Source organism: Aequorivita aquimaris, assembly GCF_001573155.1.
GTDB classification, from domain to species: domain Bacteria; phylum Bacteroidota; class Bacteroidia; order Flavobacteriales; family Flavobacteriaceae; genus Aequorivita; species Aequorivita aquimaris.
This window is the reverse complement of record NZ_JRWG01000003.1, coordinates 1-57,671: the sequence shown is the minus strand read 5'-3', so window position 1 is coordinate 57,671 and position 57,671 is coordinate 1. Positions and strand designations below refer to the sequence as shown.

Annotated in this window: 56 protein-coding genes and 1 other RNA gene (1 of these 57 running past the window's edge); 33 read left to right on the top strand and 24 right to left on the bottom strand. The window is 38.9% G+C overall.

Going from position 1 to position 57,671, the window contains the following annotated elements:
- The 3 genes in view from LS48_RS05540 to LS48_RS05530 are tightly spaced (at most 16 nt apart) and all read left to right on the top strand, a layout consistent with a single transcriptional unit that may run on beyond the window.
- Positions 1 to 142, top strand: partial view of a DHH family phosphoesterase gene (locus tag LS48_RS05540; RefSeq protein WP_062620829.1) — the end only. Its footprint begins 884 nt before the window's first position; only the last 142 of its 1,026 coding nucleotides appear in the window; the start codon falls outside the window, past its left edge; it ends in the stop codon at positions 140 to 142.
- Complete coding sequence (gene gldI / locus LS48_RS05535) at positions 132 to 680, top strand: gliding motility-associated peptidyl-prolyl isomerase GldI (protein ID WP_062620827.1); 549 nt, start codon at positions 132 to 134, stop codon at positions 678 to 680. The genes LS48_RS05540 and gldI overlap by 11 nt, the downstream gene beginning before the upstream one ends.
- 16 nt (positions 681 to 696) lie before the next feature.
- Positions 697 to 1,803, top strand: a complete 1,107-nt coding sequence (locus LS48_RS05530; RefSeq protein ID WP_062620826.1) for a peptidylprolyl isomerase — start codon at positions 697 to 699, stop codon at positions 1,801 to 1,803.
- Between the two features lie 75 nt (positions 1,804 to 1,878).
- Here LS48_RS05530 and LS48_RS05525 read toward each other — a convergent pair whose 3' ends face one another.
- Entirely contained in the window at positions 1,879 to 3,330 is a 1,452-nt protein-coding gene (locus tag LS48_RS05525; protein WP_062620823.1) for an aminoacyl-histidine dipeptidase, read from the bottom strand.
- A 208-nt stretch (positions 3,331 to 3,538) separates the two neighbouring features.
- Between LS48_RS05525 and LS48_RS05515 the strand changes: the two genes are divergently transcribed.
- A complete protein-coding gene (locus LS48_RS05515; protein WP_062620818.1) occupies positions 3,539 to 4,606 on the top strand; it encodes a DUF3810 domain-containing protein in 1,068 nt (355 codons plus the stop codon).
- A 17-nt stretch (positions 4,607 to 4,623) separates the two neighbouring features.
- Here LS48_RS05515 and LS48_RS05510 read toward each other — a convergent pair whose 3' ends face one another.
- Positions 4,624 to 5,469: a DUF6503 family protein gene (locus LS48_RS05510; protein WP_062620816.1), complete on the bottom strand. Its 846-nt coding sequence runs from the start codon at positions 5,467 to 5,469 to the stop codon at positions 4,624 to 4,626.
- A 153-nt stretch (positions 5,470 to 5,622) separates the two neighbouring features.
- Here LS48_RS05510 and LS48_RS05505 point away from each other — a divergent pair, with 153 nt between their 5' ends.
- From LS48_RS05505 to pheT, 7 genes are all read left to right on the top strand, one after another.
- Positions 5,623 to 6,297: a carboxypeptidase-like regulatory domain-containing protein gene (locus LS48_RS05505; RefSeq protein WP_062620814.1), complete on the top strand. Its 675-nt coding sequence runs from the start codon at positions 5,623 to 5,625 to the stop codon at positions 6,295 to 6,297.
- On the top strand, positions 6,281 to 6,931 hold the full coding sequence (locus tag LS48_RS05500; RefSeq protein ID WP_062620812.1) for a hypothetical protein: 651 nt from the start codon (positions 6,281 to 6,283) through the stop codon (positions 6,929 to 6,931). The genes LS48_RS05505 and LS48_RS05500 overlap by 17 nt, the downstream gene beginning before the upstream one ends.
- An 87-nt stretch (positions 6,932 to 7,018) precedes the next feature.
- Complete coding sequence (locus tag LS48_RS05495) at positions 7,019 to 7,822, top strand: TrmH family RNA methyltransferase (protein WP_062620810.1); 804 nt, start codon at positions 7,019 to 7,021, stop codon at positions 7,820 to 7,822.
- 47 nt (positions 7,823 to 7,869) lie between these two features.
- Complete coding sequence (locus LS48_RS05490; RefSeq protein ID WP_062620807.1) at positions 7,870 to 9,102, top strand: M48 family metallopeptidase; 1,233 nt, start codon at positions 7,870 to 7,872, stop codon at positions 9,100 to 9,102.
- Between the two features lie 60 nt (positions 9,103 to 9,162).
- Positions 9,163 to 11,598, top strand: coding sequence for a T9SS type A sorting domain-containing protein (locus LS48_RS05485; protein ID WP_062620805.1), 2,436 nt, complete (start codon positions 9,163 to 9,165; stop codon positions 11,596 to 11,598).
- A gap of 35 nt (positions 11,599 to 11,633) precedes the next feature.
- Positions 11,634 to 12,806, top strand: coding sequence for an MFS transporter (locus tag LS48_RS05480; protein WP_062620803.1), 1,173 nt, complete (start codon positions 11,634 to 11,636; stop codon positions 12,804 to 12,806).
- A 205-nt stretch (positions 12,807 to 13,011) separates the two neighbouring features.
- A complete protein-coding gene (gene pheT / locus LS48_RS05475; protein ID WP_062620800.1) occupies positions 13,012 to 15,438 on the top strand; it encodes a phenylalanine--tRNA ligase subunit beta in 2,427 nt (808 codons plus the stop codon).
- Positions 15,439 to 15,501: 63 nt separating this feature from the next.
- Here pheT and LS48_RS05470 read toward each other — a convergent pair whose 3' ends face one another.
- Both LS48_RS05470 and LS48_RS05465 read right to left on the bottom strand, forming a co-directional pair.
- Positions 15,502 to 16,080 carry a fasciclin domain-containing protein gene (locus LS48_RS05470; protein ID WP_062620798.1) on the bottom strand — a complete coding sequence of 193 codons (579 nt, stop codon included), beginning with the start codon at positions 16,078 to 16,080 and terminating at the stop codon, positions 15,502 to 15,504.
- A gap of 102 nt (positions 16,081 to 16,182) precedes the next feature.
- Positions 16,183 to 16,659: a fasciclin domain-containing protein gene (locus tag LS48_RS05465; protein ID WP_157881716.1), complete on the bottom strand. Its 477-nt coding sequence runs from the start codon at positions 16,657 to 16,659 to the stop codon at positions 16,183 to 16,185.
- A 339-nt stretch (positions 16,660 to 16,998) separates the two neighbouring features.
- On the opposite strand from LS48_RS05465, the gene LS48_RS05460 reads away from it, so the two are divergent.
- Genes LS48_RS05460 through LS48_RS05450 form a run of 3 tightly spaced genes read left to right on the top strand, consistent with a single transcriptional unit; the run spans position 16,999 to position 18,463 of the window.
- On the top strand, positions 16,999 to 17,715 hold the full coding sequence (locus tag LS48_RS05460) for a hypothetical protein (protein ID WP_062620792.1): 717 nt from the start codon (positions 16,999 to 17,001) through the stop codon (positions 17,713 to 17,715).
- 56 nt (positions 17,716 to 17,771) lie between these two features.
- The gene (locus tag LS48_RS05455) at positions 17,772 to 18,014 is read left to right on the top strand and encodes a DUF2007 domain-containing protein (protein ID WP_062620789.1); all 243 of its coding nucleotides are present in this window, start codon (positions 17,772 to 17,774) and stop codon (positions 18,012 to 18,014) included.
- A gap of 26 nt (positions 18,015 to 18,040) precedes the next feature.
- Positions 18,041 to 18,463: an RDD family protein gene (locus LS48_RS05450; protein ID WP_062620786.1), complete on the top strand. Its 423-nt coding sequence runs from the start codon at positions 18,041 to 18,043 to the stop codon at positions 18,461 to 18,463.
- 66 nt (positions 18,464 to 18,529) lie between these two features.
- Here the strand turns inward: LS48_RS05450 and LS48_RS05445 are convergent, their stop codons facing one another.
- Positions 18,530 to 20,155 (bottom strand): ABC-F family ATP-binding cassette domain-containing protein, encoded by a 1,626-nt coding sequence (locus LS48_RS05445; RefSeq protein WP_062620784.1) that lies wholly within the window; start codon positions 20,153 to 20,155, stop codon positions 18,530 to 18,532.
- Between the two features lie 182 nt (positions 20,156 to 20,337).
- Here LS48_RS05445 and LS48_RS05440 point away from each other — a divergent pair, with 182 nt between their 5' ends.
- Entirely contained in the window at positions 20,338 to 21,687 is a 1,350-nt protein-coding gene (locus LS48_RS05440) for a TlpA family protein disulfide reductase (protein WP_062620782.1), read from the top strand.
- Positions 21,688 to 21,746: 59 nt separating this feature from the next.
- Here the strand turns inward: LS48_RS05440 and fsa are convergent, their stop codons facing one another.
- The 3 genes from fsa to ffs form a co-directional block, all read right to left on the bottom strand.
- The gene (gene fsa / locus LS48_RS05435) at positions 21,747 to 22,400 is read right to left on the bottom strand and encodes a fructose-6-phosphate aldolase (protein ID WP_062620779.1); all 654 of its coding nucleotides are present in this window, start codon (positions 22,398 to 22,400) and stop codon (positions 21,747 to 21,749) included.
- 253 nt (positions 22,401 to 22,653) lie between these two features.
- The gene (locus tag LS48_RS05430) at positions 22,654 to 23,460 is read right to left on the bottom strand and encodes an SDR family oxidoreductase (protein ID WP_062620776.1); all 807 of its coding nucleotides are present in this window, start codon (positions 23,458 to 23,460) and stop codon (positions 22,654 to 22,656) included.
- A gap of 95 nt (positions 23,461 to 23,555) precedes the next feature.
- Positions 23,556 to 23,654, bottom strand: an RNA gene (gene ffs, locus LS48_RS05425) — signal recognition particle sRNA small type.
- A gap of 87 nt (positions 23,655 to 23,741) precedes the next feature.
- Here ffs and LS48_RS05420 point away from each other — a divergent pair.
- From LS48_RS05420 to LS48_RS05410, 3 genes are all read left to right on the top strand, one after another.
- Positions 23,742 to 24,788 carry a glutaminyl-peptide cyclotransferase gene (locus tag LS48_RS05420; RefSeq protein WP_062620773.1) on the top strand — a complete coding sequence of 349 codons (1,047 nt, stop codon included), beginning with the start codon at positions 23,742 to 23,744 and terminating at the stop codon, positions 24,786 to 24,788.
- Positions 24,789 to 24,888: 100 nt separating this feature from the next.
- Positions 24,889 to 25,974 carry a carboxypeptidase-like regulatory domain-containing protein gene (locus LS48_RS05415; protein ID WP_062620771.1) on the top strand — a complete coding sequence of 362 codons (1,086 nt, stop codon included), beginning with the start codon at positions 24,889 to 24,891 and terminating at the stop codon, positions 25,972 to 25,974.
- Positions 25,975 to 26,097: 123 nt separating this feature from the next.
- Positions 26,098 to 27,627: a hypothetical protein gene (locus LS48_RS05410; RefSeq protein ID WP_062620769.1), complete on the top strand. Its 1,530-nt coding sequence runs from the start codon at positions 26,098 to 26,100 to the stop codon at positions 27,625 to 27,627.
- A 54-nt stretch (positions 27,628 to 27,681) separates the two neighbouring features.
- Here the strand turns inward: LS48_RS05410 and LS48_RS05405 are convergent, their stop codons facing one another.
- Genes LS48_RS05405 through glyA form a run of 4 tightly spaced genes read right to left on the bottom strand, consistent with a single transcriptional unit; the run spans position 27,682 to position 30,451 of the window.
- Positions 27,682 to 28,170, bottom strand: a complete 489-nt coding sequence (locus LS48_RS05405; protein ID WP_157881715.1) for a lipocalin-like domain-containing protein — start codon at positions 28,168 to 28,170, stop codon at positions 27,682 to 27,684.
- A 25-nt stretch (positions 28,171 to 28,195) separates the two neighbouring features.
- A complete protein-coding gene (locus LS48_RS05400) occupies positions 28,196 to 28,675 on the bottom strand; it encodes a nucleoside deaminase (RefSeq protein WP_062621493.1) in 480 nt (159 codons plus the stop codon).
- Between the two features lie 4 nt (positions 28,676 to 28,679).
- Positions 28,680 to 29,174 (bottom strand): GNAT family N-acetyltransferase, encoded by a 495-nt coding sequence (locus tag LS48_RS05395; protein ID WP_062620763.1) that lies wholly within the window; start codon positions 29,172 to 29,174, stop codon positions 28,680 to 28,682.
- 2 nt (positions 29,175 to 29,176) lie between these two features.
- A complete protein-coding gene (glyA, locus tag LS48_RS05390; protein WP_062620761.1) occupies positions 29,177 to 30,451 on the bottom strand; it encodes a serine hydroxymethyltransferase in 1,275 nt (424 codons plus the stop codon).
- Positions 30,452 to 30,730: 279 nt separating this feature from the next.
- Between glyA and fahA the strand changes: the two genes are divergently transcribed.
- Together fahA and LS48_RS05380 are read left to right on the top strand one after the other, a co-directional pair.
- The gene (fahA, locus tag LS48_RS05385; RefSeq protein WP_062620759.1) at positions 30,731 to 32,011 is read left to right on the top strand and encodes a fumarylacetoacetase; all 1,281 of its coding nucleotides are present in this window, start codon (positions 30,731 to 30,733) and stop codon (positions 32,009 to 32,011) included.
- Positions 32,012 to 32,062: 51 nt separating this feature from the next.
- Positions 32,063 to 33,244, top strand: a complete 1,182-nt coding sequence (locus tag LS48_RS05380) for a hypothetical protein (protein WP_062620756.1) — start codon at positions 32,063 to 32,065, stop codon at positions 33,242 to 33,244.
- Between the two features lie 3 nt (positions 33,245 to 33,247).
- Here LS48_RS05380 and ytxJ read toward each other — a convergent pair whose 3' ends face one another.
- Positions 33,248 to 33,640 (bottom strand): bacillithiol system redox-active protein YtxJ, encoded by a 393-nt coding sequence (gene ytxJ, locus LS48_RS05375; protein WP_062620754.1) that lies wholly within the window; start codon positions 33,638 to 33,640, stop codon positions 33,248 to 33,250.
- Positions 33,641 to 33,833: 193 nt separating this feature from the next.
- Here ytxJ and clpB point away from each other — a divergent pair, with 193 nt between their 5' ends.
- The gene (gene clpB, locus LS48_RS05370; RefSeq protein WP_062620752.1) at positions 33,834 to 36,440 is read left to right on the top strand and encodes an ATP-dependent chaperone ClpB; all 2,607 of its coding nucleotides are present in this window, start codon (positions 33,834 to 33,836) and stop codon (positions 36,438 to 36,440) included.
- Positions 36,441 to 36,613: 173 nt separating this feature from the next.
- Here clpB and LS48_RS05365 read toward each other — a convergent pair whose 3' ends face one another.
- The 4 genes from LS48_RS05365 to LS48_RS05350 form a co-directional block, all read right to left on the bottom strand.
- Positions 36,614 to 37,123 (bottom strand): DUF6843 domain-containing protein, encoded by a 510-nt coding sequence (locus LS48_RS05365; protein WP_062620749.1) that lies wholly within the window; start codon positions 37,121 to 37,123, stop codon positions 36,614 to 36,616.
- A 57-nt stretch (positions 37,124 to 37,180) separates the two neighbouring features.
- Entirely contained in the window at positions 37,181 to 37,531 is a 351-nt protein-coding gene (locus tag LS48_RS05360; protein ID WP_062620748.1) for a hypothetical protein, read from the bottom strand.
- Positions 37,532 to 37,779: 248 nt separating this feature from the next.
- Positions 37,780 to 38,271 carry a hypothetical protein gene (locus LS48_RS05355; protein WP_062620745.1) on the bottom strand — a complete coding sequence of 164 codons (492 nt, stop codon included), beginning with the start codon at positions 38,269 to 38,271 and terminating at the stop codon, positions 37,780 to 37,782.
- A gap of 209 nt (positions 38,272 to 38,480) precedes the next feature.
- Positions 38,481 to 38,666, bottom strand: coding sequence for a CsbD family protein (locus LS48_RS05350; protein WP_062620743.1), 186 nt, complete (start codon positions 38,664 to 38,666; stop codon positions 38,481 to 38,483).
- A gap of 156 nt (positions 38,667 to 38,822) precedes the next feature.
- Between LS48_RS05350 and LS48_RS05345 the strand changes: the two genes are divergently transcribed.
- The 5 genes from LS48_RS05345 (at position 38,823) to LS48_RS05325 (ending at position 43,860) form a co-directional block, all read left to right on the top strand.
- A complete protein-coding gene (locus tag LS48_RS05345; RefSeq protein ID WP_076692426.1) occupies positions 38,823 to 39,362 on the top strand; it encodes a SixA phosphatase family protein in 540 nt (179 codons plus the stop codon).
- 102 nt (positions 39,363 to 39,464) lie between these two features.
- The gene (gene smpB / locus LS48_RS05340; protein ID WP_045079696.1) at positions 39,465 to 39,929 is read left to right on the top strand and encodes an SsrA-binding protein SmpB; all 465 of its coding nucleotides are present in this window, start codon (positions 39,465 to 39,467) and stop codon (positions 39,927 to 39,929) included.
- 77 nt (positions 39,930 to 40,006) lie between these two features.
- Positions 40,007 to 42,487 carry a DUF5686 and carboxypeptidase regulatory-like domain-containing protein gene (locus LS48_RS05335; protein ID WP_062620741.1) on the top strand — a complete coding sequence of 827 codons (2,481 nt, stop codon included), beginning with the start codon at positions 40,007 to 40,009 and terminating at the stop codon, positions 42,485 to 42,487.
- Positions 42,488 to 42,498: 11 nt separating this feature from the next.
- A complete protein-coding gene (locus LS48_RS05330) occupies positions 42,499 to 43,272 on the top strand; it encodes a dienelactone hydrolase family protein (RefSeq protein WP_078056375.1) in 774 nt (257 codons plus the stop codon).
- A gap of 72 nt (positions 43,273 to 43,344) precedes the next feature.
- Complete coding sequence (locus LS48_RS05325; protein ID WP_062620738.1) at positions 43,345 to 43,860, top strand: GNAT family N-acetyltransferase; 516 nt, start codon at positions 43,345 to 43,347, stop codon at positions 43,858 to 43,860.
- Here LS48_RS05325 and LS48_RS05320 read toward each other — a convergent pair.
- Positions 43,857 to 44,498: a protein-L-isoaspartate(D-aspartate) O-methyltransferase gene (locus LS48_RS05320; protein ID WP_062620736.1), complete on the bottom strand. Its 642-nt coding sequence runs from the start codon at positions 44,496 to 44,498 to the stop codon at positions 43,857 to 43,859. The two genes, LS48_RS05325 and LS48_RS05320, sit on opposite strands and share 4 nt — an antisense overlap.
- Positions 44,499 to 44,870: 372 nt before the next feature.
- Here LS48_RS05320 and LS48_RS05315 point away from each other — a divergent pair, with 372 nt between their 5' ends.
- From LS48_RS05315 to miaA, 7 genes are all read left to right on the top strand, one after another.
- Positions 44,871 to 45,839: a Gfo/Idh/MocA family protein gene (locus LS48_RS05315; RefSeq protein WP_062620733.1), complete on the top strand. Its 969-nt coding sequence runs from the start codon at positions 44,871 to 44,873 to the stop codon at positions 45,837 to 45,839.
- A gap of 140 nt (positions 45,840 to 45,979) precedes the next feature.
- Positions 45,980 to 46,870: a 3-hydroxybutyryl-CoA dehydrogenase gene (locus tag LS48_RS05310; protein ID WP_062620732.1), complete on the top strand. Its 891-nt coding sequence runs from the start codon at positions 45,980 to 45,982 to the stop codon at positions 46,868 to 46,870.
- Between the two features lie 129 nt (positions 46,871 to 46,999).
- Positions 47,000 to 48,238: a DUF1015 domain-containing protein gene (locus tag LS48_RS05305; protein WP_062620731.1), complete on the top strand. Its 1,239-nt coding sequence runs from the start codon at positions 47,000 to 47,002 to the stop codon at positions 48,236 to 48,238.
- A 50-nt stretch (positions 48,239 to 48,288) separates the two neighbouring features.
- Positions 48,289 to 48,948, top strand: a complete 660-nt coding sequence (locus LS48_RS05300; protein WP_062620730.1) for a YggS family pyridoxal phosphate-dependent enzyme — start codon at positions 48,289 to 48,291, stop codon at positions 48,946 to 48,948.
- 52 nt (positions 48,949 to 49,000) lie between these two features.
- Complete coding sequence (locus LS48_RS05295; protein ID WP_317038836.1) at positions 49,001 to 50,377, top strand: exonuclease domain-containing protein; 1,377 nt, start codon at positions 49,001 to 49,003, stop codon at positions 50,375 to 50,377.
- A gap of 56 nt (positions 50,378 to 50,433) precedes the next feature.
- Positions 50,434 to 51,282, top strand: a complete 849-nt coding sequence (locus LS48_RS05290; RefSeq protein ID WP_062620728.1) for an ion transporter — start codon at positions 50,434 to 50,436, stop codon at positions 51,280 to 51,282.
- Positions 51,282 to 52,199: a tRNA (adenosine(37)-N6)-dimethylallyltransferase MiaA gene (miaA, locus tag LS48_RS05285; protein ID WP_062620726.1), complete on the top strand. Its 918-nt coding sequence runs from the start codon at positions 51,282 to 51,284 to the stop codon at positions 52,197 to 52,199. Before LS48_RS05290 ends, miaA begins: the two co-directional genes overlap by 1 nt.
- A 36-nt stretch (positions 52,200 to 52,235) precedes the next feature.
- On the opposite strand, the gene LS48_RS05280 is transcribed toward miaA, so the two are convergent.
- The 6 genes from LS48_RS05280 to LS48_RS05255 form a co-directional block, all read right to left on the bottom strand.
- Positions 52,236 to 52,952 carry a response regulator transcription factor gene (locus LS48_RS05280; RefSeq protein WP_062620724.1) on the bottom strand — a complete coding sequence of 239 codons (717 nt, stop codon included), beginning with the start codon at positions 52,950 to 52,952 and terminating at the stop codon, positions 52,236 to 52,238.
- Between the two features lie 4 nt (positions 52,953 to 52,956).
- Complete coding sequence (locus LS48_RS05275) at positions 52,957 to 54,516, bottom strand: sensor histidine kinase (protein ID WP_062620722.1); 1,560 nt, start codon at positions 54,514 to 54,516, stop codon at positions 52,957 to 52,959.
- Positions 54,517 to 54,589: 73 nt separating this feature from the next.
- A complete protein-coding gene (gene coaE, locus LS48_RS05270) occupies positions 54,590 to 55,177 on the bottom strand; it encodes a dephospho-CoA kinase (protein WP_062620719.1) in 588 nt (195 codons plus the stop codon).
- A gap of 31 nt (positions 55,178 to 55,208) precedes the next feature.
- Positions 55,209 to 56,159, bottom strand: coding sequence for a CdaR family protein (locus LS48_RS05265; RefSeq protein ID WP_157881714.1), 951 nt, complete (start codon positions 56,157 to 56,159; stop codon positions 55,209 to 55,211).
- Positions 56,160 to 56,185: 26 nt separating this feature from the next.
- On the bottom strand, positions 56,186 to 57,187 hold the full coding sequence (locus tag LS48_RS05260) for a glycosyltransferase family 2 protein (protein ID WP_062620715.1): 1,002 nt from the start codon (positions 57,185 to 57,187) through the stop codon (positions 56,186 to 56,188).
- A 70-nt stretch (positions 57,188 to 57,257) separates the two neighbouring features.
- The coding region (locus LS48_RS05255) for a T9SS type A sorting domain-containing protein (protein ID WP_131807696.1) at positions 57,258 to 57,671 on the bottom strand (414 nt) is incomplete at its 5' end.

Here is a 57,671-nt window from a genome sequence, read left to right as displayed (position 1 = left end):
TGATTTTGCCCGCAACCATTACAACGGCGGTGGTCATATTAATGCTGCGGGCGGAAAAAGTTCACAGGACCTTAACAAAACAATATCTGAATTTATTAGTATCTTGCCCCGTTATAAAAATAAACTTACAGATGCTTTATAAGCTGTTTTATAGTATACTCTTTTTTGCATTTCTTATTGGCTGTAAAAGTCCTGAGGCCAGACGACCAGAGCAAAGCCACTCGGGTACTTTCATTAAAGAATCTGCTGAGCGCAATAAAAAAATCTACGACGAGGAGAAAAGTTTTATTGAAAAACTAATGGCCAAAGACTCCACCAATAACTATATTTCTTCCGAGAATGGTTTTTGGTACTACTACAATAGACGCGATACCACAAGTACCGAAATGCCAGATATGGGTGATATTGTAAAATTCACTTATGATATTAAAGACCTTAACGGCAACCTTATTCTTTCAGAAAAAGAAAACGGCCTGCAACAATACAAAGTTGACCAAAGCAACCAAGATTTAATTTCTGGGGTTCGTGAAGGCATAAAACTCATGAAGGAAGGCGAGACGGTAACCTTTCTTTTTCCTTCCTATAAGGCTTTCGGCTATTATGGAATCGAAGAAAAACTCGGCACCAATATTCCAGTGCAGAGCACAATTACCCTACATTCAATTGAACAATCAAACTAAAATTAATTTTTAAAAGATGAAAAAACTAACATTTTTATTTTTATTTCTAACCCTTGCATTTGCTTCCTGTCAGGAAAAATATCCAGAGCTAAAAGATGGAGTTTATGCTGAATTTATTACAAACAAAGGAACTTTTGTCGCCAAACTTAAAAATGAAACAGCACCCCTTACCGTTTCTAACTTTGTGGCTTTGGCAGAAGGTACCAATGGAATGGTCGACTCACTTTACAAAGGAAAGCGTTTTTACGACGGTCTTACCTTTCACCGAGTTATTAAGGATTTTATGATACAGGGTGGCGACCCCAAAGGCGACGGTACGGGCAATCCTGGTTATGCATTTCCAGATGAGCCTACTGATTCTATTCAGTTTTCCAAAAAAGGCCTTTTGGCAATGGCAAACTCAGGACCAGACACTAACGGAAGCCAGTTTTTCGTTACTTTAAAAGAAACACCTTGGCTTAATGGACGTCACACAATTTTTGGTGAAATAGTAATCGGTCAGGAAGTAGTTGATTCCATTGGAAACATGGAAACAGAAAAGCCCGGTGATAAACCAAAGGAGCCGGTAATTATAGAAACAGTGAACATTCTCAATAAGGGCAATGTAAAAGTTCCTTATTTCACTGAAGAAATGGCAAAGCTTGAAAAAGAGAAAAAAGAAAAAGAAGAGCGCATCAATAAAGTAGCTGAAAAACAAGCTGAAGAACTTAATGCTATAAGAGCTAAAGCAGACTCGCTTCCTTCAGGGCTTAAAATTTATTTCAACGAAAAAGGTGAAGGGCCACAGCCAAAGGAAGGAGATAAAATATTGATGAACTATGCAGGATATCTTGCCGACGGACATATGTTTGACTCAAACATTCTTGAGAACGCCGAAAAATTTGAAATGGTTGACGAAATGCGCAAAGCTGCACAACAGTACGTACCAGTGCCCACGGATTATAGCACAGAGGCGAAGTTGATTCCAGGCTTCCGCGAAGGTCTTTTGAATATGAAAGTTGGTGACAAAGTGACCATTTTTATCCCTGCCCATTTGGCTTACGGAAAAAGAGGAATTCCAGGCGTAATTCCTCCCGACTCTGAATTAATTTTCGAGCTTCAAATTGTTGAAATAATGGAATAAGAGCCGTCAGGTTTTAAACAAAAAAAAGGAACCGAAATTCGGTTCCTTTTTTTTATTCAATAAAATGCGTTTATACTATTTCTTCGGAATATTTTTCAAGATTTCAAGTACAAACTCCCAGTACTTTTGAGCTGAAGAAATACTCGCGCGCTCATCGGGAGAGTGTGCCCCTTTAATTGTTGGCCCAAATGAAATCATATCCATCTCCGGATAATTCTGGCCTAATATTCCGCACTCCAATCCAGCGTGGCAGGCGGCTACATTCGCCTTTTCACCATTCATTTTTTGATATAGGCTGTCCAAGACCTTTAAAATCGGGCTGTCCATATTGGGTGCCCACCCGGGGTAATCGCCAGCAAGTTTTACTTTATACCCAGCAAGTTCAAAAGTTGAAGTCAGAGCGTTTGCCAAAACATCTTTTGAAGATTCCACAGAGCTGCGTGTTAAACATTCTATTTTAATGTTTCCATCAGCAACCATAACTTTTGCTATATTGTTTGAGGTTTCCACCAAATCCTCAATATCCGGACTCATTCGGTACACGCCATTATGTGCGGCGTTCATGGCATTGAAGAAGTTTCGCTGCGCTTCATCGGTCATTACCTTTGCAAAATTTTCCTCGTTCAATTCGGCTATGATGGAAAGATTGGGCTCCAACGATTTGTATTCTGAATTTATTTCGGAACGAATTTCATCAAAAGCCAAAAGAAATTTTTCTTCCGATGAAACCACTACTGTAGCCACGCTCTCCCGCGGAATGGCATTTCGCAGACTTCCTCCTTCAAGTTTTGCCAATTGCATAAATTCTTTTGTGGCAAATAGCAAACGGTTCATCAGTTTGTTGGCGTTGCCCAACCCTTTGATGATGTCCATCCCGCTGTGGCCGCCTTGTAATCCCTTAACCTTAATGTGATACGTGGCTCCGTTTTTGGGAGCTTCGGTCTGGCTGTAAGTGCCCGTGGCGGTTACATCCACCCCACCGGCACAGCCTACGCCTATTTCGTCATCTTCTTCGGTATCGAGATTTAGGAGAATATCGCCTTTCAGCAACCCACCTTTTAAACCTTTTGCTCCGGTCATCCCGGTTTCTTCATCAATAGTAAAAAGAGCCTCAATTGCCGGATGTTCAATTTCGTTGCTTTCCAAAATCGCCATTATCGTTGCAACGCCCAAACCGTTGTCTGCTCCAAGGGTTGTGCCTTTTGCGCGAACCCAATCACCATCCACATACATCTCGATTCCCTGAGTGTCAAAATTGAAATCGGTATCGTTGTTTTTTTGGTGAACCATATCCAAGTGGCTTTGCAGGACCACGGTTTTGCGGTCTTCCATTCCCTTGGTCGCCGGTTTGCGGATTATCACGTTGCCCACTTCATCTTCAAGAGTTTCCAAACCGAGGCTTTTTCCGAAATCTTTCATAAACGCAATAACACGTTCCTCTTTTTTTGAAGGGCGAGGTACGGCGTTCAAATCGGCAAATTTGTTCCAAAGGGCTTTGGGGTTTAAGTTTCTTATCTCTTCATTCATTGTTTATATTTTTTGTTATGAAAAAAAAATCCGCCACGAATGCACGAATAATTATGTTTCTTAGTGAAGAATTATTTAAAAGAATTTTAAAATATAATTACCATAAAAACATTAGTGAATTAGTGGCTACCGTTTCTACCACAAAATTACCTTTTTTCATTCGCTATAAAAATTATGTGGTAAAAGATTTCCTTCGTATGTTTGGATTATGGTAAAACGGACTTCAGCTTTCCTCACCATTTTCCTGTTTGTGCAGATAATAGCACTTCAGGTTTTAAAGTTTTTCCCAGAATTTGTTGAGAAATATTACAGTCTCGGGATATATCCATGGATTTCAAAAATTTCGCGTTACATTTTTGGATGGATTCCTTTTTCAGTGGGCGATTTGTTTTATCTGCTAATTGCCATTGTAGCCATTCGGTGGCTTTATAGAAATGTGAAACGTCTTAAAAACGACCAAGTAGGTTTCGCTGTAGAAATACTGGGAGCAGTTTCAGTGGTTTATTTTATGTTCCACGTGCTATGGGGATTTAACTACTATAGACTTCCACTGCACAAATCCCTGCAGCTTGAAAGCGATTATACCACAGAACAATTATTGGAAACCACCAATCGTTTTATAGAAAAAAGCAACGCCATGCATCGCGAACTAGGTTTTGCTGATAGCGTGAAAGTTGAATTACCCTTCACCCAAAAGGAAATGTTCAAGAAAACCTTGAACGGTTATAAAAATTTAGAAGAAGAGTTTCCGCAGTTGGCTTTTTCGCCACGAAGTATCAAAAAAAGTGGTTGGAGTTTGGGGCTTACCTATATGGGCTATAGTGGTTACCTAAATCCATTTTCGGGTGAAGCGCAGGTTAACAACCTGATGAAAACCTATAAATTTCCGGTAGTGGCCTGTCACGAAGAAGCCCACCAAATAGGCTATGCTGCAGAAAATGAAGCCAATTTTATAGCCACGCTTTCCACTCTGCATAATGATGACCCATATATGCAATATGCGGGCTATATTTTTACACTTCGGTATTTGATAAATGAAGTGGCACGACGCGATGAAGCTAAGTATGAAGAGCTTTTAACGCAAATAAATCCAGGTATCTTGAAAAGTTATAAAGAAATGCGTGATTTTTGGGAAAGCTATCAAAATCCGTTTGAAACATTCTCAAAGCTTTTTTGGGACAACTTCCTAAAAGCAAACAACCAAAGCCGCGGCATTATGAGCTACGACTATATGGTTGCGCTTGTGGTAAATTATTATGAAGGTAAAAAACTTTAGCTCCCAACTTTAACTGGTTATTGAACATATTCCGCCTCTGCAGGTTTTGCAAAAACTTCAGTGTCAAGCATGGTTTCAGTTGCAGTAACTTTATCAAATTTTATATCCATCTTTTCCCCTTTGGGTTTCCCGTTTTCCACGTTCCACCACGTAAGCTTTTCAGGTAATAGCAAACCATTTACATCTTGCCATTTGTCGTATTTTATATAATGCCAATCATCGCTTTTCTTTTGGTCTTTAAAGGTTACAGTATACGCCAACCAAACCATTTTATTGGTATCTGGCTCAAAATATAGGATGTACTCATCCTCAGGCGAATCGCCCACGCCCTTGTCATAGGAAACTTTTAAACCGTTATACAATTTGCCATCAAGTTCGGTGGGGGCTACAGCTTCATAATTTATTCCCGGGTCTGAAATAATAAAAGGCATTGCATAGAAATAGAACATTAAATTGTGGTAAAATACCGGATTGCCTTCATAACCCAAATCGTGTTTTAACAACCAAACGCCCTTTCCGTCTTTCCCAATAGACCAATCTTTAGTTTCTATTTTGGTTTTACGGTCTGGTAATGAAACGGTATGTGTTTCCAAACCGTTTTTTCCCTTCATTTCAAAACACAGGTTATTCATCTTTTTCCAATGATCCAACCCACCGTGGGCGGTAAATACAGTTTGCAATGTTGCAGGATATGTTTTTTCGATGTTTGTTTGTGCGTTCTTTGGATCACCATCTGGGGCTTCAACTCCCGTTGAATCAAATTCGGTGCCCTCAACCCGTGGATCTTCTTCGGTAGTTTTTTTATCGTCCCTACAGGCAGAAAGAGACATTATAAGTGCAGCAAAAAAAATCAGCTTTTTCATATTGATTGGTTTTTAGTTGTTTAAAAATAAAAAAGCTTCCCGTGTTGGGGAAAGCTTTTTAGAAAGGTTTATGATTTTTATGAATTTAGCATTTCATACTTGACCACATTATCTTTTTTCAGTAATCTTGCTTTATTAATACCTTAAAAAAAAATGAAATCCTATTTATACAAAATAATTCTCTTTACTGTCATACTATCATTTTCAAGCTGTGAAAAACTTGAAATTACCAATAACGAAAGACTCTTGGTTAAAGGAAAAATAGTTGATCAAAACGGAAATGCATTATCCAATATTTCCATAAAAACCGAAGCCGTAAACCGCATTCTTGCTAAAACCAGCACAGATGCAAATGGAAACTTTGAGCTTACATCGCTTAACGCAAGTATTGATCCACTGTATGTTTTGGTAAATATTGAGTCCAATTTCTATTTCGAAAACGAAAACCCCGATTATGCAAGTAAAGTATATTCTTCTGAAGACGCCAACAAGCAGTTGTTGTTAGATTTGGGAACCGTAACTCTTAGTGGTTTAGGCTCTTTTTCACTATTATTAAAAAACCTTCCAGGTGATAATAATACTGTGGAGTACACACTTTCATACACTTCAAAAGTTTGTCATCTTCCCTTAGAATTTAACAACGACATTTGTGAATTTGACCAGTCCACTCAAGACTTTTTGGAAGTTAATTCACAAAACCGAACAATAGGTGGTGAAAGTATTTTAGGCTCCGTTGCTATTTTTGAGTACAAAGTAAATGGCGGAAGCACACAAACTATCGAAATTCCAGTAACAAATCCCCCTACTACGTATGTTTTTGAATATTAGAATACTTTTCATTTCCCTGCTTTTTACGGCAGCTACTTTTGCACAACAAACGGAAACGGAAATAGAAAATGAAACAGCCCAAAAACAAACTAATCTTGGAACCAAAGTAGGTAGCATTACTGTAGGCGCCTATCTGCCCATTGCTTTTGGAGAAAACTTTGTAAACGATGGAATGGATTTAAAAATGGGCGCACAAGCACAACTTAAACTAAATGTTTTGGGAGATTTTTATGTTGGCCCAGCCATGAGTTTCTTTTTTGCTGATGTTACCAATCGAAACCTTGTAGGCAATTACGATGAAATGTCCAATTTAGTATTGGGAGGTGTAATTGGCTATGAAAAACAATTGGAACGGTTTGACCTCTCCATTGGTTTAGGGGTTGGCTATTCGGGCTATTTCAACAAAGGCTTGGGCGATAGTTTTGAAGACAATGCCACCGCGCTATGGCTAAGACCGGAGGTAAGCTATAAATTGGCAAACTATGTTTCAATTTATGTAGCCTCAGAATTGCGCCATGATTTTATGAATATTGAAGTTCCATCAGAGCTAGAAGACACTTTTGGAGGTGTAAACTATTTTAATATTGGTTTTGGTCTTCGCATCAATTTGGGTACTGGATATAAATTTCAGTAGCGTATCTTTGGAAAAAGTTTTAAGTAGCAGTTAGCAGTAAAAATAAATTGCGACTACTACCTTCGCGAGACATTTTTCAAACATAATATGTACAAAAACATCACAAGTTTTCAAAATCCGTTGATAAAACAGATTGTTTTATTGCAAGAGAAGTCGCGCGAACGCCGCAAAACACAACTTTTTGTAATTGAAGGACTGCGCGAAATTTCATTGGCAATAAAAGGCGGCTATCTTTTGAAAACGGTGCTTTTTTGTTCCGAAATAGTTTCCGAAGAAGAAATTTATATTCTGAAAGAAACTGGCGATAACGAAACTGAGTTTATTGAGATTTCTTCTGAAGTATATGAAAAGCTAGCCTACAGAAGTTCCACCGAGGGCGTTTTGGCTATAGCATATTCCAAAACCTTAGAACTTGCCGATCTTCAACTTGCAACCAAAAACCCTTTAATTTTAGTAGCCGAAGCCCCCGAAAAACCCGGAAATATTGGTGCTCTCCTTCGAACGGCAGATGCGGCAAAAGTTGATGCCGTAATCATCGCCAACCCGAAAACCGATATGTTCAACCCCAACATCATCCGCAACAGCGTGGGTTGTTTGTTTACAAACAGGATTGCCACTGGAAGCACTTCAGAAATCATATCGTTTTTAAAGGAATCCAAAATTAACATTTATTGTGCTGCTTTGCAGGCGTCTGTAAATTACGACACTCTAGATTTTAAAAAACCAACCGCAATAGTTGTAGGCACTGAAGCCACAGGTCTTTCCGAGGAATGGTTACAAAACAGCACCCAAAACATCATTATCCCGATGCAGGGCGAAATAGACAGCATGAACGTTTCCGTAGCCGCGGGAATCCTTATATTTGAGGCAAAGCGCCAGCGTGGATTTTAGTATTCAGTCGCAGTCGCAGTTTGCAGTAGTAATTTGAAACCTGAAACTTGAAACCAGAAACTCTTTTTTACATAATAATAGCAATCCTAGTTATCAGCTTTGTTATTGACCAAATATTAGATTTCCTCAATGCAAAACACTTCAACGACCCACTTCCCGCAGAACTGCAGGATGTTTTTGATGAGGAAGAATACAAGAAATCGCAACGCTACAAAAAGGAACGTTACAAATTTGGAATACTTACTTCAGCAATTTCGCTCATCGCTACCCTCCTATTCTTCTTTTTTGATGGCTTTGCCTTTGTAGATAGTTTTGCGCGTTCCGTATCAAGCAATGAAATTATAATCGCCTTAGTTTTCTTCGGAACCATAATGATTGCAAGCGACATCCTGAGCACGCCCTTCAGCTATTACAGCACTTTTGTAATTGAAGAGAAGTACGATTTTAATAAAACTACACGTAAAACTTTTTTTCTTGACAAACTGAAAGGATGGGCTATGGGCGCCGTTATTGGAGGAATTCTTTTAAGCGCAATTATATGGTTTTACCAAAGCACGGGTAAAAACTTTTGGCTCTACGCTTGGGGAATAATCACTGTTTTCACCATATTAATGAACCTGTTTTACGCGAGATTGATTGTTCCGCTTTTCAACAAACAAACCCCGTTGGAAGAAGGTTCGCTTCGTTCCCAAATAGAAACCTATGCATTAAAAGTAGGGTTCACCCTAGATAAAATCTTCGTGATAGACGGCAGCAAGCGCAGTACAAAGGCAAACGCGTATTTCTCTGGTTTTGGCAGTGAAAAGCGCGTCACGTTGTATGATACCCTTATAAAAGATTTAAACGAAGAAGAAATAGTGGCCGTCCTTGCCCACGAGGTAGGCCATTACAAACGGAACCATATTATCATCAACCTTTTCGCAGCTGTCGTTACCACAGGTTTTACGCTTTGGCTGTTATCGCTTTTTATTGGAAATCCGCTGCTTTCCGAAGCATTAAATGTTTCGCAACCTTCCTTCCACATAGGCTTGGTAGCGTTCGGGGTGCTTTATAGCCCAATTTCGGGCATTACAGGCTTATTGATGAATTATTTAAGCCGAAGGTTTGAATACCAAGCAGATAATTACGCAAAGAATACTTTCGCAGCACTACCGCTGATTTCAGGTTTAAAAAAGCTTTCTAAAAACAGCCTGAGCAACCTCACTCCGCACCCGCTATATGTGTTTGCGCATTATTCACACCCTACACTTTTACAGCGCTTTCGGAATTTGAAGAAATGATTTTTATCATTTGAATATATTGTAGGAAAAAGCTACTTTGCGCACTGTTAAAAAATTCAAATGAAAACAAAATTACTATTCCTTTCAACACTATTCTTATCTTTTTCAATTAACGCCCAAATAGATTTTGAAGCGCATATTACTGTGGACGATACAGGCGGAACAAACAATCCGACATCAGTCTGTGCCGCCGACCTTGATGGTGATGGCGATATGGATATGATATCTTCTTCCATAAACGACTCTAAATTAGCTTGGTATAAAAATACAAATGGAAGTTTCGGAGCACAACAAATAATTACAGAAAACGCAATTAGAACCAACCAAGTAATTGCTATAGATATTGATAATGATGGTGATATAGATTTAGTTAATGCTACCTATTATGGTATCTTTTGGTATGAAAACGTAGACGGTCAAGGAAATTTTGGAACTCCGCAAACTGTTAGCGCTCCAGATACACAAGCCAGAGAAATTCAAGCAGCAGATATGGACGGCGACGGCGATTTGGATATAACTGCAAATTCTAGCTCAACCAATTCAATTGCATGGTTTGAAAATATGGATGGGCAAGGTACTTTTTCTGTTGAGCACATTATCGCAAACAATTCAGCTAGCTATAATAATATTTATGTGGAAGATCTTGATAGCGATGGCGATATGGATATTTTGGTCTCAGACTATACAAATGATAATGTTTCTTGGTTCAAGAATATCAATGGTCAAGGAGATTTTGGCTCAATACAAGTTATCTCAACAAATGTGCAACGTCCAAGAGGGGTTTCGGCGGCAGATATTGATGGCGATGGAGATAAAGACGTTCTTGCCACTTCCCTATTATTCGACCAAAAATTAGTTTGGTATGAAAATTTAAACGGACAGGGCAATTTTGGTCCACAGCGTTTTGTAAGTGCTGATGTACAAGGTCAATTTTTGGTCACTTCTGCAGATGTTGATAATGATGGCTATTTAGACGTAATATCAGGATCCGATGCCCAAGGAATAATTTATTGGTACAAAAATCTGGATGGCCTTGGTAATTTCGGACCAAAACAACAAATAACAAACCAAACAGAATATCTTAGGGAAATCAACTTGGCAGATTTGGATAGCGATGGCGATTTAGATTTAATTTCCGCCTCTGCTACAGATGACAAAATAGCATATTACATAAATACTGATGGACAAGGAAATTTTGGTACTCAAAATGTTGTGGTGGAAATTAACGGTACCAACAGACCATATACAGTTATGTCTATTGATATGGATGGTGATGGCGATAAGGATGTAATTTGTGCATCCAATGGTGATGACAAAATATCTTGGCTAGAAAATATGGATGGTATAGGAAACTTTTCTTCACCAAAAACCATTTCTTTACAATTGAATTATCCAATCTCTATTGACGCTGCAGACATTGATGGTGATGGAGACATGGATGTAGTTTCTCAATCATATTATAATAACACAGTAGCGTGGTTTGAAAATATGGATGGGCAGGGCACCTCTTTCACAGCTCATATTTTTAGTCCGCTTATTTCATCTCCTTACGTAACCTATCCTATGGATGTAGATAATGATGGTGATATTGATATTGTTTCAGGTGGTGATTTTGGGCTCTTATGGTATGAAAACGTTGATAGCCAAGGAAATTTTAGCCCAACCCAAGTTATTAATACCACAGGCATGTGTATAGAATCTGTTAGAGCTGCAGATATTGACAGTGATGGACTTTTAGATTTAGTTGCAGCAGACTGGTGTAATGATGTCCTATTTTGGCATAAAAATAACGGGGGAGGTAACTTTGGAGCACAACAAACAATTTCAACAGAAATAAGTGGTTCATTATCCGTGGATATAAAAGATATGGATAATGACGGCGATCAGGACGTCCTTGCTTCCTCATTCGGCGACCATTCCGTAATTTGGTTTGAAAATTTAGATAACCAAGGTACTTTTGGCCCATTGAGAGTTATAAATAATAATACAGAGGGCGCCTATGAAGTCTATGCTAAAGATTTAGATGCAGATGGAGATATGGATGTACTTACAGCTTCTTTTTCTAGCAATACGGTCTTTTGGCATGAAAATCTTGGTAGTGGGAATTTTGGTTCAGAACAAATAGTCTCCTCCCACGTTGACAATACAACTTGTGTATTTGCAGATGATTTTAACGGCGACGGAAAAATGGACGTACTAGCATCGTCATATTCCTTAGACGAAATAATCTGGTTCGAAAACCGCGGCCCGCTCGGCATCGAAGAAAACACAAAAAACCATTTAAGCATCTATCCAAACCCAACAAACGGTTTTTTAAACATTAAATCCGCTACACCGCTTTCCGAAATAACCGTTTATAACAATCTTGGCCAATTGCTCTTTGTTTCAGAAAAGAACAATCAGGTAGATATTTCAGCTTTAAGCCAAGGAATTTATTTCGTGAAAATTAAAGATGAAGTCGGACAAACAGAAACTAAAAAAGTGGTAAAAAAATAAATTGAAGTATCTTTCAAGGTATTTTATCCAAGCCCTTGAAACCAATCACCCACACTGTCTGGATCCTCTCGCTAGTCAGCCTGTTTACAGACATGGCCAGCGAAATGCTTTACCCAATAATGCCTATCTATTTAAAAAGTATCGGCTTTTCAATTTTATTGATTGGTGTTTTGGAAGGTTTGGTAGAAGCCGTGGCGGGACTCAGCAAAGGCTATTTTGGGCAATTAAGCGACAGCAAAGCGAAACGAGCCCCTTTCGTGCAACTCGGTTATTCTTTAAGCGCCATTTCAAAACCGATGATGGCTTTCTTCGTCTATCCGCTGTGGATATTTTTTGTTAGAACTACAGACCGATTGGGAAAGGGAATCCGTACCGGCGCCCGAGACGCCATGCTTTCAGCGGAGACAACAAAGGCAAACAAAGGGAAGGTTTTCGGCTTTCACCGCTCTATGGATACTTTCGGAGCCGTACTCGGTCCTGCCCTTGCCTTGGGCTATTTATACTTTTATCCCGAAGATTACATAAACCTTTTTTACATCGCCTTTATTCCGGGTGTGCTGGCTGTAATTGCTTCCTTTCTTTTGAAAGATAAAAAAGTAGAAATTTCTTCTGAAAAGAAAAAAATAAGTTTCTTCTCCTTCATCAACTATTGGAAACAAAGCCCTGCGGAATACCGAAAAGTAGTGATTGGCTTACTTTTTTTCGCCCTTTTCAACAGCAGTGATGTTTTTTTGTTATTAAAAGCGAAAGAAGCAGGACTGGACGACACCTGGGTGATCGGAATTTATATTTTTTACAATTTAATTTATGCTCTCACCGCATACCCCTTGGGAAGTTTTGCAGATAAAATTGGTTTGAAAAAAATGTTCATTTTTGGATTAATCATATTCAGCTTAGTTTACTTCGGAATGGGTTTAACTACAAATTTATACGCAATAATCGCTCTCTTCTTCGGCTACGGAATTTATGCCGCAGCAACCGAAGGTATTTCCAAGGCGTGGATCACGAACATTTCCAAAGACGAAAACACTGCCACCGCCGTGGGCACTTACACCGCCTTTCAAAGCATCATCGCGATGGCAGCAAGCGTAATGGCTGGACTACTATGGTTTTATTTTGGGGCGAGCGTAGCCTTCATCGTTACAGCTATCGCTACGGTTTTGGTTATCCTGTATTTTGTCGGAAATTTTTCTGCAACAACTAACTAAAAATTTCCTACACTCCCGAAAAACCGCTAATTAAATTTTCAAAGCCATCCCTCATACAACACTCCGCACCCAGCACCCAGCATCCGTCACCCGTCACCCAGCACCCAGCACCCAGCATCCATCATCCATCAAAAATTCTCAAATCCAAAATCGTAAATCTAAAATCGTAAATACTATCTTTGCCCTCTGTTAAGAACTTACACCTATGACAATTTCATACAACTGGCTAAAACAATTCATCAACCTCCCTTGGGACGCCGAAAAAACTGGCGAATTATTGACCGATCTCGGACTTGAAGTAGAAGGAATAGAAGATTTCTCTTCCGTAAAAGGCGGCTTGGAAGGCGTTGTGGTTGGACACGTTTTAGAATGCACCCAACACACAAACGCTGACCGACTAAAAGTAACCAAAGTTGACGTTGGCACGGGCGAACCCATACAAATAGTTTGTGGCGCACCCAATGTTGCAGCAGGTCAAAAAGTACCCGTTGCTACCGTTGGCACCACACTTTACGATGCTGAGGAAAAGCCTTGGCAGATAAAAAAAGGCAAAATACGCGGCGAAGTTAGCGAAGGAATGATCTGCGCCGAAGATGAACTCGGCCTCGGAAAATCGCACGACGGAATCATGGTTTTGGATGCTAAATTAAAGCCCGGAACCCCTTTAGCTAAAGTTTTGGAGGTTGAAAACGACAAAGTTTTTGAAATTGGCCTGACCCCAAACCGTGCCGATGCCATGAGCCATTGGGGCGTTGCGCGCGATTTAAAAGCTGGACTGCTCCATCAAGGTATTTCTACAAAACTAAATACACCATCAACCAGCAGTTTCAGAATTGATAATCGCACCCTAAAGATTGACGTAAATGTAAAAGACACTGCTCTGGCACCACGTTATTGCGGAATCACCATAAGCAACCTAAAAGTTGGGCCTTCCCCTGCCTGGGTTCAAAATAGATTGAAAGCTATCGGGCTTACCCCAATAAATAATATTGTGGATGTTACCAACTATGTGCTTCACGAACTTGGACAACCTTTGCATGCTTTTGACGCGTCAAAAATTGCTGGAAATATTGTGAATGTGAAAACATTGCCTGCAGGAACAAAATTCATTACGCTTGACGGCATTGAGCGTGAACTGCACAAAGAAGACTTAATGATTTGTGATGCTGAAAAACCTTTGTGCATCGCAGGAGTCTTTGGAGGAATTAATAGTGGCGTCACAGAAAGCACAACAAGTATTTTCTTGGAAAGTGCCTACTTTAATCCTGTAAGCATCCGTAAAACTGCAAAACGCCACAGTTTGAGCACAGATGCTTCCTTCCGTTTTGAAAGAGGCATTGATCCAAACATTACAGATTATGCGCTTCGCTATGCCGCCATTTTAATCATTAAAGTTGCAGGAGGCCAGATTACTAGTGATTTGGTTGATATTTATCCAAAGAAAATTGAGGACCACCAAGTTTTTCTGAATTTTGAAAAGGCGAACAAATTGATCGGCGAGGAAATTCCGAAGGAAACCATAAAGGAAATTCTTACTTCGCTTGAAATGAAGGTGAACAACGTTACCGAAACCGGCATCGGGATGACCATTCCCGCATACCGAAACGACGTTACCCGTGATGTTGATGTTATTGAGGAAATACTTCGTGTTTATGGTTACAACAACATAGAGTTTACTCAAAAACTGAACGCTTCAATTTCCACGATTTTGCCGGGCGAAGATTATGACGTTCAGAATAAAATTGCGTTACAGTTGACGGGGCTTGGCTTTAACGAAATGTTAAACAACTCCCTAACCACGCCAAAATACAACGAACTGAGTGAAACCATCAAAGAAAACTATAACATAACTATGCTCAATCCCTTGAGCCAAGATCTTTCTGTGATGCGCCAGTCCATGTTGTTTTCGGGTTTGGAAGCTATAGAATATAACAGCAACCGAAAAAACAGCGATTTAAAATTGTTTGAGTTCGGAAAGACCTATCACAATTTTCCGGGTGGAAGAACAGAAACCAAACATCTTTCTCTTTTCATCACAGGATTGAAAACGGAAGGAAATTGGGCATCCCCAGATATAAAAAGTAACTTCTTCTTCGGAAAAGGAACTGTTGCAGCTTTAATGGAACGCTTAGGGCTTGAAGGTTATACTGAAGATTCAACTGAAAACGATATTTTCTCTGAAGGAATTTCCCTAAAAAGGAACAAAGAAACAATTGTTGAATTTGGTATTGTAAAACAAAAAGTCACCAAAGAATTTGATGTTGATGCCGAAATATTTTTCGCAGATTTCAACTGGGATGCGGTTCTGAAACAAATTTCAACTAAAAATTTTAAGTTGAAACCCATTGCAAAATTCCAAGCAGCGCAACGTGATTTTGCTTTGTTGCTTGATAATTCAGTGCGTTTTGGCGAACTGCAAAATGCGGCTTTTAGCACCGAAAAGAAATTTCTAAAAGCTGTTACACTTTTTGATGTTTATAAAGGCAAAAATCTTCCCGAAGGCAAAAAAAGCTATGCGCTTAGTTTTACTATTCAAGACGAAGAAAGAACTTTGACCGATAAACAGATAGACAGAATAATGGGTAAACTCCAACAAAAATTTGAAAACGAATTTGGAGCAACACTTCGATAAAAAAAAACAGCGACTTTAAAAGGTCGCTGTTTTCATATTAATTGATTGGGAATTGGGACAAAATTACTTTGGTAAAACAACACTATCAACTACGTGAATCACTCCATTTGATTGATTTACATCTGCAATTGTCACAGAGGCCATCTCTCCTTTTTCGTCCATTAGCATCACTTTTTTACCTTTCATCATCGCGGTCAAAGTTCCACCGCTCACGGTTTTGTAAGTTGCTTTTCCGTTACCTTTTTTTATGTCATCCATAATATCAGTTGCACTATGTCTGCCTGCAAGAACGTGATAGGTTAGGACGGTTTGCAATGTTTTTTTGTTTTCAGTTTTCAGTAAAGTTTCCACTGTTCCTTTTGGTAGTTTTTCAAAAGCCTCGTTTGTTGGTGCAAAAACCGTAAATGGGCCATCACCTTGAAGTGTTTCCACCAAATCTGCAGCTTTTACTGCTGCTACAAGTGTTGTGTGGTCTTTTGAATTTACTGCGTTTTCAATAATGTTTTTGCCGGGATACATTGCTGCTCCGCCAACCATAACTGTTTTTTCGTCTTTCATCATTTTGTCTTGAGCAAAACTTGATGAAGTTCCAGCCACAAGGGCCATTGAAAATAATGCTGCTGTGATAAATCTTGATTTCATAATAATGTTTTTTAGTTTTAAGTTTATGTGTATATAAACGAAAGTCCGGAAACTGCGGTTTTGCAGTTTCCGGACTTTAGGGTTTATTTAACTTTTATAAAACTATTCTTCCGAAGGTGGAAAAATTAATCCATCAATAATATGAAAAAAGCCATTTTTATGATAATAGTCTGGAGCTATAACTCTGGCAATATTTTTATGCTCATCAATTAGCATTAATTGTCCCGCATTTTCCATAATTTCTAATCTGTGCCCCTCAATGGTCGTCAAGTATGCCTTACCGCCATTTTTTTCCACTGCAGTTTTAAGGCTATTGCTATCAAGTCTTCCGGGCACGGTTAGGTACTTTATCATTGAGTTTACTAAAGTGGTATTCCCTAAAATTGAGTCCCTGCTTTTCTTCGGTAAGTTTAAAAACGCCTCATCCGCTACCGCAAAAATGGTAACCATCTCTTGATTTTCCAGTTTTTTACGCAGGGGTTCATTTTTTAAGATTTTAGCTAAAATCATAAAATCCGGAGCTTCTTCAATATTTTCATAAAAAGTTTTACTTGAAGTAAACTCGCTATCTCCCAACATTTTGGTAACCTCTGCATTTTTAGTTGACTTGTATTTCTGTGCGGAAACAGTGGCCGTAAAACAAATTGCAAAAATTAAGAGGAAGGTATGTTTGATTTTCATCTGTGTAAGAAATTTAATAAAGTGAAAAACGAAATGCCCGAAAGGTTATTTCTGAAAATTTTCAAATCAGTTCGGAACATTTCCTAAAAAATTAGATTGTAAATATAACAAATACGAAGCCAAATTATCTATGAATGAAAAAGCGTTTGCAATATTTAAAATTTCACTCAAACTTTGTTAAATTCTTGTTTTGCACAAATGTACTGTGTACATTTATTTTTCTAAAAATTGCAACTTATGTTTTCTCGGACCAATATTGAAAAGCAGCTGTTGAAATATCGTTCAAAACGAATTGATGAGCAGTCTGTTATGGATGAAGTAAACCGAATTTTTTCTGAAAATGAAAAACAGCGCGAAGCAATACTAGCAACACTAGAGAAAGAATCTGTAGAAATTGGAAATCATTTTAATTTTGATTTGCTGGAAAGTTCACACATTTTTCACATAGATGACATTAAGAATCTTTGCATAAATTATCGTTTACGCTTTTTGGGATCACACTTTTTTAAGGGCGATTTTCCCGAAGAGGCAATTTCAGAAATTAGAAATCTTGAAAACAAACACGGCATTGCCTTGAAAAATTTTAAGATTGTTGCTCCCGCAAAACTTCTTAAACTTGAGAATGCTGATGATCCGTTGCTATTTGCACCTATGGGGAACGATTATTTTTACTTAATCCACAAATGGGGAAACGATCTGCACCCATTTAGAAAATTATTGATGTGGCCCTATAAAAATTTTGAAAATCTGGTGTTTACCGTAGCTTTACTGAGTCTTTTCATAACTCTTTTAATGCCGATGCAATGGTTCACCCCGAACGCAACTTTTGCGGAATATCTCTTTTTATTTCTTTTCATTTTCAAGGGTGTGGGCGGAATGGTAATTTTTTATGGCTTTTCAAAAGGAAAAAATTTCAACGGCGCCATTTGGAAAAGTAAATATTACAATGCTTGATTTCAGAATTGAGTAAAAAAATTAACTTATTATTTAATAACAAATAATTTAAAATCATGTCAGAAAACAAAGAAGAAACCGTTCGCATATATACAGGCTCCGATATAATAGCAACAGGATTAGTAGGAAGATTGGAGGACGTAAACATCACCCCAATACTTCGGGACGATGAACAAAGTGGAGTCATGTTTGGTTCGGGAAGTAAATATGACGATCAAGTTCGTGTATTTGTTCGCAAAGATGAACTTGCCATTGCCCAACCAATTGTGGATGCCTATTTGAAGGAAATTGAGGAATAGTAAACCCTTAAAAATACAATGTAACAATGAGCACTAAAAGCAATAGAATACTCGCTTTATTGCTGGACTTGACGATAATCGGTGTTATCGCAAGTGTAGCATCAAACTTTTTTAAATTTGATTGGGAGCTGGGTGAATATATACTATTTAACCACCACATAACTTGGGGGTTAAGTCTATTCTTTTTGTTCTATTTGATGTATTTTATTTTATGCGAAGTTTTTGGAAATTCAGTTACTATTGGTAAAGAAGTATTGAAAATCAGAACGATTTCTGTTAGTGGTAAACAATTAAAATTAAAAAATCGAATTTATCTAACCCTATTAAAAATTCTCAGCATTATATTTTGGCCAATCAGTGCAACTGTATTTTTGATAAATGGCTTTACTATTGAAGACGGTCTTTGTTACACGAAAACTGTTGAAAAACAGTATCATTTATTAAATTAAATAGACTGGATCTATTTGATTTTTTCAGTCAAAACCTGACTTTTTTATGAAATTTCGATTACAATCTTAAGCCTCTACGGAATACATTTTCTCACGTAACTCCTTTATTTTTTTATCGCCCATATATTCATCAAAAGTCATATAGCGATCAATAGCACCGTTTGGTGTAAGTTCTATAATGCGGTTACCCACCGTTTGTGCAAATTCATGGTCGTGGGTGGTTAACAAAATGGTTCCTTTAAAATTTTTCAAGGAATTGTTGAAAGCGGTAATTGATTCCAAATCCAAATGATTTGTAGGTTCGTCGAGCATCAGAACGTTGGCACGCTGCATCATCATTCGGCTTAGCATACAGCGTACTTTTTCCCCACCCGAAAGCACATTGCTTTTCTTCAAGGCCTCTTCACCACTGAAAAGCATTTTGCCCAAAAATCCACGTAAGAAAACTTCTTCACGCTCCTCCTCTGTTTTAGCATATTGGCGTAACCAATCTACCAATGAAAGGTTGTTTTTGAAAAATTCTTCATTATCCAATGGAAGGTAACTTTGATTAGTGGTAATTCCCCATTGAAAAGAACCATTATCTGCCTTTGCGTGGCTGTTTAATATTTCATAAAAGGCAGTTGCAGCGCGAGAGTCGCGCGAATAAATAATAACCTTATCACCTTTTGCCAAATTGATATCTACATTCTTGAAAAGCACTTCTCCATCGATAGAAGCAGATAGGTTTTCAACATTCAAAATCTGGTCCCCCGCTTCACGCTCGCGTTCAAAAATGATTGCCGGATAGCGGCGGCTTGAAGGTTTTATTTCTTCTACGTTAAGTTTTTCGAGCATCTTTTTACGTGAAGTTGCCTGTTTACTTTTTGCTACGTTTGCACTGAAACGCATGATGAACTCCTGCAGCTCTTTACGTTTTTCCTCTGCCTTTTTGTTTTGCTGTGCACGTTGGCGTGCTGCAAGCTGGCTACTTTCGTACCAGAAAGTATAGTTACCACTATAGTGGTTTATTTTGCCAAAATCAATATCGCTGATGTGGGTGCATACAGCATCGAGAAAGTGACGGTCGTGGGAAACAACAATCACGCAGTTATCATAATTCGCGAGAAAATTTTCAAGCCAATTGATGGTTTCATAATCCAAATCGTTGGTGGGCTCATCCATAATTAGCACATCTGGATTTCCAAAAAGCGCTTGGGCCAAAAGCACGCGTACTTTTTGTTTTCCATCCAAATCCTTCATCATTGTATAATGCAGGCTTTCGTCTATACCCAGATTTGAAAGCATGGCTGCGGCATCACTGTCGGCGTTCCAACCGTTCATTTCTTCAAAAGCCACCTGTAGTTCACCAATTTTTTCGGCATTTTCATCCGTATAATCCTCGTAAAGTTTATCTATTTGGGTTTTTATGGAAAACAACTCCTTATTACCACGCACAACGGTTTCAAGCACCATAAAATCATCGTAGGCATTGTGGTTTTGTTCAAGTACAGACATACGTTTGCCCTTCTCTAAATGAACATGGCCCGAAGTAGGATCCTGCTTGCCTGAAATAATTTTTAGAAAAGTGGATTTTCCGGCTCCATTGGCGCCTATAATTCCGTAAATATTGCCACTTGTGAACTGCGTGCTCACCTCGTCAAACAACACTCTTTTACCAAATTGCACCGAAAGATTTGAAACTGAAAGCATAAATTTTTAAATTTTGCGCAAAAGTAGCCAATTAAGTGTAACGCTGAAAACATTAACGTTTTAAAAAACCTTTTAACTACCATTTAACAAATTGCATTATAGGGGTCGGCTACATTTGTTTTTTAATCCTTAAGTGCGTGCGATTGTTTAAAAAAATACTCCCTCTTCTATTACTTACTTTATTGCTATCCTGTAAAGACACGGAAGAAAATGCCGTACAAACTACCTGGATAAGCGGACAAATAGTAAACCCTACATTGGATTTTATTATTTTTTCTAGTGGAAACGAAATTCTGGATACAGTAAAGCTTGATTCAAACAACTTCTTTTTATACAAAACAGACAAAATAAAAGCTGGGCTCTATAACTTTATGCATAGTGAAACCCAGGTTTTCTATATTGAACCTGGCGATAGTTTATTAATGCACATTAACACCATGGATTTTGACGAATCTCTGGCCTATTCAGGAAGAGGTGGTGAGCAGAACAATCTGCTAATGTATCTCTATTTAAAAAATGAGACTGAAAATAATAATTTACCAAATTGGTATACGCTTTCTTCAGAAGAATTTACCCATAAAATAGATTCATTGAAGCAACTTAAGCTTCAGGAATATCAAGATTTTATAAATAGATATGAGGTTGCCGAAGGTTTCAAAAACGCAGCTTTGGCAAACATTAACTATGATTATTTTATAAAAAAGGAAAAATACACTGCCGCCAACCGAAACAATCCAGAAAAATTTGACCAGCACTTTTTTGATTACAGAAATGATGTAGATTTTGAACGTGATGAACTCAGGTTTTATTACCCCTATTATCGCTTTATGAATCGGTATTTTGAGAATGTTATTTACTCAGAATATGATAACGTAGCAATGGTAGATCGCAGTTCATACGACTTTAATCATCGGAAAATCCAATTGATTGATAGTTTAGTGACTTCAGATACGCTTAAAAATAGCTTATTGCGAAATAACGCCCTTTGGTATTTATTAAATGCAAATGATGCCAAGGAAGAAAGAAAGTTTTTTGAGGAATTCTCAAAAATGAACACTAATAACAAACATATTGCAGAAGTTTCCAAAATGCTTGAGATTACTGTAAAACTTACTCCCGGAAACACAGTACCCAATGTGGCTTTGGTCAATACCGAAAATGTTGTAAAAGACTTGTTAAGCATTATTAAAGCACCTACCGTCATATATTTCTGGTCTGGGCAATCAACCGCCCACTACAAAAACATTCACAGCCGCGCTGCCGAACTGAAATCAAAGTACCCCGAGTATGACTTTTTGGGAATTAACACTGATACCCACTTCAAAAAATGGCGACAAACTATTTCAAAATCGGGTTACAATCCCTTGCAGGAATTTCAGATAGAGAATTTGAGCGATGCTGAAAAGAAACTTCTTCTAAGGTATAAAAACAGTGCAATAGTCCTTGATAAGGATGGGATAATCCTTGAAGGAAAAACCAACCTATTCAATACAAATTTTGAAGAGTTGCTTTTAGGTTTTTTGAATAGATAATATTTTCACCTTCAATCAATGATCAAAACTTGTCGTGCGACGGAGCGCCGAAACAAAAATTAATTCCCCTTTTTGTAATCTTCCAAAAATTGTTTTAAACCACTATCTGTCAACGGATGTTTAAGCAGACCTTCAATGGATGAAAGCGGCCCTGTCATAACATCGGCACCAATTTTTGCACAATTGATAACGTGCATGGTGTGGCGCACGGAGGCTGCAAGAATTTGCGTCTCGAAACCGTAGTTGTCATAAATCAAACGGATGTCCGCAATAAGTTCCAAGCCATCGGTTGAAATATCGTCCAATCTCCCGATAAAAGGGGAAACGTATGTTGCTCCGGCTTTGGCAGCCAACAAAGCTTGCCCTGCGGAAAAAACGAGGGTACAATTGGTACGGATACCGTGGTCGGTAAAATATTTAATTGCTTTTACCCCCTCCTTTATCATTGGCACTTTTACCACGATCTGCGGGTGAAGTTCAGCAAGCTCCTCGCCTTCTTTTACCATCCCTTCAAAGTCTGTAGCAATAACTTCTGCCGAAACGTCGCCGTCCACAATATTACAGATGTCCACATAATGTTTTAAGATGTTGTTGCGGCCAGTGATGCCTTCCTTTGCCATCAACGATGGATTGGTGGTAACGCCATCAAGCACGCCCAGGTCTTGGGCTTCGCGTATTTGGTCTAGGTTTGCGGTATCGATAAAGAATTTCATAGAAATGGTTTCAAATTAATTATTGTAAAAATAGTGAAGAAAATTTCGAATTGGTTGAATATGCGGACAAAATTGAAAAGCTATATCAAATTCAATTTTAGCTGAATGAAGGTAAGTAAAATAACTATTGAAATGAAAATATTCGTAGCAAAATCTTTTTCTGACTGCTCTTCATTCAATTCGGATTTGCAAAAACGAAAAATTATCCAAAATAAAAAAACGCCAAAATCTGTAAAAAGTCTCCACGTAATTATCACTTCAATCCATAATGCTTTAGCAGCATTCGTTCATAAACTCTGTCGGGCAATACACGTTTCAGTACAATTGAAAATTTTTGCAAGGAAGAGCCCACTTTATAATGAACTCGAGGATTTTCAGTCTCAATAATTTTGTGCACCACTTTTGCCATTTCCAACGGGTCGTTGCCATTATCTACGTGTTCATTCATCAATTTTAACGTATTCCCGTAGTCTTTTTTATAAGGAGAATCTTTTAATTCGGGAGCGTGATAACGCCCAGCGGCAATATTGGTAGCAAAATCGCCAGGAGCAATATTGGTCATTTTAATGCCAAACTGCAATGTTTCCATACGCAGGGCTTCAATGGTAATTTCAAGTGCTGCTTTACTTGCAGAGTAAATACCGCGGTACGGAAGTCCCATGTACGCAGCGATGGAAGTCACATTCAATATATGTCCAAAACCCTGTTTGCGCATTTGTGGCAACACGGCTTTTATAACATTTATAGGGCCGTGAAAATTGGTGTCGAAAGCCTTTTTTATTTCGCTTTCGGGCGTTTCTTCAATTGGGCCTGTTATGCCTACCCCAGCATTGTTTATAACAACGTCTATTTTTTCGGTTTTATTGATTATTTCAGAAATAACGCTTTCAACAGAAATTGTGTCATTCACATCCATTTTTAGGAGCGGGAAGCTTGAATTTGTAATTTTTTCGGGATTTCGGCTGGTTCCAAAAACCTGGTAGCCACGTTCAGAAAGATATTCGCCTATGGCTTTACCGATTCCCGACGAACCGCCTGTAATGAGTACTATTTTTGGCATAAAAGGTTGTTAAAAAGCAAAGGACGAGAAAAAAGAAAAGAGAAAAAAGAAAAGAGAGAAAATTTTGAAGCTTCAACGAAAGTTTAGCGCATAAAAAATGGCAAGCTACCTACATCACACCGCTACGACCGTATACCCTTGCTGCGTTCCCGCCCTGGGGGATTCAACAGGAGCTGGTTGTGTAGGACTTGCCGCTACAAAGATAAGGCTTTTTGAGGTTTTGGCAAGTATTTTTACATTTCAATTTTAATAAATACCTTGCGGAAAAATTATAGTTCACGATGAAAACCCATAACATTTTAGTTCCTACCCTTTTAGTGCTTTTGATGGGCAGCTGCGGAGGCAATTCTGAAGATAAAAAAGATGCTTTTTCTCTGGAAATTAAGAACCAAAAGAAAACTTATACCACAGAAGATGTGCTTACTATTTCTCTCAACAACAAAAAGAATATTGAAACTGATTCGGTTGTCTATTTTTTGAACAAGGATCGTGTATCGATAACAGATAACACGTTATCCCTTTCGGGGAAAAAGCTTGGCGAGAAAACCCTAAGGGCTCAAATATACAGTGATGATGAAACATATGAAGCTTCTACGAAAGTCACCATACTTTCTTCCATAAAACCAAAACTTTATACTTATAAAGTACTGGAAACGTATCCACACGATATTAATGCCTATACCCAAGGACTTGAGTTTGAAAATGATACCTTATACGAAAGCACAGGCCAGTATAAGGAATCATCTTTGCGAAAAACTGATTACAGAACCGGAGAAGTTCTTCAAAAAGTAAGTCTTCCCGATCAATATTTTGGCGAAGGGCTCACCATACTAAACAATAAGATATATCAACTTACCTGGCGCGAAAACACTGGTTTTATTTATAATCTGAAATCAATGGAGCAAACCGGAACCTTTGTGTACGGGGAAAGTAAGGAAGGCTGGGGGCTTTGTCACGATGCCGAAAAAAATATCTATAAAAGCGACGGTACCGATAGAATCTGGACCCTCAACTCAAATACACTTGCAGAAATGGATTATATTGAAATTTTTACAAACACAAGCAAAATAAACAGTGTGAACGAACTGGAATGGGTGGAAGGAAAAATATATGCAAATGTGTATCAACAAGGTTCAATCGCCATAATAGATCCTTCAAACGGCGCGGTGGAAGGCGTGATTGACCTAACCGATTTAAAGGATAAAGTTACGCAACACCCTAAACTGGACGTGCTAAACGGCATAGCATACAAGGGAGAACCCAACATACTTTACATTACTGGGAAAAATTGGGATAAACTTTTTAAGATTGAAATAATTCAAAAATAAGCTCATTGAATTATTTCCCTCATTGAAATGACCGCTTTACTCAAAAGCGGTTTTTTTATGGTTTTATGTGTGGTTCCTTTGAATCATTAAACCATCAACTATGAAAAAATCCGTCACCATCCGAATTCCAGAGCCTTGCCACGAAGATTGGGCTAAAATGACCGCAACTGAAAAAGGAAAATTTTGCAGTGTTTGCACCAAAGAAGTTATCGATCTTACTTCAAAAACAGATGAAGAATTGGTTAAAATCCTTACTAAAGGTAAAAATGCCTGTGGCAGGGTAAAAAAATCACAACTAAACCGTGAAGTAAAAAAGGAGCGTAAAAGCGGACAAAGTTTTGCTCCGCTAGCAGCTTCGATGTTACTTCCGTTGACGCTCTTTTCAAACAACCCAAGGTCTGAAAATAATTCACTTTCAGAAAAACCAATGGTTTCTTTAGGAATTGGTCGTTTCAGCAATAGTTTAGACAGAATACAAATTGTTACCACTGGAACTATCAGGGACGAAAATGGGAATCCATTAAAAAACGTTGCAATTTTATCCAACGAAACCGGAGCCCGGGAATGGACCAATAAAAATGGAGAGTACAGCATTGTAACTTTAGATCGGGAAAAATTAACTTTTCAAAAAGAGAATTTTATAGAACAGCATATTCAAATATCAAATAAATCAGTGCGACACGATATTTATTTAATTTCAGAAGCTTCTGTTACCATTTCGGTATTAGGGAGAATTGCCGTGCAGCCAAAAGAGGAAAAAACACAATCAGTTTCATTCGTTACAAACGGAGTGGTGTCTGACGATACAGCCTTGCCGCTTCCGGGAGCAAATGTAATTATTAAGGGGACTTCCAAAGGAACACAGACAGATTTTGACGGCAATTATAGTATTGAAACCAAACCGGGCGATGTATTGGTGTTTAGTTATGTAGGTTTTGAAACTAAGGAAATTACGGTATTAAATGTCTCAAATAATATTGATGTATCTCTGAAAGCGGGGGATTTTTTTCTGGGTGAAGTAGTTGTGGGTGGTATTTCTTGGGAAAGTTCTGAAGATTACGTGCCGTACAAAGATCCGGATTGGTATGAAAAAGCAAAACAAGCCTATAAAAATACCGTGAAGTTCCGCAAAATAAAGATTTTACAAAAAAGGGTATTGCGAAAAGCAAAACGCAATAATAAGTAGTGGTTAGCAATTGCATTTGGCCGAATTGCTCAGATTACCCAATATAATTGGCTTTTGAAAAGTTCTTTGTATTACAATAATTAGCTTCATAAAAAGTTATATTTTTACCAAAATTATATTTGAATGAGGTATTTATACGGTTTGGCAATTTTGTGTTGCCTAGTATTATGGAGTTCTTGCCGCAACGATTTTGAAACCGTTGCCAGCACTGGAAACTTAGAATTTTCCAAAGACACGGTTTATCTTGATACTATTTTCACCAATATTGGGAGCAGCACCTATAATTTAAAGGTTTATAATCGAAGCGACGAGGATATTAATATTCCTACCCTACGGTTGGCTCAGGGAGAAGCTTCCAACTATCGGTTGAACGTTGATGGAATGCCCGGAAAAGTTTTTGAGAACATACAGGTTTTGGCTAAGGACAGTATCTTTATTTTTATTGAAACCACATTCGACATCAATAATCTGCCAACGGATCCAAAGAATTTTCTTTATACAGACCAACTTCTTTTTGATAGTGGCGGTAACGAACAAAAAGTAGAATTGGTAACGCTCATAAAGGATGCTGTTTTTCTTTTCCCTGAAAAATATGCTGACGGAACCACTGAAACATTAAACTTAGGACAAGACGAAAACGGAGAGGATATACTTGTAAAAGGATTCTTTCTCGAAGATGATGAACTTACTTTTACAAATGAAAAGCCGTATGTAATATACGGTTATGCTGCCGTTCCAGGAAATAAAACACTTACGGTAGAAGCTGGTGCCCGTGTTCATTTTCACGATGGAAGTGGAATAATCGTAGCACAAAACGCATCGATGAAATCACTAGGTTTACCAAGTTTAGATCGTGAGGAAATGGAAAACGAGGTGATTTTTGAGGGTGATAGGCTGGAACCTGCATTTGCCGATGTTCCGGGACAATGGCTTACTATTTGGCTAACCTCTGGAAGTGTGGACAATGAATTTAATTATACAACAATTAAAAACAGTACCGTTGGAATTTTAATGGAAGACTGCCCGGTTACGTTAAAAAATGTTCAGATTTACAACAGCACCAACGTTGGTTTGCTTTCCAGAACGGGAAGTATTGACGGTGAAAATATGGTAATAAACAATAGTGGCCAATCCTCTTTGGCTATACAATTGGGCGGTAGCTATGAATTTAGACACTGCACTTTTGCCAATTATTGGACCAACGGTTTCCGTTCCTTCCCTGCCGTTTCATTGGACAACAGCTTGGAAACTTCCACCGAAATTCTTGTTTTCGATTTGATAAAAGCAGACTTTAAAAACTGTATTATTTACGGTAACGAACGTCGTGAGCTTTCGCTTTTCCAAGTTACAGGGGGCGCTTTCAATTTCAATTTTGAAAATTGTTTGCTGCGTTTTGAAGACCCTACTGGGGAATTTGATAATGATCCGTTATATGATTTTAACAACAGTGCCTTATATACTGCAACAAAATTTAATTTAGATCCTGTTTTCCAAAATACTGAAATGAACAATTTCAATATTGAAACTGGAACCTCGGGAGCAGAAAATATCGGGAAACCAGGCGTACTTCCATTAACAGATTTAAATGGAACTTCCAGAAGCAATCCGCCTGATGCCGGTGCATATGAGACCACGGTCTTCCCCGAAGATTAATATAAAAAACCCGTCCAAATAAGACGGGTTTTTTATATCAATCTTTGAAAACAATCATTTTACTTGTAACCATTTCAATTTAAGTTTAGAGTTTTTGCGTTCCACGGGTTGCATTACCAACGTATCACCGCTGAAATAAAACCTTCGTTCGGCAGTCAATCCAAATTCAGAAGGGTTGGAGTGTGAAAGTTTGAAGTGCGAAACAATACTATCCGCTTCAGAAACTTTGTAATTACCCATATAGTAGTAGGATTTGGTGATATGTTTCAAGGCTTCCAAAGAAATGGAATCGTTGAAATTAGGGAATTCAATTCCTGCTTTTTCGTAACCTTTTTCATATAGATGAAGTGCTACATGTTTATTTTTATCATACAACAAATAACCGTCCATTCCGCCTTTGTAATCGCTCCAGGTATTGGTTGTGGTGTCGCGCACCTTCATACTTTCCAGTTTCCAAAGCCCTGTAATTGTAGCCTTGGACGGTTCATCCTTGCCACAGGCAAAAGCTATCGCTGCAATTCCAAGGAAGATGATTCGTTTCAAATTCTTCATTTTGAGAAAAAGTAAATTAGTAATCAATTCTTCCCTCCTTGGCTTCCCACTTTTTAAAAACTTTTCGGCCCTCTTCCCTTTCCAGATTGATGAATTGTATGTTTCGGTTTTCAATATTTTTATCAATTTCATCATAAATAAAATCATCGTCAAAGCCTATTTCCGCTGCATCCTCTTTAGTACAGGCGTAGTAAACCGCTTTTGGTCGCGCCCAATAAATGGCACCCAAGCACATTGGGCAAGGCTCGCAGGAAGTATAAATAATACAATCCTCGAGTTGGAAAGAGTCTAATTTTTCACATGCTTTCCGGATAGCCACAACCTCAGCATGAGCCGTAGGATCGTTGCTTGAAGTAACCTGGTTAAAACCTTCAGCTATAATTTCTCCATTTTTTACAATCACTGCTCCAAAAGGGCCTCCGGCATTACTATCCAATCCTTTTTCAGAAAGTTCGATGGCACGTTTTATAAATTGTTTGTCTTTTTCTGTAATCATTTTTTTAATTTGAAAATAATAAAAGTTCCTCTCCATCTTCGTAGGTATAGTTTCCCACTTCCGAAAGACCGAGCTTTTTTAATAGTTTTATTGAAGAAATATTTTCCGGAATAGTTATACCAACTATCGTTTTCAGTTTTAATGTTTCTGAAGCAAACTGCATAACGGCTTGCGCAGCTTCAAAAGCATAACCTTTCCTGCCGTGTTCAGGTAAAAAAGCGAAACCTATATCTGGGTGCTCAAGAGTATCACGCTTATATAGTCCAGCGGAGCCAATTGGTGTACCGTTTTCTATCAATGAAACCAAATAAGGACCAAAGCCATGCTCTTCATAACTGCTCAAATAATTCTTCTGCATATAAGTTTCGGCGTCTTCAAGAGATTTGATGTTTCTGTCGCCAATGTTTTTAAGCCAGCCTTCGCTGTTCATCAGTTTAAAAATAAAGGGAGCATCTTTTAAAGTGTACTCCCTTAATTTAAGTCGTTCGGTATAAATCATTTTTAGTTTTTAAAAAGTGGCAACCCAGCCATCATTTCATTTACTTTTTCAGCAATACCTTCTAATCTGGCTTCATCTGAATGATTCATAATTACTTCATCAATTAAATCGACAATTTTTTCCATATCCTTTTCAACCAAACCGCGGGTGGTTACCGCTGCTGTCCCAATACGAATTCCGCTGGTTACAAAAGGAGACTTATCATCAAATGGAACCATGTTTTTATTAACCGTAATATCTGCTTTGCCCAAGGCCTCTTCGGCTTCCTTTCCTGAAATATTTTTATTGCGAAGATCAATAAGCATCATATGATTATCGGTTCCGCCAGAAATAATATCATACCCTTTTTCTACAAATTTTTGCGCCATTACCGCAGCGTTCTTCTTCACCTGCACCATATAATGAAGGAAATCGTCCGTTAAAGCCTCGCCAAAGGCAATCGCTTTTGCGGCAATTATATGTTCCAACGGCCCGCCCTGGTTTCCGGGGAAGATAGCGCTGTCCAGCAGACTGCTCATTTTTTTTAGGTTGCCATTTTTCAGCTTTTGACCAAAGGGATTGTCAAAATCCTTGCCCATCAAAATCATTCCGCCACGCGGGCCTCGAAGGGTTTTGTGGGTGGTAGTTGTTACTACGTGGCAGTGCGGAAGCGGGTCGCCAATAATTCCCTTTGCAATCAATCCTGCAGGGTGTGCAATATCTGCAAACAAAATAGCGCCAACTTTATCGGCAATTTCACGGAAACGCTTGTAATCTATTTCCCTTGAATAGGCCGAGGCACCAGCAATGATCATTTTCGGTTTTTCGGCAACGGCTATTTTCTCAACCTTATCATAATCAATTCTTCCCGTTTCCTTATCAACCCCATAAAAAACAGGATTGTAAAGTCTTCCCGAAAAATTTACGGGAGAACCGTGCGTTAAGTGCCCGCCGTGGGAAAGGTCAAAACCTAAATATTTATCACCAGGATTTAAACACGCAGCGAAAACAGCGGTGTTTGCCTGCGATCCACTATGGGGTTGTACGTTTGCATATTCGGCTCCAAACAAAGCTTTGGCGCGATCAATAGCTATTTGTTCAACCTCGTCCACCACTTCGCAACCACCGTAATAGCGTTTGCTGGGATAGCCTTCGGCATATTTATTAGTTAAAACGGAACCTGCGGCTTCCATAACTTGGTCGCTCACAAAGTTCTCTGAAGCAATTAGCTCCAGACCGTTCAATTGGCGTTGCTTTTCGGCTTCTATCAATTCAAAAATCTGTTCGTCACGTTGCATAGTAAAATTTTATTGTTTTGAAGATTGTATTTAGAGTTCAATTTTTTCGATTATAGCTTTGGAGCGCTAGTCCTAAGGCATAAATCCACACAAAAGTTAATTAAAATCAAAAATAGCAAATCCATTCGGTAACTATAATGAAATATATATATTTGATGAAGAATTTTACTAACAAAACATAGGTTGTAACGAAAAAGGAAAAGTGAATTAATTTATTGATTTTTAATAAATTGATTTTTTTTAACTAGTTTTATTTACAACTACAAAAGAATATAAAAAATGCCAATAACCGCAAACGACCCCACACGCAAAACCTGGCTGGACACCGCGCCAGACACTGATTTTCCCATACAAAACATACCATTCGGCGTATTTTTAACGCGCGACGATATTATCACCATAGGAACCCGTATAGGCGATTATGCCATAGACCTTGGCGCCCTGCACCAGCTTGGATATTTTAAAGGAATTGACCTTACCGATGATATCTTTCTGCAAGACACCTTAAATGATTTTATTAGCGATGGAAGAAAAACGTGGCGCTTGGTTCGAAATAGAATCGCTGATATTTTTGATGCGGAAAATCCTAAACTTCGCGATAACAAAGATCATAGACAGCACATCCTTTTCACGATGGATGAAGTAGAAATGCAACTACCCGTGCAAGTGGGTGACTATACTGATTTTTATTCCAGCAAGGAACACGCCACGAATGTAGGAACTATGTTCCGCGGAAAAGAGAACGCGTTGATGCCAAACTGGCTTCACATACCCGTGGGTTACCACGGAAGAAGCTCTTCCATAATACCAAGCGGCATCAACGCCCGCAGACCTTGGGGACAAACTATGCCAGAAGGTGCAACGGAGCCTGTGTTTGGCCCTTCCAAATTGGTAGACTTTGAATTGGAAATGGCATTCATAACTACCGATGCAAATGCATTGGGAGAGCCAATTCCTGTTGATGAGGCAGAAGAATATATCTTCGGATTAGTACTTTTCAACGATTGGAGTGCACGAGATATTCAAAAGTGGGAATATGTGCCGCTCGGACCATTCCTAGCGAAGAATTTTGCTTCGTCCATTTCGCCTTGGATTGTAACCTTGGACGCACTGCAACCTTTCAAAGTTGAAGGCCCGAAACCCGAAATGGAGCAACTACCCTATCTTCAGTATAAAGGAAAGAAAAGCTACGACATAAACCTTGAAGTATATATTGCTCCTGAAAAAGGAACTGAAACAAAAGTTTCTACATCAAACTTTAAATATATGTATTGGAATATGAGCCAGCAGTTGGCACATCACACCATTAACGGTTGTAACGTGAACAGTGGCGATATGATGGGAAGCGGAACAATTTCGGGGCCCACTCCGGATAGTTATGGCTCTATGCTAGAACTTACTTGGCGCGGGGAAAAGCCTATTAAACTTTCCGATGGGTCAGAACGTAAATTTATAAACGATAATGATACCGTTATCTTAAAAGGTTTCTGTAAAAATGAAAAAGTGCGGATTGGTTTTGGGGAATGTAGAACAAAGCTTTTACCTGCCATCAAACAATAATATTTGGCACTACTATTGTAATTTAGCCTTCATAACCAAATCAATTTCGGTATGAAGGCTTTTTACATTATTCTATTTACGGCTCTTTTCAGCGCTTCTTGCAATAGCGTGAAGCGTACCCAAAAATTCGTTGCTCAAGGAAATTATAATCAAGCCATTGAACTTGCCGTAAAAAAACTTCAAAAAGATAAAGACGCGAAAGAATACGATGCCCACATTCGTCTTTTGGAAGAAGCCTATTTAAAGGCAAAGGAAGATGACACTCGACATATTAATTTTCTGAAAAAGGAAAATAGTTTTGCTGGCGCCAAAGAAATTTACTATACTTATCTCGATCTGCAGGCCCGCCAAGATTTAATTCGTCCCCTCCTTCCACTCTACAGTAATGAGATGGGCAGAAAGGCAAACTTTGTATTTTCAGATTATACCAATGATTTACTAGGTGCCAAAGATGCATATATAAAGTCTTTATATCAAGAAGCTATTGCTTACATGCAGCGCAACACAAAAAAAGATTACCGAAGTGCTTTTAATGTTTTATGCGAACTGGAGGAAGTGCAACCCAATTACCGAGACGTGCACCAACTTAAGGAAGATGCACATTTCCGGGGAACCGATTTCGTATTCGTTACTTTAAACAATCATACGGGCCAGTTTATTCCTTTTCGGTTGGAGCGGGATTTGCTTGATTTCAACACCTATGGATTGGATGATTTTTGGACTGAATATCACGGCCAACGAGAAAACGGAATTAATTATGATTTGGGAATTGATTTAAATTTTCAAACCATTCAAATTTCACCTGAACGAATTTCAGATAGGCAATATACCCGAACACAGCGCATTAAGGATGGGTATGAATATGGTCGTGACCGCAAGGGGAATATTGTGCGCGACAGTCTGGGCAACCCAATCAAAATTGATAAGTATATTAATGTTTCAGCCCAGATTACCATCACCACCCAGCAAAAAAGTGTATTTGTGGGCGGCACCGTGGTTTACATGGATTTGAACAGAAGGCGGCAATTAAACAGTTTTCCAATTTCCTCGGAATTTGTTTTTGAAAATGTCTTTGCAAAATATCGAGGCGATGAACGCGCCCTGACCCCCGAGGACCGAAGACTGCTGAACAATTACTTTATACCTTTTCCGAACAACGAACAAATGGTCTTTGATGCCGGAACAAATATAAAAGAACGGTTTAAAGAAATTTTAAGGGACAATACCTTTTAAATCTTAAATATATCGCTCCAAGTGCGAAGCCTCAATAGAATGATGCGAATCATGGTGTACCACTGCCCCATTTTTAATAACAATAATTTGCGGACTTTCATGCTGCACTTTAAAACGAGCCGCTATTTCGTTTGATATATCACGGTTTTGCAATAAATCCAAGAAATAAAGTTTTAGCTGATTGTCAGTAAGATTGTAGTTTTTCTCAAACAATTTTAAAACCCCTCGGCTAATTCCGCAACGAGTAGAATGCTTAAAAATAGCAACAGGCTTGCTTTTGGATTCCTCAACTATTTCATCCAATTGGTCCATTTTGGCCAAAACATGCCAAGGCACTTCTACTATCTCTTCTTTTGCAATGTCTCTCGGTGTTTTAAATATATCTAATAATCCCATGGTTTTCTTTTTTTACAAAACTACAAGTTATAGCCATGATATTATCTAAAAGAAATTATAAAAAGCACAACTTTAAATCAGTCAGAATGTCTGTTAAACTAGTTGTTTTTACGGACATTATGTCTTAATTTTAGTGTGGCTTTGTATTTGAAAACACTAAACCACAAACAATAAATAACAAACTTTTTTATATATGAACTTTAACAACTTTACAATAAAAAGCCAGGAGGCCATACAGCAAGCGCAACAGATTGCGCAGGGTTTTGGCAACCAACAGATTGAAAACGAACACATCCTCAAAGCAATTTTTGAGGTAGATGAAAACGTCTTGCCTTTCATCTTAAAGAAGCTTAACGTAAACCTCGTTACCCTAAAACAAATCTTGGACAAGCAACTTGAAAGCTTCCCGAAAGTTTCTGGAGGCGATATTATGCTTTCGCGTGAAGCAAACAAAACGGTTCTTGAAGCCAGCAACATTGCCAAGAAAATGGGCGATGAATATGTTTCCATAGAACATCTTTTATTGGCGATTCTAAACTCAAAAAGCAGCATTGCACAGAGCCTGAAAGACCAAGGCGTAACCGAAAAAGGAATGAAAACCGCGATTGATGAATTACGCGGAGGTGAAAAAGTAACCTCACAAAGTGCCGAGGAAACTTACAACTCTTTGAATAAGTACGCCAAAAACCTTAACCAACTTGCCCGCGACGGCAAGCTGGACCCTGTAATTGGCCGTGATGAGGAGATACGAAGAATTCTTCAAATACTCTCAAGAAGGACCAAAAACAACCCCATGCTTGTTGGGGAACCCGGTACTGGTAAAACCGCAATCGCAGAAGGGCTTGCCCACCGAATTGTGGACGGAGATGTTCCTGAAAACCTCAAGTCGAAGGAAATCTATTCTCTGGATATGGGTGCGCTTATTGCAGGAGCCAAATACAAAGGGGAATTTGAAGAGCGTTTAAAAGCCGTAATCAAAGAAGTAACTTCCAGTGAGGGAGACATCGTTCTTTTTATTGATGAAATCCACACCCTAGTGGGTGCTGGTGGCGGTCAAGGCGCAATGGACGCAGCAAACATTTTGAAACCCGCTCTTGCGCGTGGTGAGCTGCGAGCCATTGGAGCTACTACTTTGGATGAATACCAAAAATATTTCGAAAAGGACAAAGCACTGGAACGTCGTTTCCAAAAGGTGATGGTTGATGAACCTGATACCGAGAGCGCTATTTCAATTCTTCGTGGAATTAAGGAAAAATATGAAACCCACCACAAAGTGCGCATTAAGGACGAAGCAATTATTGCGGCTGTAGAACTTTCAGAACGATACATCACAAACCGTTTTCTTCCCGATAAGGCCATTGACCTTATGGACGAAGCAGCCAGTAAACTTAGGATGGAAATTAATTCCAAACCAGAGGAACTGGACGTTTTGGACAGAAAGATTATGCAGCTTGAAATTGAAATTGAAGCCATAAAGCGTGAAAAAGATGAAACCAAACTGAAATCGCTTCACTCAGAATTGGCAAATTTAAAAGAAGAACGCAACGAACTCAACGCAAAATGGCAAAGTGAAAAAGAGGTGGTGGACAATGTACAAAACCTTAAAACCCAAATTGAGGAATACAAACTGGAGGCTGAACGTGCTGAACGTGAGGGCGATTTTGGAAAGGTAGCCGAATTGCGTTACGGTAAAATCAAGGAAGCACAGGAAGAGCTTAACAAACTTGAAACCCAGCTTGCCGAAAATCAAGATGGTTCTTCTATGATTAAAGAAGAAGTAACCCGTGAGGATATTGCCGAAGTAGTTGCAAAATGGACCGGTATCCCGGTAACCAAAATGTTGCAGAGCGACCGTGAAAAACTTTTAACGTTGGAAGACCACTTGCACAAACGCGTAGTGGGCCAGGACGAAGCCATTCAGGCAGTGAGTGATGCCATACGCCGTAGCCGAGCAGGATTACAGGATGAAAAGAAACCAATAGGTAGTTTCCTTTTCCTAGGAACTACGGGTGTAGGTAAAACTGAGCTTGCAAAAGCCCTAGCGGAATATCTGTTTGACGATGAAAACGCAATGACCCGTATCGATATGAGCGAATACCAAGAGCGCCACAGTGTGAGCCGTTTGGTGGGTGCCCCTCCCGGATATGTGGGTTATGATGAAGGCGGGCAGCTAACAGAAGCCGTACGCCGCAAACCGTATAGCGTGGTATTGCTGGACGAGATTGAAAAAGCCCATCCGGATACTTTCAATATTCTATTGCAGGTTTTGGATGAAGGGCGTTTGACCGACAACAAAGGGCGCTTGGCAGATTTCAAGAACACGATTATCATTATGACCAGCAATATGGGAAGCCAGATAATCCAAGAGCGTTTTGAGAGCGTGAAAGATCCTGAGACTGCAATGGAAGGTGCCAAGGTAGAAGTACTTGCCTTACTGAAACAAACCGTGCGCCCAGAGTTCTTAAACCGTATTGACGACATTATTATGTTTACGCCACTTTCAAAAACGGACATCCAGAAAATTGTTGGCCTGCAATTGAAAGGCGTTTCCAAAATGTTATTAAAACAAAACATTGTGCTGGATGCAACTCCTGAGGCCATTGCCTATTTATCACAAAAAGGTTTTGATCCGCAGTTTGGCGCAAGGCCGGTAAAAAGGGTGATACAGCGCGAAGTGCTTAACCAGCTTAGTAAAGAAATACTTGCCGGAAAAATTACTACCGAGAGTGTTATCTTGCTGGATAGCTTTGATGACGGACTGGTTTTTAGAAACCAGGATGCCGTTATTGATGAAAAGTAAGCAATAAATAGATTAAAACTATAAACCCCTGGGCGTTTGCCTAGGGGTTTTGTTTTTTTGGAAGACCACACGTTGCAAACGTGCGGTATCGGGGGGCTTAAAACGGCTTATATTGGTTCGGACTTAAAAAATTAAGGGGTTGTGCAACGGTTACTATTTTTGTATGCCGTTTTTTATTTTTCATTTATCAGTTCTGTTGTCTTGAATGAGAACATAGTCAAATCGTGCATTTTCTTTTCTACATTCTTGTATTTCCCTACATAAAATGTGATAATTGGACAGGTTTGATATGTTCCTGTACTGTCCGTTTTGCTTCCAGTTCCAGAGTGTTGTTCTCCAAAAACATAAACCGAATCTTTATCAAATTTCACGTCTTTATCATAGAAATTTAAAAATCGGATTTCTTGTCTGTTATTGTCTTTAACGTAATAATATTTGTTAAACTGCCAACCGAACTCCGCCTTAAACTTTGTAATCAAAAGTCCGTTAGTGTCAATTTCATAAATCCGTTTTCCATTTTCCAATTTTTCTTCTTTTCCTTTTCCGTCACAAAGGCTAATTTTTACCGGTCCAGTATAACCATCAGGAATTAGCGTAATCGTATCAGTCGCACTATTTGAGCAACTAAAGAGTAAAATTGAAGTCAGTATTATTAAGTATTTCACGGTTCTCTCTAATGGCATACAACTATTATATATCAACATGAAGTAAATTTTCCATGTTTCTGCTAATATATTAATTTATCCCTTCCCCACCACCGCCAGTAGCGTATCTACCTTTGTTTTTAGTATCTTATTTTCCTCCTCCAGTTGTGCAATGCGTTGTGCCTGGGTGGTGTCTTCGGGCACGTTTGTGGTGTAGGTTTGCGGCAATTGCGCGGCCAGGTCTGCAAAAAAATTGTGCTCTACTGCCACACATATATCCCAAAGCACATTGCACTGCAAACTCTTGCGCTCCTCATAATCTTGAACGGTCGCCCTGCTCCGGTTCATGGCCCGCGCAAGTCCAGATTTGTTAATGCGGTTTTTTTTATAATAGATCTTCAGTAAATTCCCTAAATGTGGAGGTATTAATTTCTTCTGTGTTTTCATTTTTAGTAGTCTTTATAGTTAATTAGTGCTTTTTGTAAAATAAAATCCAACAGCTGTATGTTTTAGCCTAACACGTGTAAGGTGTTTTCTAACAGAAGTATGTTTTAACCTTACATATGTTAGGTGTTTTCTAACAAGTGTATGTTTTATACTTACTTGTTTTAGGTTGTTTCTAACAGCTGTATGTTTTAACCTTACGGGTGTTAGGCAATTTGTAACAGCTGTATGTTTTAGGCTAACAAAATTCATTATTCTTTTGGCCCACCCTTCTTTTTCTCCCTTTTTCCCTGCTTCTCAAACCGCCACGCCAACTCATCCATCGCGCTTTGTGCGTTGGCAACGCCCGCCTTTGCAGTAACCTTGTACATTCCATAGTGCGCTAGCCCCGTGCCGTAGGCCTCGTGCCCTACGATGCGCTCCACATCTTTCAGCAGATAGTTTAGCCCATCTATGTGGCTGCGCAGGGTTTGCAGTTGTTTAAATAGTTTTAGGTCTGTATCTGTGTTATCGTTGAGCAGTACTGGGGGCAAGATGCCCGCGCCAATGCCGTTCTTGAGCCGCACCACATCTTCCACAAAGGCCAGGTTGCGCACGTCTAGCGCGCGGTAGCGTTTGCGTTCCGCATCAATGAGAGTGCCTTTGGGCAGCAGCTCTCTTATTTCCTGAATTTTTTGAAGTATAAGCGCCAAGGTGGCCTCGTCCAGCGTTTCGTGGATCTGGTTGTAGCTTATGTTTGCCATAAGTAATCAATAAAAAAGTTATACAATATACTATAAGCGGCAGGAGCCGCAACCGGGGAGAGTCCTAAATGTAATAAAAAAAGAGAAAGACTGAAACGGAATTTTTTTCAAAAATTGGAAACCAAAAAAAGACCCCTTAAAATCTCAATAACTTGAAATTTTAAGGGGGTCCGGCTTCAAATAAAGCGGTAATAGTGTTTAGGTGAAAATTACCACTTGTCAATCTTCTCTTTCAATTTTTCTTTAGATTCACCTGTCTTTTCTTGAAGGCGACCAAGCAATTCGTCCGATTTTCCTTCGGCATACATTAAATCATCATCGGTAAGGTCTGCATATTCTTGTTTGAATTTACCTTTTACTTGGTTCCATTTTCCTTTAAACTGATCTTCGTTCATAGCTTTTTTGTTTTAAGTTAAATTAATTTTTCTTTTTCGTTTTATAAAATTACAACAGACGCCCCCCTATTTATAATAATGAAATATTAAAGATTCACCCGTTTTAGTTATAACTTTGCCAATGAGTCTTAAAAAATGTTATTTAAAAAAATTTTTATGAAACATTTCGTCATCCTATTAACACTATTGCCACTTTTCACCTTTTGCGGTCAACAAAAGGAAAAAGAATCTGAGAGCGGCAATGAATCTGCTGCCCCCGAGTATAGCGCAACTTATTATTTAATCCGCCACGCCGAAAAAGTACGTACCGACCCAAAAGACCCCGACCCTGCCCTGAATATTGACGGGATGATGCGCGCCAAGCGTTGGGCCACCTATTTTGAACCCATCAAGCTCGATGAAATCTACATTACCAAATATATCCGTACCAAGCAGACCATTTCGTTCATAGCACAGCAGAAGCAGATTTCGCCAAAGCGCTATGACCCGAACACAATCTATTCCGAGGAATTTTTAAAGGAAACCAACGGAAAGACCGTGCTCATCGCCGGCCATAGCAACACCACCCCGCAGTTGGTGAACCAGCTTCTCGGCGAAGAAAAATTTAAGGAAATGGACGATAGTGATAATTCCACGCTTTTTAAGGTAACGATAGATGGTCCCGATAAAAAGGTTGAAACGATTATCGTTGAGTAGTGAGCGACACTATTCTTTATTCTTTATTCTTTATTCTTTATTCTTTACACAATATTGTTTATTCATTATTAATTCTGCATTATTCAATCTATTTTTGCAGCTATGGCAATTCAGAAAAATGTAAAAATAAAAAACCGAAAGGCTAGGTTTGAGTATGAAATTCTCGATACCTACACCGCCGGCATCGTCTTGCGGGGCACTGAAATTAAGGCCATTCGTGAAGGCAAGGCGTCCATAGCTGAAAGTTTTTGTGAATTTAGCAATGGAGAGCTCTTCGTGATTAATATGACCGTGCAGGAATACAGCCACGCCACGCACTACAATCATTCCCCAAAAAGCGAGCGCAAACTTCTTTTAAACCGCAGCGAGCTAAAAAAACTTGAAAAGGAAGTAAGAAACAGCGGACTTACCATAATCCCGCTTGTACTTTTTACCAATAGCAAAGGCTTGGCAAAAATGGACATAGCGCTTGCAAAAGGTAAAAAGGAGTACGACAAACGCGAAACCATCAAGGAACGCGACACTAAAAAGCAGCTTAGCCGTATCAAAAAGGCTTTTAATAATTAATTCATAAAAATTTTACTGGCAGATAAGGTTTTGGTATTTTGGTTGGTAAATAACCAAAAGCAGTCCTTCTTTCCTTTATGAAAAAATTACTTTTTGCCCTCTTACTTTTTTCCACTTATCTACTCCAGGCCCAAATTGTTGGAAAAGTAACCGATACCAAAGGCGAGCCCCTGCCCTACGTAAATATTTACCTTCAAAATAGCTATATAGGCACCACCACAAATGACGACGGCAACTACTCGCTCAACGTTTCCCGACCGGGCGAATACAAGGTTATTTTTCAGTTCTTGGGCTATAAAACCTTAACCAAAACGATTGCTCCCAGTACTTTTCCTTTTATCCTGAATATTTCCCTGGAAGAAGAAACCACCAGCCTTGATGAAGTGGTGGTCAACACTTCCGAAGACCCAGCGTACCGCATTATCCGAAAAACCATTGCCCAACGGAAGGAAAATCTGGAGAAGTTGAGCGAATACACAGCCGATTTTTATTCGCGCGGACTGTGGAAAGTAAAAAACGTGCCCGAAAAAATCATGGGCCAGGAAGTCGGCGATTTTGACGGAATGTTGGATTCTACCCGCACGGGCATCATTTACCTTTCGGAAACCATTTCAGAAATAGCGTACCAAAAACCGGATAAATTCACCGAAAAGATTATCGCCAGCAAAGTGAGCGGCAACGATAACGGTTTCAGCTTTAACAGCGCACAGAGCGCCAACATCTCCTTTTACGAAAATACGATTGAATTGAACGCGGCACTGGTTTCGCCCATTGCAAATAATGCGTTGAATTATTACAACTATAAATTGGATGGCGTTTTTTACGAAGGCCCAAAACTCATCAACAAAATAAAGGCAATCCCCAAACGCCCCAATGACAGGGTTTGGCAGGGTTATGTATATATTGTGGAAGACGACTGGCAGCTTTACGGAGTTGAACTTTCTACCACGGGAGCGGCGATACAAGTGCCTTTTGTGAGCAATTTAATGGTGAAACAGAACTATAAATACGATAGCGATTATGATTTTTGGGTGAAAATTTCACAGTCCGTCGATTTCGGTTTTGGCTTTTTGGGAATGGAAGGCGACGGTCGGTTTATAGCCGTTTATAGCAATTATGACTTTAAGCCCCAATTCACCAAAAAATCCTTTACCAACGAAGTGCTTTCCTTTAAACCCGAGGCCAACAAAAAGGACAGTCTGTTTTGGCGAGGCAGCCGCCCCGTGCCGTTGACCGATGAGGAGTTGAGAGATTACATCAAAAAAGACAGCATACAGGTTTTAAGGCGCTCAAAGCCCTATTTGGATTCGCTGGACGCAAAGTCTAACAAGCCTGGTTTTTTGAGTCCGTTGACCGGTTATACTTATAAAAACTCCTTTGAAAAATGGTCGGTCGGTTATGAAGGGCCGTTGCGAAGTATAAACTTCAACACCGTGCAGGGCTGGAACAGCAAGGCTGGATTGACATTCAACAAATGGTACGACGACAACCAGACCAACACCCTTTCGGCGGCCGTTCGGGCAGATTACGGGATTGCAGAAGACAGGCTTCGGTTTACGGCGAATATTCTTCGGAATTTTAATTGGACGGACAAATTGCGCTTCTCCCTTTCGGGCGGAAGCACAGTGGCCCAGTTTAATGATACGGAGCCCATTTCGCCATTGATAAATACGTTTGCCACACTTTTCTTTGAAAGAAACTATATGAAGCTGTACGAGCTTAATTTCGGGCGAATCGCTTACAGTCAGGAAATTTTTAACGGACTGCACCTGTACTCCGCCGTGGCTTATGAAAATAGAAAGCCGCTTTTCAACAATACCGAATACGTTACCATTCCATTTGACGATGTGAGCTATACCAGCAACAATCCTTTGATGCCAAATGATTTTAACAATGCCGCAATTGCGGAACACAACATCGTAAAAAGTAAGGTTCGGGCGCGCATCAACTTCGCCCAAAAGTATTTTTCAAACCCTGATATGAAATTCAACATTGGCGACAACAAATATCCGGAGTTAAATATTTCCGTGGAAAATGGGGCCGCAATTACGGAGACCCGGTACGATTATACCCAATTTGAAGCCAGTTTGAACCAATCCATTACGTTGGGAAACAAGGGACAGTTTTATTACAATTTAAAAGGGGGAACCTTTGCCAATGGCGACGGGATTTCCTTTGTGGATTACAAACATTTCAACGGAAACCAAACACGGGTGGGCACTTCGCCTAATTATACAAATGTTTTTAACCTGATGCCCTATTACGATTTCAGCACCAACAAAAGTTATTTTGAAGGCCATGTGGAGCACGATTTCCGTGGATGGATTTTGGGGAAAATTCCGGGAATCAATCAATTGAATCTCAATTTAGTAGCTGGCGCGCACTTTTTGAGCACCGAAGAACGGAAACCTTATTCCGAAATTTCCGTAGGTATTGACAACCTCGGTTTTGGAAAATTCAGGCTGTTGCGAGTGGATTATGTGCGCTCCTATTACAACGGCGGCAGCGACGGCGCCTTTATTTTTGGGCTGAAATTTCTGGATCTTTTGGGGCTTTAATAGAAAAAACTATGAAAAATATTTTAAAACTACTAGTTATCTTTTCACTTTTCACTAGTTGTATTCCGATGCAAAAAGTGCCGAAAGATGCAGTAATGACGGACTTTTTCCACTTTCAGAAAGCGAAGGATTACGACGCTTCCAAATGGGTGGTATTTCTACCGGGGACTGGCGGCCTGCGGATTTTTAAGGACACAACCCATTATTACAAGGTAGCTGAAAAGCTAAACGCGGAAGGCATTTCGGTTCTATTGGTCGATAATGTTGCTGCCTATAAAGCTTCCAAAAGAGACGTTGACGAAGAAGAACCCGCGCAAATTCTCTGGACGCTGGAAGAGGCTCTAAAGTGGGCAAAACAGAATGGAGATATCGCCCCAAGTTCAGAGGGAAGCATCGTGGGCTGGTCGCGGGCTGGCCTCGGTTTAATTCCGCTTGCAAATGATGAAGATGAATTGAAAAAACTCAATATAAAATCAATTGCAATGTTTTATCCTGCAAATGGTTATGAAATTCAACTTAAACCAAAAGTTCCAGTACTGGTAATGACTGGCGGAAAGGATAAAATCGTTAAAGTTGACGATATTTTGAAGCATATGGTTGCCGAAAATGTGACCATTCAAGTTTATGATGATGCGTATCACGGCTATGATGTGGAAAGCCTGAAAAAGGGAAAATATTACCGCTACATTCCCTTCATCAGCAAAAAGCATTATCTCCTAAAGTACGATGAAGAAGCCGCGCAGGAATCTTTTGAGGAATTGATTAAATTTTTAAGGAAAAACTAAATCTTCGTGCCCTTTACGGCTCTGCAGTGTTAATTTTACCGCAAAGACGCGGAGAGCGCAAAACATAAAACCATGGCAATACCTTTTCCAATCATAATAACAGAACGCTTAAACCTTCGGAAAATAGTTCCCGCAGACCTGGACAGGGTCTATTTTTTACGCTCAAACACAGATATCAACAAATACATAAAGCGGCCACCGCAGACGCGGGAAACGGCAATTGCGCATATCCAACTGCTGGACGGCAATTTAAAATCCGACAAAGCGATTGCCTGGGGAATTACGACCAAAGGATCAAACGTTTTGATTGGCTCCATTTGCCTTTGGAATTTTTCAGAAGACAAAAAAACCGCAGAGGTGGGTTACGACCTCGACCCCGAATATCAAGGCAAGGGAATTATGGGCGAAGCACTAAAAGCTGTTTTGGATTACGGCTTCAATCAAAGAGGTTTTGAAACTATCGAAGCCTATACGGATTATAGGAATATTCCTTCAAAAAAGCTGCTGAAACTACATGGATTTATTCCAAGAGAAGATAAAAAAGATGCTGATAACCAAGATAATATAATATATTACCTAAACCGTTAGTTTTTGTCTTCCAAAAGTGGTACAAATCGAAATTCTCCGTACTCTTCTTTCTGAAATTCGGTGTCGGATTTACGCAAAAATACGGTCATAATCTGTACATTTTCCCCAACCGGAATTACCAATCTTCCGCCAATTTTCAACTGTGCCAACAACGGATTTGGAACATAAGGCGCTCCCGCAGTTACAATAATTCCGTCAAAAGGAGCTTCCTCTTCCAGCCCGATATAACCATCGCCAAAAATCATGCGTTTGGGTTTGTAGCCAAGTTTTGGAAGAAAGAGTTTCGTTTTCTTGAAAAGTTCGTTTTGTCTTTCAATGGTGTATAGAATCGCTCCCATTTCCAAAAGTACTGCAGCTTGATAGCCGCTCCCAGTTCCGATTTCCAAAATTTTGTCGCCCTTCTTCACTAGCAAGAGTTCCGTTTGGCGAGCCACGGTATATGGCTGCGAAATGGTCTGGTCTGCCGCAATCGGGAAAGCCTTGTCAACATACGCGTGGTCCACAAAGCCCGAGTCCATAAAAAGATGCCGTGGAATCTTGCCGATGGCCTGTAAAACATTTTTGTCGGCTATCCCTTTTCTTTTAAGGGTTTCAACCAGTTTTTTACGCATTCCTTGGTGGGTAAATGTATCTTTCACTGCTATTGGATTTGAGATTTTGGACGTGAGATATTAGACTTTACAAAGTAACCAAATTAGCCTATTAAGCACCAAATTTCAAGTACCAATTTCCAAATATATTTCAGAAAGCAAATAGCAAAGCCAATACCCCAGCCTTAAAGGGAGTTAATCATATAATTATGAGAAATGGCTTGTTTCCCAAAAACAAAAATTCTGACGTCAACCACCACAAAGAAAGCCAAAACACTCCCTTTAACGCTCTGGGGTCAAACTCGAACTTTTAAACTCATAAACTCCTAAACTTATAAACCCATCAACTCCTCAACTTTTAAACCCCTCAACTTTTCAACTTTCCCCCGAAACCCGTACATTTGTGAAAAACACACGCCAATGCTAAAAGCGGGAGTTCTGGGTGCGGGTCACCTGGGAAAAATACACTTGAAATTGCTGCAACAATCCACAAAATATGACCTTGTGGGATTCTTCGATGCCAGCAAGGAAGCCTCGAAACAAATAGAAACTGAATTCGGCTACAAAAGCTTTCCCTCGATGGAAAGCCTTATAGATGCTTGCGATATGGTGGTTGTGGTGACCCCGACAAGCACACATTTTGAATGTGCCGAAAAGGTAATACGGGCCGGAAAACATCTTTTTATTGAGAAACCCATTACAGAAACAGTCGCACAGGCTGAGCAGATTCGTGATTTGGCGAAAGAGATGAAAGTACGCGGACAAGTAGGGCAAGTGGAACGTTTTAACCCTGCCTTTCAAGCCATTAAGGATAAAATCCACAACCCGATGTTTATTGAAACCCACCGTTTGGCGGAGTTCAACCCTCGCGGGACCGATGTTTCGGTGGTATTGGATTTGATGATACACGACATCGATGCTATCTTGAGCGTTGTAAAAAGTTCGGTGAAGTCGGTAAGCTCCAGTGGCGTTTCGGTTATCAGCGAAACGCCCGATATTGCAAATGCCCGCATTGAGTTTGAAAATGGTTGCGTGGCAAATTTGACCGCAAGCCGCATTTCGCTTAAAAAAATGCGTAAGGCCCGTTTCTTTCAGCGCGACGCCTATATTTCGGTAGATTTTCTGGAGAAGAAATGCGAAGTGGTAAAAATGAAGGACGCCCCAAAGAAAATAGACGATTTTGCGATGGTGTTGACCAATGCGGAAGGAATAAAAAAACAAATCTATTTCGAAAACCCAAAAATTGAGGCAAACAACGCAATCCTGGACGAGCTGGAAAGTTTTTACGAAGCCATAAAAGCCGATAGAACACCGGAGGTTTCACTTAAACAGGGTACTGAGGCGCTTCGGGTTGCCATGTTGATAATTGAAAATTTTAAGAAAATATAAAAAATGACTGATGCTGGATGACGGATGACGGAAGCAAAAAACAATACCGACCAAAGTATCAATAGCGGCAATAGCATCAATAGCATCAATAGTAAAATTAAGTTTAACCTCAAAAGATACCCGCCTACGCGGGCATTATTATGAAAAACATAGCAGTAATAGGCGCAGGCACAATGGGCAACGGAATAGCCCACACCTTCGCGCAATTTGATTATAAAGTACAGTTGATCGATATTCACCAAACGTCGCTAGACAAAGGTATTGCTACCATAACCAAAAATTTGGACAGAATGGTCGCTAAAGAAACCATTTCTGAAGAAGACAAGCAACGAACGCTGAAAAATATAACCACCTATACCAGCCTTGAGGAAGGCGTGGAATATGCGGGACTTGTTGTGGAAGCAGCCACTGAAAATGTGGATTTGAAACTGAAAATCTTCCGCGATTTGGATAAATTTTGTCCGGAAGATACGATACTTGCGAGCAATACTTCTTCCATTTCAATTACGCAGATTGCCTCGGTAACCTCGCGTCCCGGAATGGTTATCGGGATGCACTTTATGAATCCGGTGCCGATTATGAAACTGGTTGAAATAATAAAAGGTTACAGCACGAGCGAGGAAACTTTCAAAACGGTGGAAGAACTTTCAAAAAAGCTAAACAAAGTCCCCGTAGAAGTAAATGATTACCCAGGTTTCGTGGCCAACCGCATTTTGATGCCGATGATAAACGAAGCCATTGAAACGCTCTACAACGGCGTGGCTGGAGTAAAGGAAATAGATACCGTAATGAAACTTGGGATGGCCCACCCGATGGGCCCCTTGGCATTGGCAGATTTTATTGGTTTGGACGTTTGTCTTTCTATTTTGAAGGTGATGTACGAAGGCTTTAAAAATCCAAAATACGCGCCTTGCCCATTATTGGTAAATATGGTCATGGCAGGAAAACTAGGAGCCAAAAGCGGCGAAGGTTTTTATGATTACAGCCAAAACAGAAAGGCGGAGGATGTTTCCTCGCAATTTTCGAAATAAATTTTAACCACGGAGCGCACAAAGATTTGCACAAAGTCCACAAAGAAAACCCCTAAACTTTTGAACTTTTAAACTCATCGACTCATCGACTTTCAAACACTTAAACTGTTAAACTCATAAACCAAAACATTGGCCAAAATTATCCCCTTTAAAGCCGTCCGTCCTACACGAGACAAAGTGAGCCTGCTCGCGGCGCGCTCCTATGACAGTTATACGGCCATGCAGGTAGAGTCGCGATTGCGGGACAACCCGTTTTCTTTTCTGCATATCGTGAACCCGGGGTATAAGTACCAAAAGGAAATTTCGGGCGAAGAGCGCTACGGCCTGGTGCGCAACCGCTACCAGGAATTTAAGGAAGATGAAATTTTTATTCAGGACGAAAAACCGTCATTCTACATTTATAAAATCGTAAACCGCGACAGGCTTGAGTTCAACGGCATTGTGGCCGCGGCGAGCGTTCAGGATTACGCCGAAGATGTCATCAAAAAACACGAGGATACGCTGGAATTTCGAGAGGTTATTTTTAAGGAATACCTAAAAACCGTGGGCTTCAACGCAGAAGCGGTGCTCCTTACCTATCCGGATAATGACGAATTGGAAGCCATAATTGAAGAGGTAATGCAAAGCCGCGCCGAGTATGAATTTACCACCACCTATCGCGACACGCACTATTTGTGGAATGTAGATGACGAAGTTTTGCTGAAAAAAATCCAGCAGATTTATAGTGAAATGCCGGCGCTGTATATTGCCGATGGCCACCACCGCTCTGCTTCTTCGTACCTATTGGCGAAAGATTTGAAGGAAGAAAATCCCAACCACACCGGCGATGAACCTTATAACTATTTTATGAGCTACCTCATTCCGGAAAGCGATTTAAAAATATATGAGTTCAACCGCTTGGTGAAGGATCTGAACGGGATGACAAAGGAAGAGTTTTTAATAAAGCTCGACGAACATTTCAGAATAGAAAACCGCGGGATGGAATATTACAAGCCTTCGAAACTGCACCATTTCAGCATGTACCTTGATGGCGAGTTTTATTCCTTGTACCTTCGCAAGACAAAATATGAAATAAAAAATGCGCTCGATGCGTTGGACACCCATATTTTATACGTTACGGTCTTAAAACCCCTGCTCGGCATCGAGGATTTACGGAACGACCAGCGCATAGAATATTCCCACGGAAAAAAGGATTTGGCATACGTAAAAACCGTGGTTGATTCGGGGACGTTTGCTGTGGGTTTTGGGCTGGTCGCCGTTACCTCGGACGAACTAAAGCAGATAGCCGACGAAGGGTTGAAGATGCCTCCCAAAAGCACCTATATTGAACCGAAACTGAGAAGTGGCGTAACGGTTTACGAATTCTGAAAAAAGAAAAAAGAGAAAAGAGAAAAGAGAAAGGAATAAGAGAAGTGATTATGACGATTTCAGAAAATTTAAAAAATTTCAAAAAAGCATTACCGAAGGATGTTACACTGGTAGCGGTTTCAAAAACCAAACCCGTGAGCGATTTGATGGAGGCTTACCACGCAGGTCAGCGTGTTTTTGGCGAAAATAAAATTCAGGAAATGGAAGCCAAATGGCAGAAAATGCCAGAGGACGTGGAGTGGCACATGATTGGCCACGTGCAGCGCAACAAGGTAAAATATATGGCTCCTTTCGTGAGTTTGATACATGCTGTGGACAGTCTGAAGCTTTTAAAGGAAATCAACAAAGAAGCCCTCAAGAATAACCGGACCATCAATTGCTTGCTTCAAATAAAAATTGCCGAAGAGGAAAGTAAATTTGGAATGGATGAAGCTGATGCCGCTTCCCTCCTCGCTTCCGAGGCATTTAAAAAACTTCAGAATATTAAGATTGTTGGTCTTATGGGAATGGCAACCTTTACCGATGATGAAAGGCAGATTTCAGAAGAATTTCAGAAATTGAAGGATGTTTTTGAAAAATTCAAAATTCAAGATCCAAGATTTAAAATTCTCAGTATGGGAATGAGCGGCGATTACAAAATCGCAATCGAACACGGCAGCAATATGGTGCGCGTTGGCAGCGCGATTTTTGGGGAACGGAATTACGAGTAAACAGTTTTCTGTAGCGGTAAGCAGTCTTTACAATAAAAAATAAAAATAGAGAATAGTCAATAAACGGATGTACGCAATTTTAGACATAGAGACGACGGGTGGAAAATACAATGAGGAAGGGATTACCGAAATTGCAATTTACAAATTTGACGGTCACACAATTGTAGATCAATTTTCAAGTTTGGTGAATCCTGAAAAACCTATTCAACCCTTTGTAATTAACCTTACGGGGATAAACAATGAAATGCTTCGGCAGGCTCCAAAATTTTATGAGATTGCAAAGCGAATCATCGAGATTACCGATGGTTGCATTATGGTTGCCCACAATGCACTTTTCGACAATAGAATCCTTACTACTGAATTTGAGCGTTTGGGTTATAAATTTGAAAGAGAAACCCTTTGCACTGTTGAGCTAGCAAAAAAATTAATCCCAGATATGCCATCGTACAGTCTGGGAAAATTGGTGCGCTCTTTGGGAATTCCACTTAGTGACCGCCACCGTGCGCAAGGTGATGCAAAAGCTACCGTAGCACTTTTTAAGATGTTGCTGGCTAAAGACACTTCAAAAGAAATAATAACGGAAACTCTTCGTAAGGAGCCAAAACAACAATTGGCGCCAAAACTGCTGGATATTATAGAAAATATTCCTGCGGAAACGGGAGTGTATTATATGCACAACGAGGCAGGAAAAATAATTTATATAGGGAAAAGCAAAAATATAAAAAAAAGATTGACGCAGCATTTTACAAATGATAATCGAAAATCTAAAAAAATTCAACTAGAAGTAAAATCCGTTACTTTTGAAAAAACGGGAAATGAACTGATAGCGCTACTGAAAGAGTTTGAAGAAATAAAACAAAACAAACCTTTATTTAATCGCTCACTCCGGCGACCTCTCTTCACACATCAGCTTACCTCTTTTGAGGACGAAAATGGGTATATAAACCTAAAAATTGAAAATGCTGACGGCAGGAAAAAAGCGATTACCACCTTTAGCAATTATCAACAGGCAAAATCTACACTTTTTAAAATAACTGAAGAAAACCAACTGTGCCAAAAGCTTACAGGGCTATACGATACAAAAAAACAATGTTTCAATCATTCCATAAAAGAATGTTACGGGGCGTGCATAAGAAAGGAACCTGTGAAGGAGTACAATAATCGAGTGCAAGCCTTTTTGGAAAAAAATAGTTATGAAAATCAAAATATGATTATTATAGACCGCGGAAGAGAAATTGAAGAACGCTCAGTTATCTTAATTGAAAACGGAATCTATAAAGGCTACGGTTTTTACAATTTAAATTTTCAAATAAACAATCCTGAAATTTTAAAATCTATTATCAATCCTACTCAAGGCAGTCGCGATGTGCAACACATTATCCAAAATTATTTACGTAGGAATAAAGTACTTAAAATCGTAAACCTTTAACCTAATACAGTTAATTAACCTAAAGTTGCTTATTTTAGTCCTTCAAAAATTTCATATTGAAACCAACCAATAAAAGATCCTGGCGTTACCGACTTCACGAAATCATTTATGAGGCCGATACACCCATGGGTAAGCTCTTTGATGTAATACTACTTATACTTATTTTACTGAGCATCGTGCTGGTTATGCTTGAAAGTGTGCAGGGTATTGACACTAAATACCACGAGATACTTTACATTGGAGAGTGGATCATCACTATATTTTTCACTTTTGAATACATTGCACGCATTATAACAGTAAAAAAACCGAAAGCTTACATTTTCAGTTTTTACGGGATCATCGACTTTTTATCAACCATTCCTCTTTATATATCCTTTCTTTTTGCGGGCAGTAGCTTTTTATTGTCCGTACGGGCGTTAAGACTGTTAAGGGTTTTCAGAATTTTGAAATTAGCCCGTTATGTTGGCGAAGCAACAAAATTGCGCAGGGCATTAATAAGCAGTAGGGCAAAGATTCTGGTGTTTCTATTTGCAGTGCTTGTAATTGCAGTAATTGCGGGTACACTGATGTACATCATAGAAGGACCCGAAAACGGTTTTAAAAGCATTCCCACAAGTGTGTATTGGTGTATCGTAACTCTTACTACGGTGGGTTTTGGGGATATTGCCCCTGTAACTCCTTTAGGCCAATTGCTGGCAACGGTCATTATGATTTTGGGATATGGAATTATTGCCGTTCCCACAGGAATTGTAAGCGCTGAATACACAAGGAGTAAAGATAATGACTATGTACACGTAAACACACAGTCCTGTAGAAATTGTGGGGCGCAAAGACATCGGGATGATGCAAAATATTGCCATAAATGTGGGGAAGAATTAAACCCTAAAAGTCACATAGAAACATAATGTCTTCAAAAAAACCATTGCTAATATGTGTAGTGGGTGCTACGGCTATTGGCAAAACTTCTTTAGCTATAAAACTTGCAAGAGCTTTTAATACTGAAATAATTTCGGCAGATTCACGTCAGTTTTTTAAAGAAATGAGTATAGGCACTGCAGTTCCTTCAAAAGAAGAGCTGGATGCCGTTCCGCATCATTTCATCCAGAACAAAAGTATTTTTGAGGATTACTCCGTTGGCGATTTTGAAAGGGATTCACTTGCTTTATTAAAAATTCTTTTTGAAAAAAACACAGTGGTTGTAATGGTTGGAGGTTCGGGATTGTATGTAGATGCCGTGATAAAAGGTCTGGATAATTTTCCTGAGGTGCCTTCGAAAATTAGAGACCAGTTAAATTTTGAATTGGCTGAAAAAGGCATTGAAACACTTCAAAGGGAATTAAAAAATATAGATCCCGAATATTTTAAAAAGGTTGATATTCAGAATCCACACCGATTGGTTCGCGCTTTGGAAATTCATAGAGCTACCGGCAGGCCGTATTCATCTTTTCTTAGAAAGGAAAATCCAGAAAGAGATTTCAATACCATTTTTATTGGCTTAACTGCAGAACGGGAGCTAATTTACAATCGTATAAATCTTAGGGTAGATATTATGATGGCAGACGGACTACTAGATGAAGCTAAATCCCTACTCTCTTTTAGAGACAAAAATGCTCTGCAAACAGTGGGCTATCGAGAGCTTTTTGAATATTTTGACGGTAAAATTTCTTTGGAAGAAGCCATTTCAGAAATTAAAAAAAATACCCGAAGGTTTGCAAAACGCCAGAATACATGGTTTAAAAAAAACGAAGCTATCAACTGGTTTGATTATGATACCCAACCAAACGAAATTATAGACTATATAAAAGAAAAAAACGCCCTATAAAGGCGTTTTTTTTACACTTATTCTTAATATTTACAATTAATTGTCCACTTCGCTCTTCACCACCAAACGGAACCCTTCACCATGAATATTGATTATTTCCACACCATCATCCTTACTTAGATATTTCCGAAGTTTGGCTATGTAAACGTCCATACTTCGTGATGTGAAATAATTGTCATCTCTCCAAATTTTTGTCAATGCCAGTTCACGTGGCATCAAATCATTTTTATGAAGTGCCAAAAGGCGCAGCAATTCATTTTCCTTTGGGGAAAGTTTTATTGGGGTTTCTTTGTTATAGGTCAAGAAACGCAGTTTGGAATTTAAGTGGAAATTGCCCACCTGAAATTCAAATTGCTTACTGTCTGCAATAGAATCAGTAGCTTTTCTTTGAATAATTGCTTTGATTTTCATCAAAAGCACTTCGCTATCAAAGGGCTTATTTAAATAATCATCTGCTCCTACTTTATAGCCTTTAAGCACGTCCTCTTTCATGGCTTTTGCAGTAAGAAATATAATCGGCACATCTTCGTTTTTCTCACGAATCTCCTTTGCTAGTGTAAAGCCGTCTTTGTAAGGCATCATTACATCTAGTATGCAAAGATCGAAATCGTCTTTTTTAAATTTCTCAAAACCTTCCATCCCGTTTTTAGCGTGGGTAACGTTATAATCGTTCATGGCTAGGTAATCTTTCAATACAGTCCCAAAGTTGGGGTCGTCTTCAACAAGAAGGATTTTTTTGTTTTCTGTTTCCATAATTTTAAGATATTAAGTGTAGTTTTATGATAAAAGTGCTGCCTTTTCCTTTTTCGCTTTCTACGTAAATTTCGGCATCGTGGTCGTCCAAGATGCGTTTTACATAGGCCAGTCCAAGACCGTGCCCTTTAACGTTGTGTATATCACCTGTGTGTTCTCGGTAAAATTTTTCAAATATTTTTTTCTGGACAGGCTTGCTCATTCCCATGCCTTGGTCGCGAATTTTGAGAATAATGCTATTTTTTACATTTTCTGAATAGATGTCAATTTTGGGCTCTTCTTCAGAATATTTAATTGCATTGTCCAAAATATTTACTATTACATTGCTTAAATGTGATTCATTGGCCAAGACAGTTGATTTTAAAGCTCCGTAATGGGTATTAATATATCCTCCCCTATCTTCTACAATAAGGCTTACGTGAGATATGGCTTCTTCAACTATATCCTTTAAATCCAAGCGTTCCTTAGGAAGATCTAACTCGTTCTTTTCAAGTTTAGAGATTCTAAGAACATTCTCAACTTGGGCATTCATTCTTCTGTTTTCGTCCCTTATCATCCCCAAGTAACGATCTAAAAACTCCTTATTATCCTTAACTTTAGGATTTTTAAGTGAATCCAGCGCCAGATTAATGGTTGCTATGGGAGTTTTGAACTCGTGGGTCATGTTATTTATAAAATCACTCTTTATTTGTGAAATTTGCCTTTGTTTGTAAATCTGTGATATTGCACTGGAATATGCCAAAATTATCACTGCCGTAAACACCAACGAAAGTATGGCCATCCCCAAAATACTATTTAGAACTAATTTTTCCTTTTCTGAAAAGTTTACATATAGTTCATAGTTGTTTTTGTTTTCATTTACAAAAAGCGGTACTGTATAGGTACTTTCGTCGTCAAATTTAAAACCCTTGGAGCGTACTTTAGTTTCTAGATTGTTGCTGTAAATAGCAAATTCAAATTTAGATTTTAACCCTCTTTCTTTAAGCTCTTTAGCAATAAGGTTCCTTACCTCTTCTTCATTTACCCTTTTATAAATTGGCACCATTGCCGTTACGTTACTAACAAAATCCTCAAACTGCTTTCGTTCATAATCTTTCATTCTAGAAAAAGACTCCACGCGTGTATCTGTCATGGTTATTCCATCCAATCCTTCAGAAATTTTAGTTTTTGTCTTTCTGCTGGTGAGTTTGCGGAACTGAACGCTATCCACATCAGAATCAAAAAGCCCCGAAGAAAGTTTATAATCCTGTTCTAAAATTCCGTCGGTATATATATAAGTTTCGTTTGTGGCTTTGTTTTGAATCCTATAGGCCAGTTCTGTAAAACTCTGATTATCTGGAATTTGAATGCTGTCTACGTACGCACTATAAACCTGATAGTAAGCTTCGTTTTCTCTTAGTTGGATTTCTTTTGCAACAGATATCAACACTTGCTTTGCGTTGATTGTAAACTGTTCTGCTTTTGTACTATAAGCATTTGATATCCAATATCCTTGAACGAAAACTATTCCCAACAATGAGAGGCTCATGAGCGCTATAAGCAATACGAATAGCTTTTTGTTCATACCTCAAAAGTAAGATTTTAACATTTAGTGACTTGTCCATTTAACCAAATGTTAACAAAAGATGAGAATGGATTTAAGAAGCTTTAAAAAGTAGTGTTTTATGTACTTCTTCAACTCGCTTTTTTGTGGCCTCAAGGTCTATATTATTTATTACAATATCAGCTAATTGTATTTTATCTTCATCGCTCCATTGATTGTCCATTCGCTGTTCTATTTCGGCTTTTGAAATTTTATCACGTGCCAAAATGCGCTCTATTCTTATAGGTTTTGGAGCAGTTACAAGGATGACCGTATCGCATTCTTTATAACTGCCATTTTCAAAAAGTATAGCAGCTTCTTTTATTACATATGAAGTATGTTGTTTTGAAGCCCATTTTTTAAAATGTGCCGCAACTTTGGGATGGATTATTTTATTTACGGAATCTAACAAGCCTCTGTCATTAAAAATTTTTTCGGCAACAAAAGCGCGATTTAGACTTTCTCCAGAATATGCTTCCTCACCAAGTAATTTTATCAATTTACGATGAATGACCTTGGACGAATTGGTCAATTTTTTAGCCTCTACATCGGCTATATATACGGGTACACCAAGCTTCGAAAACATTTTTGCTACTGTAGTTTTTCCACTCCCTATTCCACCTGTAAGACCCACAATTTTCATTTCTTATTATTTTGAACAGCCAAAAGCTAAATTATTTAAAAATCAGAAAATCAATCTTTTTTGGTTCAAAAACTACATTCTGGATATTTGGAGGCATTTTTTCCAGTATGGGAAGCATAAAGTTTTCCTCTTTATTTCTTTTGGAATAATCACATATTACCCTAAAGCTATCTTTCGAAATCTCGGAAAAATCGTTCACAGATACATCGTATGAAACCGTAACATTGGGAGAAACCAATTTTATATCTAAATCTGGAGGCAAATTAATTACCTCAATAGGAAGTGTAAATTTTCCTTGTGAAAATTCGGCGACTTTTAGGCTCACCGATACTTTATTGGGTTTTATAGTAACAATTTCTTTGTTGTTGTTAATGATTTTTACAGTTGTGGAAATATCTTTTTCAATGTTTTCAATTGAAATTACTTCTGTTTCTATTGTGCTAATATTTTTTAAACTGCCGGAAGGACCCGATATAACAACAGAATCTGGAGATACATTAATACTGTCAATAGGTTTAAAACCATCTTTGAAGGTAAAACTATGTTTCGGAATTACTTTAACCTTTTTCAAAACAATTGGATCCAAAAAAACTTTTAATTCTTCAACAGAAAGGTTTTTTATAGCCAAGTTTCTATTGAAGTTTGAAGAGACCATACGGTTTAATTCACTCTTTGTGATAATAAAGTGATCTTTTTCCTTATCATAATATTTATTTATCTGTAGGTCGATAGTTGGCTTTTTAAATTTGTAAAATAATATTTCAAATCCATTTGCTGTAAGGTCAAAAGTGATGCTCTTTAAATTCCCTTCAGATAATGCGGCATTTTCAGGAACATTTTCATATTGAATTTTAGCGACCATAGTAGCGGTAAATTCTCGGCTAAACTTGGTTAATACCCAAAAAATAGCTGCAAGCAATAAAAAGAAAAGAAAACGCTTTACTTTAAGATTTTTGTGTTTTTTTAAAAATCCTTTCGACATGTTTTTATTATTGGGCATCAATAAATTTACTTAAAAAATAAAAAGGGAAATTGTTTCTCCGGATCTTTCTTTAGAAAATTTATAAAGAAGGTTGATTTAGCAAACGCTATCCCGTAACCAAAAAACTGAACAAATACGGCTTTTATTGAAAGTATGCCTATATATATACTTTTATTTTTTAAAGAAGAATCTACAAAAAGGAGGATAAGATATAAAAAAATAGGGATTAAAAATAAGGGGGTTACAAAAAATGAAAGCAATAACGTTAAGAATACAAATATCACAAAAAACGTGGGAAACCAATAGGATATTTTAGCAGCCGAAGAGTGCCAACTATTTAATATAGGACGTACCAATCCAAATTTTTTTACTTGTAAATAAAATTTTTCCCAAGAAATTCTACGTTTGTGATAAACAAAGGCATCAGGTATAAATGTAGTGCTATAGCCTGCCTTTAAGATACGCTGTGATAAATCAGGATCCTCTCCCGGATGGATTTTTGAATAACCACCTGTTCTTTCAAAAGCTTCTTTTGAAATACCCATATTGAAACTTCGGGGCTCAAAATTATTGACACTTTTTACGCTACCTCTAATTCCTCCTGTTGTAAAAAAAGAAGTCATTGCATAGTTAATAGCCTTTTGTAAAGGGGTAAAACTTTCATGGGCAGCATCTGCACCACCAAAACAATGATAATAACTTTGGTTTAAAAATGTGTCCACAACAGTCAAATAATGTGGAGGCAACAGGCAATCGGAATCAAGAATTATAAAATAATTTCCTTTTGCGCGCTTCATTCCATAGTTTCGAGAATCTCCCGGACCAGAATTATTCTTATAATAGTATGAAATAGAAAGTTTATTTGAAAAATCCACTATAATACTTTCTGAAGTTTCGGTTGAGCCATCTTCTACTAAAACTATTTCAAATTCATTTCCAAAATCCAAATTAATAAAACTTTCCAAAAGCTCTCTTACTTCTTGAGGACGGTTAAACACAGGAATTATAAAGGAGTAATATATTTGCATCGCACAAAGTTAATCAAATAAAAAAAGCCACCCACTTTCGTGGATGGCTTTTCATATCAATTATGAAAATCTAGTTTTTCAACACTTTGTAAGTTCCGGTTTGTCCATCAACAGTCACTTTCATAATGTAAGTTCCCGCTGTAAGACTAGAAAGGTTGATGTCAGATGTAGTAGCACCAATCTCTGTGCTGATAACCTGCTGACCCAATAGGTTGAACAGAGATACAGATTCTATTGTGTTGGCAGATTTCAAAGATAGAACCTCAGTGGCTGGGTTTGGATAGTAAGAGAATCCAGCAAGTGCATTATCGCTAACACCCAACGAGTCGCAAGTACCGCTCCAAATATAAACACCATCCATCAATGGATCTGGAATACCCCAACCTGCATTAAACTGAGCTGTAGGGTTACCCACCGCAGTAGAAGAGGTAACTACCCAGAATACACTTCCAGTAGCACCACCATCAGTAACCGATAGCTCGAT

Coding starts and splice junctions, on each gene's coding strand:
- gldI (WP_062620827.1), top strand. CDS start 132: ATGCTTTATAAGCTGTTTTATAGTATACTCTTTTTTGCATTTCTTATT.
- LS48_RS05530 (WP_062620826.1), top strand. CDS start 697: ATGAAAAAACTAACATTTTTATTTTTATTTCTAACCCTTGCATTTGCT.
- LS48_RS05525 (WP_062620823.1), bottom strand. CDS start 3,330: ATGAATGAAGAGATAAGAAACTTAAACCCCAAAGCCCTTTGGAACAAA.
- LS48_RS05515 (WP_062620818.1), top strand. CDS start 3,539: ATGGTAAAACGGACTTCAGCTTTCCTCACCATTTTCCTGTTTGTGCAG.
- LS48_RS05510 (WP_062620816.1), bottom strand. CDS start 5,469: ATGAAAAAGCTGATTTTTTTTGCTGCACTTATAATGTCTCTTTCTGCC.
- LS48_RS05505 (WP_062620814.1), top strand. CDS start 5,623: ATGAAATCCTATTTATACAAAATAATTCTCTTTACTGTCATACTATCA.
- LS48_RS05500 (WP_062620812.1), top strand. CDS start 6,281: ATGTTTTTGAATATTAGAATACTTTTCATTTCCCTGCTTTTTACGGCA.
- LS48_RS05495 (WP_062620810.1), top strand. CDS start 7,019: ATGTACAAAAACATCACAAGTTTTCAAAATCCGTTGATAAAACAGATT.
- LS48_RS05485 (WP_062620805.1), top strand. CDS start 9,163: ATGAAAACAAAATTACTATTCCTTTCAACACTATTCTTATCTTTTTCA.
- pheT (WP_062620800.1), top strand. CDS start 13,012: ATGACAATTTCATACAACTGGCTAAAACAATTCATCAACCTCCCTTGG.
- LS48_RS05470 (WP_062620798.1), bottom strand. CDS start 16,080: ATGAAATCAAGATTTATCACAGCAGCATTATTTTCAATGGCCCTTGTG.
- LS48_RS05465 (WP_157881716.1), bottom strand. CDS start 16,659: ATGTTGGGAGATAGCGAGTTTACTTCAAGTAAAACTTTTTATGAAAAT.
- LS48_RS05460 (WP_062620792.1), top strand. CDS start 16,999: ATGTTTTCTCGGACCAATATTGAAAAGCAGCTGTTGAAATATCGTTCA.
- LS48_RS05455 (WP_062620789.1), top strand. CDS start 17,772: ATGTCAGAAAACAAAGAAGAAACCGTTCGCATATATACAGGCTCCGAT.
- LS48_RS05450 (WP_062620786.1), top strand. CDS start 18,041: ATGAGCACTAAAAGCAATAGAATACTCGCTTTATTGCTGGACTTGACG.
- LS48_RS05445 (WP_062620784.1), bottom strand. CDS start 20,155: ATGCTTTCAGTTTCAAATCTTTCGGTGCAATTTGGTAAAAGAGTGTTG.
- fsa (WP_062620779.1), bottom strand. CDS start 22,400: ATGAAATTCTTTATCGATACCGCAAACCTAGACCAAATACGCGAAGCC.
- LS48_RS05430 (WP_062620776.1), bottom strand. CDS start 23,460: ATGCCAAAAATAGTACTCATTACAGGCGGTTCGTCGGGAATCGGTAAA.
- LS48_RS05420 (WP_062620773.1), top strand. CDS start 23,742: ATGAAAACCCATAACATTTTAGTTCCTACCCTTTTAGTGCTTTTGATG.
- LS48_RS05415 (WP_062620771.1), top strand. CDS start 24,889: ATGAAAAAATCCGTCACCATCCGAATTCCAGAGCCTTGCCACGAAGAT.
- LS48_RS05410 (WP_062620769.1), top strand. CDS start 26,098: ATGAGGTATTTATACGGTTTGGCAATTTTGTGTTGCCTAGTATTATGG.
- LS48_RS05400 (WP_062621493.1), bottom strand. CDS start 28,675: ATGATTACAGAAAAAGACAAACAATTTATAAAACGTGCCATCGAACTT.
- LS48_RS05395 (WP_062620763.1), bottom strand. CDS start 29,174: ATGATTTATACCGAACGACTTAAATTAAGGGAGTACACTTTAAAAGAT.
- glyA (WP_062620761.1), bottom strand. CDS start 30,451: ATGCAACGTGACGAACAGATTTTTGAATTGATAGAAGCCGAAAAGCAA.
- fahA (WP_062620759.1), top strand. CDS start 30,731: ATGCCAATAACCGCAAACGACCCCACACGCAAAACCTGGCTGGACACC.
- LS48_RS05380 (WP_062620756.1), top strand. CDS start 32,063: ATGAAGGCTTTTTACATTATTCTATTTACGGCTCTTTTCAGCGCTTCT.
- ytxJ (WP_062620754.1), bottom strand. CDS start 33,640: ATGGGATTATTAGATATATTTAAAACACCGAGAGACATTGCAAAAGAA.
- clpB (WP_062620752.1), top strand. CDS start 33,834: ATGAACTTTAACAACTTTACAATAAAAAGCCAGGAGGCCATACAGCAA.
- LS48_RS05365 (WP_062620749.1), bottom strand. CDS start 37,123: ATGCCATTAGAGAGAACCGTGAAATACTTAATAATACTGACTTCAATT.
- LS48_RS05360 (WP_062620748.1), bottom strand. CDS start 37,531: ATGAAAACACAGAAGAAATTAATACCTCCACATTTAGGGAATTTACTG.
- LS48_RS05355 (WP_062620745.1), bottom strand. CDS start 38,271: ATGGCAAACATAAGCTACAACCAGATCCACGAAACGCTGGACGAGGCC.
- LS48_RS05350 (WP_062620743.1), bottom strand. CDS start 38,666: ATGAACGAAGATCAGTTTAAAGGAAAATGGAACCAAGTAAAAGGTAAA.
- LS48_RS05345 (WP_076692426.1), top strand. CDS start 38,823: ATGAAACATTTCGTCATCCTATTAACACTATTGCCACTTTTCACCTTT.
- smpB (WP_045079696.1), top strand. CDS start 39,465: ATGGCAATTCAGAAAAATGTAAAAATAAAAAACCGAAAGGCTAGGTTT.
- LS48_RS05335 (WP_062620741.1), top strand. CDS start 40,007: ATGAAAAAATTACTTTTTGCCCTCTTACTTTTTTCCACTTATCTACTC.
- LS48_RS05330 (WP_078056375.1), top strand. CDS start 42,499: ATGAAAAATATTTTAAAACTACTAGTTATCTTTTCACTTTTCACTAGT.
- LS48_RS05325 (WP_062620738.1), top strand. CDS start 43,345: ATGGCAATACCTTTTCCAATCATAATAACAGAACGCTTAAACCTTCGG.
- LS48_RS05315 (WP_062620733.1), top strand. CDS start 44,871: ATGCTAAAAGCGGGAGTTCTGGGTGCGGGTCACCTGGGAAAAATACAC.
- LS48_RS05310 (WP_062620732.1), top strand. CDS start 45,980: ATGAAAAACATAGCAGTAATAGGCGCAGGCACAATGGGCAACGGAATA.
- LS48_RS05300 (WP_062620730.1), top strand. CDS start 48,289: ATGACGATTTCAGAAAATTTAAAAAATTTCAAAAAAGCATTACCGAAG.
- miaA (WP_062620726.1), top strand. CDS start 51,282: ATGTCTTCAAAAAAACCATTGCTAATATGTGTAGTGGGTGCTACGGCT.
- LS48_RS05280 (WP_062620724.1), bottom strand. CDS start 52,952: ATGGAAACAGAAAACAAAAAAATCCTTCTTGTTGAAGACGACCCCAAC.
- LS48_RS05275 (WP_062620722.1), bottom strand. CDS start 54,516: ATGAACAAAAAGCTATTCGTATTGCTTATAGCGCTCATGAGCCTCTCA.
- coaE (WP_062620719.1), bottom strand. CDS start 55,177: ATGAAAATTGTGGGTCTTACAGGTGGAATAGGGAGTGGAAAAACTACA.
- LS48_RS05265 (WP_157881714.1), bottom strand. CDS start 56,159: ATGTCGAAAGGATTTTTAAAAAAACACAAAAATCTTAAAGTAAAGCGT.
- LS48_RS05260 (WP_062620715.1), bottom strand. CDS start 57,187: ATGCAAATATATTACTCCTTTATAATTCCTGTGTTTAACCGTCCTCAA.